Origin of the sequence: Burkholderia sp. Se-20373 (assembly GCF_017104705.1) — a bacterium.
Taxonomy (GTDB): Bacteria; Pseudomonadota; Gammaproteobacteria; order Burkholderiales; family Burkholderiaceae; genus Burkholderia.
Map to the genome: position 1 here is coordinate 1 of NZ_JAAGPH010000060.1, position 44,299 is coordinate 44,299.

Below are 44,299 nucleotides of genomic sequence, written 5' to 3' on the forward strand. Positions count from 1 at the left end.
TGCAATGCGCCGCGGCCGTTGGCACGCGCGTCGTCGTAGGCGGCGAGCACGGCGCGTGCGTCGCGCACCGCCTCGTCGTCGGGGCGGAACGCGCGGTTCAGCGCATCGACCTGCAGCGGATGGATGCAGGTGGCGCCCGCATAGCCGAGTGCCGCGGACGCGTGGGCAATACGCTCGAACGCATCGAGGTCGCGCAGTTCGTCGAGACCGTCGACCAGGCCGAGCGGCAGGATGCCGGCCGCTCGCGCGGCGATGATCAGCAACTGCTTCGGCACGCGCAGCACGTCGGCGCCGGTGCCGCTTTCGCAGTTCAGCGCGAAGTCGCCGCCGCCGAGCATCATCGCGACGACGCGCGGCGACGCGCGCGCGATTCGGTCCATCGCCTGGAACGCGCGCGGCGTTTCGATGATCGCGACGATACGCGTGCTGCCGGGCGCGGCACCGGCTTCGTCCTCGAGCGCGGCCAGCAGTTCGTCGATCGCCTCGACGTGCGAGCCGCCACGCACCTTCGGCAGCACGACGCCGTGCACGCCGGCCCGCACGGCCGCACGCAGGTCCGGCACCAGCAGGTCGAGCGGGCCGTTGGCGCGGACCAGCACGTCGCAGCCGGCGCCGCGCAGCATCGGCACGGCGTCGGCGAGGCCGGCACGGGCGTCGGGCTTGCACGCGAACGGGACGCTGTCCTCGAGATCGAGGATCAGCGCATCGGCTGCGCTGGTCGCGGCTTTCGTGACGAAACGGGGGACGTGGGCGGGGACGTAGAGGAGCGAGCGCCAGACCGGTTGGGAAGCAGAATTCATCGTCGTTCTCGTAAAATAAAAGTCACTTTCATTTTTGTGACTGATTGGCGCATTCGTCAAGATTATCGTTAACGCCTATAAATAACGGGAATTGAAAGAAGATGAACGATCGGTGCCGTGCGATTTCATGTTGATGTCATCCGCGCTCTGCGTATAATGAAAGCGACTTTCATTTTTTATGATCCTGGGCGAGGCGGGTCCCCCGGTCGCCCGGCACAGCGTGAGGCGGACATGAGCAAGGTGGAGACGAACAATCCGGCGGAAGGCGGCGTGGCCGCGGTCAATCGCGCGCTGACCGCGCTGCTGGCTTTCTCCGGCGCACCCGGCGGGCTGATGCTCGCGCAGGTCAGCGACGCGACCGGGCTCAACATGAGCACGCTGCTGCGGATGTTCGAATCGCTCGAACAGTTCCGCTTCATCAAGCGTCTGCCCGACGGGCGCTACGTGCTGGGGCCGGCCGTATTCCAGCTCGGCGTGATGTACCGCGAGTCGTTCCAGCTGCGCGAGCACGTGATGCCGATCCTGTCGACGCTGTCGGCGCAGACCGGCGAAACCGCCGCGTTCTACGTGCGCGAGGGCGACCAGCGCGTCTGCCTGTTCCGCATCCAGGCCCAGCGCGCGGTGCGCACGCATCTGCGCGAAGGCGACCGTTTTCCACTCGACGTCGGCGCGGCGGGGCGCGTGCTGCTCGCGTTTTCCGGCACGCGCGGCGGCGAGTACGAGAAGACGGCCGAGCAGGGCTACACGGTGTCGATCGCCGAGCGCGATCCGGAGAGCGCGGCGATCGCGTGCCCGGCGTTCGGCGTCGGCCGCGTGCTGAGCGGCGCGATCTCGCTCGGCGTGCCGCGCTATCGCTTCAACAAGAAAGTGCTGGCCGATTACCTGCCGTACGTGCAGGCCGCCGCTGCCGAACTGACGCATGCGCTCGGCGGCGACCTGCCCGCGACGGGTGCGCCGTTCCCGGCGGCCGACCAGCTTGGCGCGCTGCTCGAATAGCGCAGGCGCGCGGCGCGCGCGTCCCTGACCCACCGACAGACACCTACCAGGAGACAGTCATGTCCGTACCCGACACGCAGGCCGCCCGTGCGGCCGGCGCGCATCGTCGCGCGCTCACCGGTCCGATCCGTCAGAAGTCGTTCGACGCAGGCGCGGGCGGACCGCTGTCCGGCGTGCGCGTGGTCGACCTGTCGCGATTGATGGCCGGCAACATGCTGAGCGTGCAGCTCGCCGACTTCGGCGCGGACGTCGTGAAGGTCGAAAGCGAGCGCGGCGATACGCTGCGCGCGGTCGGCGCGGGCGGCATCAGCACGAACTGGAAGGTGTACGGACGTAACAAGCGCAGCGTGTGCGTCGACCTGCGCACGCCGGAGGGCGTCGACATCGTGCGCCGGCTGGTGCGCGACGCGGACGTGTTCGTCGAGAGCTTCAAGCCGGGCGTCGCGGAGCGGATGGGGCTCGGGCCCGACGACCTGCTCGCGATCCGGCCGGAACTGGTGATCGCACGGATTTCCGGCTGGGGGCAGACCGGCCCGTATCGCCACAAGCCGGGCTTCGGCACGCTCGCCGAAGGCTATGCGGGCTTCGCCGCGATCAACGGGTTCGCCGATCGCGAGCCGGTCCTTCCGCCGATGTTTCTTGCCGACATGACGGCCGGGATGTCCGGTGCGCTCGCCGTGCTGGTCGCGCTGCATGCGCGCGGGACGCAGCATGCGGCGGGACAGGTGATCGACGTGTCGTTGTTCGAGCCGCTGCTGTCGATCCTCGGGCCGGCCGCGGCGAACTACGTGATGACCGGCGAGATCAAGCCGCGCACCGGCAGCCGCTCGACGAACACCGCGCCCCGCAATGCGTACCGCACCCGCGACGGCAAATGGCTGTGCCTGTCGAGTTCGACGCAGGCGATGGCCGAACGGTTGTTCCGTGCGATCGGCCGCGCGGACCTGGTCGACGATCCGCGCTATGCCACCAACGTGCTGCGCGTGCGGCATGCGGAGGCGCTCGACGCGATCGTCGGCGAATTCATTGGCGCACGCGATCTCGACGCCAATCTCGCGTTCTTCGAGGAAGCGGGCGTGACGGTCGGGCCGATCCAGGACATCGCGCAGATCGTCGCGGATCGCTACGTGATCGAGCGGGAGGCGCTGGTCGAATTGCCCGACGACGACGTCGGCAGCCTGCCGATGCACAACGTCACGCCGCGCCTGTCGGGCACGCCCGGCGCGTTCCGCCGGCCCGCGCCCGCGCTCGGCGAACACAACCGCGAGATCCTCGAGCCGCTGCTCGGCGAGCCCGAGTACGCGCGGCTCGCCGCGCTGGGCGTGATCCGTTCGCGGTGAGCGGAGCGCGCCACGACGGAAACCGGATGCACCGGACATTGCAGGGAGGAGACACCATGAATCCGCGTTGGACCCATCGGCCGCCCGGCTCGAACTGGGGCGATTTCGGCCCGGACGACCAGAAAGGACGCCTGAACTGGCTGACGCCCGACGCCGTGCTGCGCGGCGTCGCGGAAGTGCGCGAAGGCCGCGTTTTTTCGCTGAGCCTGCCGCTCGACGTGCCGCGCGGCGGCGGACTGAACGCCCGGCGGCGCCCGCCCGCGATCATGCCGGCGCTACTGGGCGACAAGCCTTACTTCGGCTATCGCGCGGACGAACAGGTTGCGAACGCAACCGATGTCGTGTGCGACGACGCGTTCTGCATGCATTCGCAGTTCTCGACGCAATGGGACGCGCTGTCGCACGTCGGCTCGCTGTTCGATCCGGCGGGCGACGGTGAAAAGGCCCGGGTGTTCTACAACGGCTACCGGATGGGCGAGCATATCCGCGTGCCGGAGGCCGGTGCGGCGGAAGGCGGCGCACGGGCGCTCGGCATCGAGGTGATGGCGCAAACGGGCGTGCAGGGGCGCGGCGTGATGGTCGACCTGCGCCGTCACTTCGGCGACGCGCGGCGCAAGGTCGGCTTCGACGACTGGATGGCGGTGCTGCGCGCGGATGACGTGAGCGTCGAGCGCGGCGATATCGTGTGCGTGCATACGGGCTTCGCCGACCGTCTGCTGGACGCGGCCGCGCGCGGCGAGACCGGTGCGCCGCACGCCTGCTGCGTGCTGGACGGCGCCGACGCGCGCCTGCTGAACTGGATCGACGCGTCGGGGCTCGCGGCGCTCGCGGCCGACAACCACGCGGTCGAGGAGCGCCCGCATGATGCGCAACCATTCGCGCAGCCGGGTGCGCTGATGCCGCTGCACGAGCTGTGCCTGTTCAAGCTCGGCATCCATCTCGGCGAACTGTGGCACCTGACGCCGCTCGCGGACTGGCTGCACGCACATCACCGCAGCCGCTTCCTGCTGACCGCGCCGCCGCTGCATCTGCGCGGGCTCGTCGGCTCGCCGGTCAATCCGGTCGCCACCGTGTGATTGCCACGCCGCGCGGCCCGCGCCGCGCCATGATTGCCGTCCCGCGCGCCGCGCGGGCGACCACCGAGGACACGCCATGTCTGACACCCTTGCGGCATCGCTGGCCGCGCGCATCGATCGCCTGCCCGCGACAGCCGGTATCTGGAAGCTCGTGCTGTTCCTGAGCGTCGGCGGCTTTTTCGAGGTCTACGACCTGTTCCAGATGACCTATCTGCCGCCCGGGCTGATTCGCGACGGCATCTTTCACACCGGGGCGCGCGGCGTGCTCGGCATGTCGGACCAGGGCGCGCTCGGCGCGGCGACGTTCATCGGGCTGTTCATCGGCGAAATGTTCGTGTCGCGCCTGGCGGACCGCTACGGGCGCCGCGCGCTGTTCACCGGTGCGCTGCTGCTCTATACCGCGGCGAGCCTGATGATGTGCGTGCAGTCGAGCGCGCTCGGCGTGCTCGCGTGCCGCTTCGTCGCGGGCTGCGGCGTCGGCGCGGAGCTGATCACGATCGGCGCGTTCCTGACCGAACTGGTGCCGAAGGCGGTGCGTGGCCGGGCGTTCGCCGTCTGCTTCGCCGTCGGCTACCTGGCGATGCCGGTGCTGGCGCTGGTGTCGTGGCTCTGGGTGCCGCACGATCCGCTCGGCTGGTCCGGATGGCGCTGGGTCGTGCTGCTCGGCGGAAGCGGGGCGGTGGTCGTCTGGTGGCTGCAGTCGCGCTTGCCGGAGTCGCCGCGCTGGCTCGTCGGCGTGGGCCGGGAAGCCGAGGCCGAACGCATCGTGCGGCAACTCGAGCAGAGGGTGGAGCGCGAATCCGGCCGGCCGCTGCCCGCGGTCCGGCGACCGGCTGCCGTCACGCCACTTGCGCCGGGTGCGCCGTCGATGTGGGGGGCGCGATACCGCGGCCGCACCGCGATGCTGATTGCATTCAACGGATTCCTGAGCATCGGCTTTTTCGGTTTCAGCCAATGGCTGCCGACGCTGCTCGCCGCCCAGGGCGCAACCGTCGCGAAAAGTCTCGGCTATGCGTTCGTGATCGCGTTCGCCTACCCGGTGTCGCCGCTCGTCGCCGGCCTGATCGCGGACCGGATCGAGCGCAAGTGGCTGATCGTCGCGTCGGCGTTCGGCGTCGCGCTGTTCGGCAGTGCGTTCGCGATGTCGGCACACGCGCCGTTCGTGATTGCATTCGGCCTGCTCGTCACGCTGTCGAGCACGGTGCTCGCGAGCAACGGCACCGCGTACCAGTCGGAACTGTTTCCGACCGCGATCCGCGGGCGGGCGCTCGGTTTCGTGCATTCGATCGGCCGACTGACCGGGGCCGTCAGCAGTTTCATCGTCGCGCTGCTGCTCGAGCGGGCGGGCGTGTCGGCGGTGTTCGCGCTGATCGGCGGCAGCATGCTGATCGTGATGCTGTCGATCGGCGCGTTCGGGCCGCGCACCAACAACCGGTCGCTCGACGATATCCCGGACGAGGCGGCCGACGCCGACGTCGCGCAAGCGCCGGGGCGCTCGCTCGACGTGTTGCCGCCCCGCCGTTCGTGACGGCTGGCGGCGTGATGGCGCAACGGCGGCTACGTGCTCATTGCAAGCGCGTTCGCGCCGACGTGCCACCGCAGGCATTCGACGACGAGCGCGTGATCGCGGGCGTCGTCGAGCCCCGCGATCGTCATCGCGCCGACGATGCCGGTGCCGGCGATCCGCAGCGGCACGCCGCCGCCGTCGAGCGCATAGTCGTGATCCGACAGCCCCTGCGACTGCAGCGACCAGCCGGCGCGGCGAAACCGCTCGCCGACCGCGAGCGAACTCAAGCCGAAGCGCAACACCGTGTTCTGCCGCCGGCGGATCGCGTCGCTGTCGCCGGCATCGCTGCCGTCGAGTGCGCAGTAGAACAGCGGCGCCTGCTCGCCGACGATGCTCACCGCGATCGGCAGCCCGCGGCGCGACGCAAGGTTGACGGCGATTTCACCCATCCGGCGGGCGACGGCCGCATCGAAGCGCGGCAGCGCCGGGTTCGACGCGTCGTCGTCGAAGGGATGGGGTTCGAGGCGAAAGAGGGTCGTCACCATGGCGGCTCCGTGGCGTCGCCGGCGCTGGGTGCGCGTGCCGGGCGTCGCATCGTCGCGGGCCGCGCGCGGGCCCGTCTTTCCATCAGCGCTTCGGGGCGTCGAGCATCCACTCGTGCGCGGGATCGTTCTTGAACGCCCACGCGCGGCTCGGCCCGGCCATCACGTTCAGGTAGTACAGGTTGTAGCCGTGCGGCGCGACCACCGGGTGGTAGCCGCGCGGCACCATCACGACGTCGTGGTCCTCGACCGCGCACGCCTCGTCGAGGCTGCGGTCGTCCGTGTACACGCGCTGGAACGCGAAGCCCTGCGGCGGATCGATCCGGTGATAATAGGTTTCCTCGAGCGACGTTTCTTCCGGTGCCGCGTCGCGGTCGTGCTTGTGCGGCGGATAGCTGCTCGAATGGCTGGCCGGCGTGACGACCTCGACCACGAGCAGCCGGTCGGCGGCCGGGTTGTCGCCCATCAGGATGTCGCACACGTAGCGCGTGTTGGTGCCTTGCCCGCGTACCGAGCGGCGCATCCGCTCGCCGTCGAGGCGTTGCACGGGCTTGTCGCCGCTCGCGTACGGCGCGGTGCACAGCGCGATTTCCGCATCGCGCGTCGCGACCAGCGTGACCGTCTTGCCGCCCGGCACGTACAGCGCGTCCGGCGACATGTCCTCGAACACGCTGTCGCGCTTGCCGAGCGCATCGTAGGGCGTGCCGTCGACCTCCGCGCGCACCGTGCCGGTGAGCACGACGACGCACAGTTCGCGCGCACCGGTGTCGAGCGTTTCGGTGTCGCCGGCCTTCAGGCGCAGCGCACGGAAACCGACGTGCTTCCAGCCGGCCGACTCGGGCGTGACGTTGCAGATCTCGCGGTCGGCCGAGGCCTTGATCAGCAGGGGAGAAATCGTCATGGGGTGGGGCTCCGCAACAGGGTAGGGCTCATGCGTTCACGCGTTCATACGTTCACGCGCTCAACCGGTCGACGATCGCGCGCAGCGATTCGTAACCCTTCTTCGCGTACGCATAGCTCGGCGCGACGGCCGGATCCTGCTCGGCCTCGACGACGAGCCAGCCTTCGTAGCCGGCGTCCTTCAGCGTGCGCAGCGTCGCCTCGTAGTCGAGCGCGCCGTCGCCCGGCACGGTGAAGGTGCCGTTGATCACGCCGTTCAGGAAGCTCCAGCCGTCGTTGCGCGCCTGCGTGACGACCTGCGGCCGCACGTCCTTGCAATGCACGTGGACCACCCGCGACACATGCTTCTTCAGCAGCGTGACCGGGTCGGCCGCGCCGCCGAAATACGCGTGGCCGGTGTCGAACAGCAGAAACACTTTCGCCGGGTCGGTGAGCGCCATCAGCCGGTCGACATCGTCGGGCGACTCGACGTACGCGCCCATGTGGTGATGGTACGCAAGCTTGATGCCGTACGTGTCGAGCAGGTGCGCGCCGAACGCGTCGAGGCGCGCCGCGTAGCGTCGCCAGGCCGTGTCGTCGACGAAGCGCGGCCGCTTCGCGACCGGCATGTCGATGTTGCCCTGGATCGTGCCCGCGCATTCGCCGTAGACCACCACCTTCACGTCGTTGACCTTCAGCTTCGTCAGGTGCGCGCGGCAGCGTTCGATTTCCGCGGCGACCGCCTCGGCATCGCTCATGCCCGGCTCGACCTCGGCGAGGAAGCCCGAATACCAGCCCGACACGCACACGAGCCCGAACTCGGCGAGCTTCGCCTTCAGCTCGGGGCCGGTCTTCGGAAACTTGTTGCCGAGCTCGAAGCCCTCGTAGCCGATTTCGGCGCCTTCCTTCAGCGCCGTTTCGAGCGGCGTCTCGCCGCCGAGCGACGGCAGGTCGTCGTTCATCCACGACAGGGGATTGATACCGATGCGGACGTTCCAGCTCATGGTGCTTCCTTGGTTCGGATGTGTTGTTCGCGGGGAGGATGCGTGGGCAGTGCGCGCGATCAGCGCCGCTGCCGGGTCTTCGCATCGAGATACGCGCGGTGCGCTGCGTCGACGCCGGCGCGCTCCGACACCTGCGGCACCGCGACTTCCCACCATGCGCCGCCGTCGTCGGTCGTGCGCCGGTGCGTGGTGTCGATCACGAGCACCTGGCTCTTCGTCGCCGCGCGGGCGCGCTTCATTTCGCTGCGCAGCTCGCCGATGTCGCGCACGTGCACGGCTTCGGCGCCCATCGCGCGCGCATGCATCGCGAAATCGATCGTCGAGCGCTCGCCGCCTTCCGGCACGCAGTCGTCGAGCATGTTGTTGAAGCTCGCGCCGCCGCAATTCAGCTGCAGTCGCTCGATGCAGCCGTAGCCGCGGTTGTCGAGGATCACGACGATGAGCTTGCGGCCGAGCATCACCGACGTCGCGAGTTCCGCGTTGAGCATCATGTACGAGCCGTCGCCGACGATCACGATCACTTCGCGTTCGGGCCGCGCGAGCTTCGCGCCGAGGCCGCCCGCGACCTCGTAGCCCATGCACGAGTACGCGTAGTCCATGTGGTAGTTGCCCGGCACGCCGCTGCGCCACAGCTTGTGCAGTTCGGCCGGCAGCGTGCCGGCCGCGCACACGACGAGGTCATCACGTGCGCTGTCGCGGCCCGCGTCGGCCGCGGAGTCGCGCACGGCGCCGATCACTTCCGCGTCGTACGGAAGCGTGTCCGTCGGAATGCGGGTCGTGAGCTCGGTCACGCGCGCGTTCCATGCGGCGGCCTGGTCGCGGTTGCCGGCGGTCCAGGCCGGATCGGCCTGCCAGCCGGCCAGCGCGGCCGACAACTGGCCGAGGCCCGTGCGCGCATCGGCCACCAGTTGACGGCCGCGTTTCTTGCCCGCGTCGAACGGCTGCACGTTCAGGCTCAATAGCGTCGCATTGCCGTAGAGCGCATGCGAGCCGGTCGTGAAGTCCTGCAGCCGCGTGCCGACCGCGAACACCACGTCGGCCTGCGCGGCCGCGCGGTTCGCGGCCGGCGAGCCCGTCACGCCGATCGACCCGAGATTCAGCGGATGGTCCCACGCGAGGCTGCCCTTGCCGGCCTGCGATTCGGCGACCGGCACGCCATGCGTATCGGCGAACGCGCGCAGCGCATCCCACGCCTGGCTGTACAGCACGCCGCCGCCCGCGACGATCAGCGGCTTCTTCGCGGCCTTCAGCACGTCGAGCGCATCGGCGAGCTCGAGCGCGTCGGCCGGCGGCCGGCGCATCCGGATCACCGGCGGCGCGAAGAAATCCTCGGGCCAGTCGTATGCGAAGGTCTGCACGTCCTGCGGCAGCGCGAGGCACACCGGGCCGCACTGCGCGGGATCGGTCATCACCTGGATCGCGCGCGGCAGCGCGACGAGCAGTTGCTCGGGCGACGTGATGCGGTCGAAGTAGCGCGTCACCGGCCGGAAGCAGTCGTTCGCGCTGACGTCGCCCTGTTCGAAATCCTCGACCTGCTGCAGCACCGGGTCGGGCAGCCGCGACACGAACACGTCGCCGGGCAGCAGCAGCAACGGCAGCCGGCCGACGTGCGCGAGCGCGGCCGACGTCAGCATGTTGGTCGCGCCGGGGCCGATGCTCGACGTCGCGGCCATCATCCGCTGGCGGAAGTGCGCTTTCGCGAATGCGACGGCCGCATTGGCCATTCCTTGCTCGTTGTGGGCGCGGAAGGTCGGCAGGCGGTCTTTTTCCGCGTGCAGCGCCTCGCCGAGCCCGGCCACGTTGCCGTGGCCGAAGATCGCGAACACGCCGCCGCAGTACGGCAGGATCTCGGTGCGGCCGTCGGGCTGGACGACTTCGGCGCGCAGGGCGGCCAGGTAGCGCACGAGCGCCTGGCTGACGGTCAGTCTCACGGTAGAGGTCATGTCGGTCGGTGAAGAGGAAAGGGTCATCGCAGGCTTCGCGTCAGGCCGCGGCGGCGCGGGCGGCCGCGGCACGACGGCCGAGCCATGCGTCGACCAGCTGCGCGAAATTGCCGGCGACTTCGTCGATCAGCGCCTGGTCGTCGATCCGGCCGGCGAACCAGTTCAGCGACGCATCGGCCCACAGCGTGCGCCCGACCATGAAGCCCTTGACGATCGGGTTGGTCGCCGAGCGGAAGCTGTCGACGAGGTATTGCAGCGGCTGGTTCAGCCCGAGGATCACCGCGCCCCGGCAGTGCGGGTCGCGTTCGGCGATCAGCGCGGCGAGCCGCGTCCAGCCGTCGGCGGTGAGCGGCGTGAGCTTCCACCATTCGGGCTTCACGCCGAGGTTGTAGAAGCGCGCGATCGTGCGCAGCACCGCATCGTCCTCGGTGCCGGCCGGCGTGACCGCGCGCGGCGGAATCATTTCCAGCAGCAGTTCGTTGCCGCTGGCGCGCGTGGCTTCCCACAGCTCCAGCACGCGCTGCTCCTGTTCGACGCGCAGGTCGACCGAATCGTCCGGGTGATAGTGCACGAGGCACTTCACGACCTGTTCGGTCGGCCAGTGCGTGAGCGACGAGCCGACCGAGCGCGTTTCGTCGAAGCGCAGCGGCCGCGAGCCCGGCAGCTCGACCGGGCGGCCGACCCACCAGCCGCGTCCGGTGGCCGACGCCAGCGCGTCGCTGCCGTAGCCGCCGCCGTCGATCAGCACGCCCACGTGGCCTTCGATCTGACGATCGCGCTCGACCTGTTCGACCGCGCGCACGAGCAGGCGCTTCAGCGTCTTGATCCGGGATTCGTCCGCGCCGGCCTGCACCGCCAGTTCGTAGAACTGGCTGCGATGGTCGAACGCCATCACGCACAGGTCGTCCCATTCGCGGCGCGGCACCGTCACGCGATGCAGGTGCGCGAGCGTGTGGTCGGCGTCGACCACCGGATTGCGGCTGCCGTCGAACCAGTGCGCCAGCTCGGCCGGCGTCGGCATCGCGGCGGAGCACGCATGGCGCGACACGACGATCGCGCCGCACGCGTTCGCGAGGCGCGTCGACTCGGCCCAGTCCCGGCCGCGCAGCAGCCCCGACAACAGGCCCGACAGGAACGCGTCGCCCGCGCCGAGCACGTTGAGCACCTCGACCCGTTCGCCGAGATAGGTCGGCGCCTCGTCGATGCGGGCGGGAATGTCGCCCTCGATCACGCAGCAGCCGAGCGCGCCGCGCTTGACGACCAGCGTCGCGTTCGTGATCTTGCGCACCGCCTGCAACGAGCCGATCACGTCGTGCGGCACGCCGCCCGCGATCAGGAATTCCTCCTCGGTGCCGACCAGCAGGTCGAATTCGCCGAGCACCTGCTGCAGCTGCCGCGTCACCTGCGCGTCCGGCACGTAGCGGTTTTCGCCCGCGCCGCGCGCGGTCAGCCCCCACAGCACCGGCCGGTAGTCGATGTCGAGAATCCGCACGACGCCATGGCGGCGCGCATAACCGAGCGCGGTCAGCGACGCCTCGCGCGTGCCCGGCGTCGACAGGTGCGTGCCGGTGATCGCGAGCGCGCGGCAGCCGGCGATGAAGTCCTCGCTGATTTCGTCGGCGCGCACGGCCATGTCCGCGCAGTTCTCGCGCACGAACAGCAGCGGGAACGTGTCGCGGTCCTTCAACCCGAGCAGCACCAGCGCGGTGAGGCGCTCGCGGTCGGTCTGCAGCTGGCTCGTGTCGCAGCCTTCGCGCTCGAGCGTCTCGCGCAGGAAGCGGCCCATCTGCTCGTCGCCGACGCGCGAGATCATCGCGGTCTTCAGCCCCAGCCGCGCCACGCCGAACGCGACGTTGCCGGACGAGCCGCCCAGATACATCTGGAAACTGCGCGCGTCTTCCAGGCGGCTGCCGTACTGCTGCGCATAGAGATCCACGGCCACGCGGCCGAGGCAGGCGAGATCGATGGGGCGGTCACTCGGAAAGGTCAGCAGGCTCATATCACGTGTCACGCTCGCGGCCGGCGTTCGGCGATGCCGGCGGATTAGGGGACCGAACCTCGGGCGGCGCTCCGCACCGTGTGGGGCACGACGCGGGACTGCCTGCCGCAAGGAATCGGGCTACGGAACGGAGTCTAGACTTTTTGGAAATCCAGTTCCCTAGGTGAAATCACGTAGAAATAAATTTCCAAATTTTCGAGGAAGTGATCTACAGTTTCATCCGGATGCTTCAGTCCGTATCGGATTCGATCGGACTCGGCCCGGCGGCGCGCAACGCGCCGTCTTCCGCCCCCCGGAGATGAGGAGACAGATTGATCATGAAGACCAAGCTGATGGCCGTCGCGGCCGCCGCGATCCTGGCTGCGCCGCTCGCGCATGCCGAGAAGATCGGCGTGACGATGGCGTCGTTCGACGACACGTTCCTGACCATCCTGCGCAACAGCATCGCCGATTCGGCGAAGAAGGACGGCGCGACGGTGCAGATCGAGGACGGCGGCAACGACGTCGGCAAGCAGTTGAGCCAGGTCCAGAACATGATCGCGCAGAAGGTCGACGCGATCATCGTGAACGCGGTCGATACCGACGCGACGCCGAAGATCACCAAGATGGTGACGGCCGCGAAGATCCCGCTCGTGTACGTGAACCGCAAGCCGGTCGATTTCGACAAGCTGCCGGCCGGCGTCGCGGTCGTCGCGTCCGACGAGAAGCAGTCGGGCACGCTGCAGGCGCGCCAGGTGTGCAAGCTGCTCGGCGGCAAGGGCGACCTCCTCGTGCTGATGGGCGAGCTGTCCAACGAATCGGCGCGCGCCCGCACGAAAGACATCGAGGACGTGATCGCGACGAAGGATTGCGCGGGCATGAAGATCGTCGACAAGCGCGAAGGCAAGTGGAGCCGCACGCAGGGCCAGGACATCACGATGAACTGGCTCAGCTCCGGCACGAAGTTCGACGCGATCATCTCCAACAACGACGAGATGGCGATCGGCGCGATCAACGCGCTGAAGGCCGCGCGCAAGCTGACGCCGAAGACGATCGTCGCCGGCATCGACGCGACGCCGGACGGCCTCGCGTCGATGAAGAGCGGCGAGCTGAAGGTGTCGGTGTACCAGAACGCATCCGGGCAGGGGCAGCAGGCCGTCGCGGCCGCGCTCAAGCTCGCGAAGAAGCAGCCCGTCGACCGCTACGTGAACGTGCCGTTCGAGCTCGTGACGCCCGAGAACATGGCCCAGTACGCGAAGCACTGACCGGTGATCCGTTGAATGGCGCGGGCCCGGCACGACCGGGTTCGCGCACGACTTGTCGAGGAACGTCCATGTATACAGCCAGAGTCGCGCGCCCGATGGCCGGCGACGATGCGCGGGCCGCTTCGTCCGGCTCGACCGGCGCGTCGGCCCCGCCGGCTTCTTCCGCGGCCGACTGCGTGCTCGAGGTACGCGGCGTCGGCAAGTCCTTTCCGGGCGTCGTGGCGCTCGACGGCGTGCAGTTCCGCGTGCGCCGCGGCACCGTTCACGCACTGATGGGCGAGAACGGCGCGGGCAAGTCGACGCTGATGAAGATCATCGCGGGCGTCTACACGCCCGACCAGGGCGAGATCCTGATCAACGGCGAGCCGGTCGTGCTGAACGGCCCGCTCGATGCGCTCGACCGCGGCATCGCGATGATCCACCAGGAACTCAACCTGATGCCGTACATGACGGTCGCGGAGAACATCTGGATCCGCCGCGAACCGAAGAACCGTTTCGGCCTGATCGATCACGCCGCGCTGCGCCGCCGGACGGCCGAGCTGTTCGAGCGGCTGTCGATCGACATCGATCCGGAAACCGACGTGCGCACGCTGACGGTCGCGAGCCGCCAGATGGTCGAGATCGCGAAGGCCGTGTCGTTCGACTCCGACGTGCTGATCATGGACGAGCCGACTTCCGCGCTGACCGACAAGGAAGTCACGCACCTGTTCCGGATCATTCGCCAGCTGCGCGAGCAGGGCAAGGGCATCGTCTACATCACGCACAAGATGAACGAGCTGTTCGAGATCGCCGACGAGTTCTCGGTGTTCCGCGACGGCAAATATATCGGCACGCATGCATCGAGCGACGTCACGCGCGACGACATCATCCGCATGATGGTCGGGCGCGAGATCACGCAGATGTTCCCGAAGGAGGACGTGCCGATCGGCGACGTCGTGCTGTCGGTGCGGAACCTCGGCGTCGACGGCGTGTTCCGCGACGTGAGCTTCGAGCTGCGCGCGGGCGAGATCCTCGGCGTGGCCGGCCTCGTCGGCTCGGGGCGCTCGAACGTCGCGGAGGCGCTGTTCGGCGTCGTGCCGGCCACGTCGGGCGAGATCCGCATCGACGGCAAGCCGGTGCGCATCACGACGCCCGCGCAGGCGATGAAGCACGGGATGGCGTTCCTCACCGAAGACCGCAAGGACACCGGCTGCTTCCTGAATCTCGACCTGCTCGCGAACATGGAAGCCGCGGTGCTCAGCAACCGCTACGTGAAGTTCAATTTCGTGCGGCAGGCGCAGCTGAAGCGCGACTGCGAGGCAATGAGCCGGATGCTGCGCGTGAAGTCGCCCGGGCTGCACGAGGAGATCCAGAACCTGTCGGGCGGCAACCAGCAGAAGGTGCTGATCGGCCGCTGGCTGCTCACGCAGCCGCGCATCCTGATCCTCGACGAACCGACGCGCGGCATCGACGTCGGCGCGAAGGCCGAGATCCACCGGCTCGTCAGCGCGCTCGCCGGCAAGGGCGTCGCGGTGCTGATGATCTCGTCGGAAATGCCGGAAGTGCTGGGAATGAGCGATCGCGTGATGGTGATGCACGAAGGGCGCATGACCGGCATCGTCGATCGCAAGGACGCCGACCAGGTCCGCATCATGGATCTCGCGTCGCGCTGAGCCGAACCAAGATTGGAGACAAGGAAATGGGCAACATGAACCCGGTCGCGGATGCGCAGACCATGACCCTCAAGACGCGGCACGCGAAGTGGCCGCCCGAGCTGAGCATCTTCCTCGTGCTCGTCGGCATCAGCCTGTTCTTCGAGATCGTCGGCTGGATCGTCGTCGGCCAGAGCTTCCTGTTCAACACCGAACGGCTCGAGATCATCGTGCTGCAGATGGCCGTGATCGGCATCATCGCGGTCGGCGTGAACCTCGTGATCATCACCAGCGGGATCGACCTGTCGTCGGGCTCGGTCGTGGCCGCGGCGGCGGTCGTCTCGGCGAGTCTCGCGCAGGTGTCCGACTTCCCGCGCGCGGTGTTCCCGCACCTGACCGACCTGCCGATCATCTGGCCCGTGCTGGCCGGCGTGTGCGTCGGGCTGCTGGTCGGCCTGCTGAACGGCTCGCTGATCGCGATGACGGGCATCCCGCCGTTCATCGCGACGCTCGGCACGATGGTGGCCGCGCGCGGCTTCGCGAAGTGGTTCACCAACGGGATGCCGGTGTCGATGCTGACCGATCAGTTTGCGGCGATTGGCGCCGGCGCCAATCCGGTGATCATCTTTCTCGTGGTCGCCGCGATCTTCCACGTCGTGCTGCGCTACACGCGCTTCGGCAAGTACACGTATGCGATCGGCGCGAACCGTCACGCGGCCGTCGTCTCGGGCATCAACGTCACGCGCCACCTGATCTTCGTCTATGCGATCGCGGGCCTCCTGAGCGGGATCGCCGGCACCGTGACGGCCGCGCGCGCGATCTCCGGCCAGTCGGGCATGGGCGTGATGTACGAGCTCGATGCGATCGCGGCGGTCGTGATCGGCGGCACGTCGCTGTCGGGCGGCCTCGGCCGCGTGACGGGCACCGTGATCGGCGTGCTGATCCTCGGCGTGATGACGTCGGGCTTCACGTTCATCCGCATCGACGCGTATTACCAGGAGATGGTCAAGGGCGCGATCATCGTCGCGGCCGTGATCGCCGACCAGTACCGCAACAAGAAGAAGCGCCGCTGACCCGTTAAGCATCGCCGGGCGGGGGCGGCACGTGCCGTCGCCTGCGTCCGGCACCCGTCACCGTCGAGGACCTTCGATGAAGATCGCGCTGGACCCGTACATGATTCGCCACTTGCCGCTCGACCGCCTGCCGCACGCGGTGGCCGAGCTCGGCTACGACCAGATCGAGCTGTCGCCGCGCAGCGACTTTCTCGACTGGTGGGTGATGCCGCGTGCGACGCGCGAGCGGATGGCCGCGTTCCGGCAGGCGATGCGTGCGAGCGGCGTCGGCCTCGCGTCGCTGCAGCCGATGTACCGGTGGGCGAGCCCGTTCGAGGACGAGCGGCAATGGGCGGTGCGCTGCTGGAAGCAGGCGATCGAGGTGGCGGTCGAGATGGAGTGCGCGCTGATGGTGTCGGAGTTCGGGCGCGGTGCGTCGCCCGAGCGCTCGGTCGGCGAACGGCCGGGGGCGAACCCGAAGGAGCTGTGCGAAGCCGCCTGGTTCCGGTCGATGGACGAGTTGCTGCCGATCCTCGAGCGCGAACGCATCGTGCTGTCGGTCGAGCCGCATCCGGAGGACTGGATCGAGCAGCTGCAGCCCGCGATCGACATCGTCACGAACCTCGGCTCGCCGTCGCTGAAGCTGTCGTACATCGCGCCGCATACGTTCTACTACGGCGACGACATGGCCGCGATGATCGCGCAGGCCGCGCCGATCCTCGCGCACGTGCGCGTGGCCGACACCTTCGACCATCGCAAGAGCAGCCAGTTGCGCTACATCGTGAACCCGCCGGGTTCGCACCAGATTCGCGTGCACCAGCATCTCGACATCGGGCAGGGCGAGATCGACTGGGACGTGTTCTTTCGCGCGCTCGGCGCGGCAGGCTTCGACGGCGTGATGTCGTCGTGCGTGTTCGCGTGGGAGGACCGCGCGGAAGCGTCGTCGCGCTACATGCGCGACACGATCCAGCGCTACGTCGATCGTCATTTCGATCGCACCGCGCGCTGAAGCATGACTGACCGGTGCGGCGCGTGCCGCACCGCCAATGAACGACTGGAGACTGTTAGATGACCTTGCAAATCGGCGTGATCGGCTGCGGTGCGATCGGCCAGGACCATATTCGCAGACTGACCCGCACGCTGTCCGGCGCGCGTGTCGTGGCCGTCAACGACATCGATCCGCAGCAGGCGCGCGACGCGGTGACGAAGTACGGGCTCGACGCCGAGATCTACGGCGACGGCCACGAGGTGGTCGCGGCCGCCGACGTGCAGGCCGTGCTCGTCACGTCGTGGGGGCCGACACATGAAGCGTTCGTGCTCGACGCGATCGCGCACGGCAAGCCCGTGTTCTGCGAGAAGCCGCTCGCCGTGACCGCCGAGGGCTGCATGCGGATCGTCGAAGCCGAGGTCGCGCACGGCAAGCGGCTCGTGCAGGTCGGCTTCATGCGGCCGTACGACGAAGGCTATCGCGCGCTGAAGCGCGTGATCGACAGCGGCGAGATCGGCGCGCCGCTGATGCTGCATTGCGCGCACCGCAACCAGTCGGTCGGCGAGCGCTACACGACCGACATGGCGATCACCGACACGCTGATCCACGAACTCGACGTGCTGCGCTGGCTGCTCGGCGAGGACTACGTGAGCACGCAGGTCGTCTATCCGAAGAAGACACGCCATGCGTCCTCGCATCTCGCCGATCCGCAGATCGTGCTGCTGGAAACCGCGAGCGGCGTGCGCATCGACGTCGAGATCTTCGTGAACTGCCAGTACGGCTACGACATCCAGTGCGAGGTGGTCGGCGAGCAGGGCATCGCGAAGCTGCCCGATCCGCCGGCCGTCGGGCTCAAGCATGCGGCGCGGCAGTCGGTCGAGATCATGACCGACTGGAAGGAGCGCTTCATCGCGTCGTACGACGTCGAGCTGCAGGCATTCATCGACGGCGTGCGGGCGCACGCGCTCACCGGGCCGTCGGCCTGGGACGGCTACGCGGCGGCGGTCGCGGCCGACGCGTGCGTGCGGGCGCAGAAGAGCGGGGCGGTCGAGCCGATCGCGATGGCCGAACGCCCTGCGTTCTATCGCGGCTGAACCGCAGCCGCCTACCCGCCGGACTGACCGACATGACGATGAAGATGGGTTGCGCACCGTGCTGCTGGGGTGTCGACGACGTGAAGAACCCGCACCTGCCGCCGTGGCGGCAGGTGCTTGCCGAAGCGGCTGAGGCCGGCTACTCGGGCATCGAGTTGGGGCCGTACGGCTACATCCCGCTCGAACTCGACGTGGTGAGTGCCGAGCTCGAGCGGCAGCGCCTGAGCATCACCGCCGGCACGATTTTCGACGATCTGGTGTCGCCGGAGAACCTGCCGAACCTGTTGCGCCAGACGCGCGAGATCTGCGCGCTGATCTCGCGGCTGCCGAAATTGCCGACGCAGGACGGCCAGCGCCACGCGGCGCCGTACCTGGTCGTGATGGACTGGGGCCACGAGGAACGCGACTACGCGGCCGGCCACGGCGATCGCGCGCCGCGGCTGTCGGACGAAAGCTGGGCGACGATGGTCGGGCACATCCGGCAGATCGCGACGATCGCACGCGACGAATGCGGCGTACGCACGGTGATCCATCCGCATGCGGGCGGCTACATCGAGTTCGCGGACGAGATCGACCGGATCGTCGCCGACGTTCCGGCCGACACGGCTGGCCTCTGTCTCGACACGGGCCACCTGTACTACTCGGGCATGGACCCGCAGGCCTGGCTGCGCCGCCATGCGGCGCGCCTCGACTACGTGCATTTCAAGGACATCGACGCGGCCGTGTACGACGCGGTGATGGGCGAGCACATCGCGTTCTTCGCCGCGTGCGCGCGCGGCGTGATGTGCCCGATCGGCACCGGCGTGCTCGACTACCGGTCGATCCGGCACGCGCTCGACGACATCGGCTACGCGGGATACATCACGATCGAGCAGGAGCGCGACCCGCGCCATGCCGGCACGAGCCTGCGCGACGTCGCCGAGAGCCGCGCGTTTCTCGCGTCGGCCGGCTTCGCGTGATCCACCGCATCACGCCCACCCTGAACTGAACACGGACCAGGAACACCCTCATCATGATTGACGGACAGATTCTGCTTGGACATTCGATTCGCTGGGGCATGGTCGGCGGCGGGCTCGGCAGCCAGATCGGCTACAGCCACCGGTCGGCCGCGTTGCGCGACGGCAGCTTCCAGCTGGTCGCCGGCGCGTTCGACATCGATCCCGAACGCGGCCGCCAGTTCGGCGTGAAGCTCGGCGTCGCGGCCGAGCGCTGCTATCCCGACTACGCGACGATGTTCGATGCCGAGGCGCGCCGCCCGGACGGCATCCGCGCGGTGTCGATCGCGACGCCGAACAATACGCACTTCGAGATCTGCCGCGCCGCGCTGAACGCGGGGCTGCACGTGGTCTGCGAGAAGCCGCTGTGCTTCACGACCGAGGAGGCCGAGGCGCTGGAGCGGCTGTCGGTCGAGAAGAACCGGATCGTCGGCGTCGCGTACGGTTATTCCGGACACCAGATGATCGAGCAGGCGCGCGAGATGATCGCGCGCGGCGATCTCGGCGAGATCCGCATCGTACAGATGCAGTTCGCGCACGGGTTCCACAGCGAGGGCGTCGAGGCCGCGAGCGCGGCCGCGCGCTGGCGCGTCGACCCGAAGTTCGCGGGTCCGAGCTACGTGCTCGGCGACATCGGCACGCATCCGCTGTACCTCTCCGAGGTAATGGCGCCCGAGCTGAAGATCCGGCGCCTGATGTGTTCGCGGCAGAGCTTCGTGAAGAGCCGCGCGCCCCTGGAAGACAACGCGTTCACGATCATGGAATACGACACGGGTGCGGTCGGCTACGTGTGGTCGAGCGCGGTGAACGCGGGTTCGATGCACAGCCAGAAGGTGCGCGTGATCGGCTCGAAGGCGAGCGTCGAGTGGTGGGACGAGCATCCGAACCAGCTGCGCTATGAAGTGCAGGGGCAGCCCGCGCAGGTGCTCGATCGCGGGATGGGTTATCTGCATCCGCATGCATTGCGCGCCGATCGCATCGGCGCCGGGCATCCGGAAGGGCTGTTCGAGGCCTGGTCGAACCTGTATGCGCGCTTCGCGCTCGCGATGGATGCGGCCGACCGCGGCGACGTTGCGGCATTGAAGAACATCCGCTATCCGGACGTCCATGCAGGCGTGGAAGGCGTGCGCTGGGTCGAGAACTGCGTGCGTTCCGCCGATGCGGGCGGCGTGTGGGTCGACTATCGCTGAACCGGTCGAACCGCGCGCGACGGGCCGGCTGCGGTACGCCGCGCGCCCGTCGCGCAAGGCTTCGCACCGACCGCCGGCGTTGGTAGACACCCTAATCTTTACGACGCCGCGAGCGCGTTGGACAATCGCTTCCAGTGTTGCCGTGGAGCGTAGGCAAGTGATGATCGAGCGCGTGGGAGCGAGCACGCGGCGCGGGCCGCGTCGCAAACGTGATTAAATTCGCCCTTCATGCATGTATCCAGGTGAGCCCCGGGCCGCGCCCGCCAGTACCGCGCGCACATCGGGGCCGTCAACTTCGCGCTATCCGATGAGTTCATCCGAGAAACCTCCCGCCACCGTCGAGCAGTTCCTGCAGCACCTGACGCAGGAGTACGACGGCCTCAGCAATCGCCTGAAGGTGATTGCGCGCCACGTGGAAACGCATCGGGACCAGCTTGGCCTGGAAGGCATCCAGTCGCTCGCGGAAGCGTGCGGCGTCCAGCCGTCGGCCGTCGTGCGTTTCGCGAAGCACTTCGGCTTTTCCGGCTTCTCCGAGATGCAGAAGCTGTTCCGCGAAGGGCTCGCCCAGCAGATCGCGCCGGGGCGCGCGTACAACCTGCGGCTGCGCGACGTGATCGAAGCGGGCTCGTCGAGCCTGCAGCCCGAGCAGATCGCCGACGAGTTCATCAAGGGCAGCATCGCCGGGATGCAGCAGCTGCGGCAGACGCTCGATTCGCAGGCGCTCGCGCAGGCCGTCGACTTGCTCGCCGAGACGCAGGCGATCTGGATCGCGGGCTCGCGGCGCGCGTTTCCGATTGCGGTCTATCTCGACTATGCGCTGCAGCACACCGACAAGCGCATCGGGCTGTTCAGCGCGCTCGGCAGCATGCATCTCGGGCAGATCCGTTCGGTGCGCGAGGGTGACGTGATGATCGTCATCTCGTTCATGCCGTATGCGGAGGAAACCGTGCAGGTCGCGCAGCAGGCCGTGCAGCGCGGCGCACGGCTGATCGCGATCACCGACAGCCGGATGAGCCCGCTGGCGCGGGAGGCCGAGGTGACGCTGATGGTGCAGGACAGCGCGACGTTCGGCTTCCGCGCGTTGACGGCCACGATGGGCCTCGCGCAGAGCCTGTTCGTCGCGCTCGCGTACCGGCTCGAACTGTCGTACCTGCCGACCGCCGACGGCGCGCACGGCACGCAGGCCGGCTGACGCAGCTTGCCGATGCTGCCGGCGCACCGCCCGCGCGACGGAGCGGCGGGCAGCGTGCCGCAGGGGAGTTACTTCGCGGTCGGCATCGCGAATTCGGCGCCCTTGCCGATGCTCGACGACCAGCGCTGCATCACCGACTTCTGGCGCGTGTAGAAGCGCACGCCTTCCTCGCCGTACGCGTGCATGTCGCCGAACAGGCTCTTCTTCCAGCCGCCGAAGCCATGCCACGCCATCGGCACCGGAATCGGCACGTTGATGCCGACCATCCCGACCTGGATGCGCCGCGCGAACTCGCGCGCGATGCCGCCGTCGCTCGTGAAGCACGACACGCCGTTGCCGAATTCATGCGCGTTGATCAGGTCGACCGCTTCGCCGAAATCCTTCACGCGCACGCAGCCGAGCACGGGCCCGAAGATTTCTTCCTTGTAGATGCGCATGTCGGGCGTCACGTGATCGAACAGCGTGCCGCCGGTGAAGAAGCCGGCCTCGCGGCCCGGCACACGCAGCCCGCGGCCGTCGACCACCAGTTGCGCGCCTTCGTTCACGCCTTGCTCGATATAGCCTTCGATGCGCTTCAGCGCATCGCCGGTGACGATCGGGCCCATCTCGACTTCCGGCGACATGCCGTCGCCGATCACCAGCTTGCGCGCGCGCTCGGCCACCAGCGGCACGATCTGGTCCGCGACGTCGCCCACCAGCACCGCGACGCTGATCGCCATGCAGCGTTCGCCGGCCGAGCCGTACGCGGCGCCGATCAGTGCATCGACGGCCTGCTCGAGGTTCGCGTCGGGCATCACGACGAGGTGATTCTTCGCGCCGCCGAGTGCCTGCACGCGCTTGCCGGATTGCACCGCGCGCTGCTGCACGTAAGCGGCGATCGGCGTCGAGCCGACGAAGCTGACGGCCTGCACGTCCGGGTGGTCGAGCAGCGCGTCGACCGCGCCCTTGTCGCCCTGCACGACGTTGAACACGCCGGCCGGGAGGCCTGCCTGCGTGAGCAGGTCGGCGATGAACAGGGCTGCCGACGGGGCGCGCTCGCTCGGCTTCAGCACGAACGTGTTGCCCGTCGCGATCGCGACCGGGAACATCCAGCACGGCACCATGCACGGGAAGTTGAACGGCGTGATGCCCGCAACAACACCGAGCGGCTGGCGCATCGTCCAGTTGTCGATGCCGGTGCTGACCTGGTCGGTGAAGTCACCCTTCAGCAGTTGCGGCACGCCGCACGCGAATTCGATGATGTCGATGCCGCGGGCAACTTCGCCCTGCGCGTCGGAGAACACCTTGCCGTGCTCGGCCGTGATGATCGCCGCGAGGGTGTCGCGGTGCTCGTTCATCAGTTGCAGGAAGCGGTGCAGTACGCGCGCGCGGCGGATCGGCGGCGTCGCGGCCCAGTCCGGGAACGCGGCGTGGGCGGACGCGACGGCCTGCTCGACTTCGTCGTTGCCGGCGAGCGCCACGCGGCGCACCGCGCGGCCGAGCGCCGGGTTGAGGACGTCCTGGAAGCGGCCGCTGCGGCCGGCGACGGGCGCGCCGTCGACATAGTGGCCGACGTCGGCGTCGGAGGTGTAGGCGGGAACCGTGGTCATGCGTGTCTCCTGGAATGGGGGTGGACCGAACCTAGTCTAGGCAAAGCGGGCGGGCCGGAGAAGGCCACGCAGCTTGATTCACTGTTCAGAATTCTGAATAATCACCGGATGAATCAGCAAAATGTCCAGGCGCTCTGGCCGCATATCCATTCGCTGACGGTGCTGGCCGCGGCCGGCAGTTTCACGGCCGCCGCGCAGCGGCTCGGCATCAGCAAGGCCGCGATGAGCCAGCGCATCGCCGATCTCGAAAAGGCCGCCGGCGTGCCGCTCGTGCGGCGCACGACGCGCAGCGTGCGGCTCACCGACGCGGGCCAGACGCTCGTCGACAGCACGCGCGATGCGTTCGAGTCGATCGGGCAGCACTTCGCGCGCGTGAAGGACCTGGCCGGCGAGCCGCGCGGCTTGCTGCGCCTGACGGTGCCGGTCGCGCTCGGGCGCCAGCAGGTCGTGCCGCACCTGCCCGATTTCCTGCGGCAGCATCCGGGCGTGCAGATCGAGCTCGACCTGTCGGACCGGCTGCATTCGCTGACGCAGGAGGGTTTCGACCTCGCGATCCGCCATACGACCACCGCGCCGCAGACCCACGTCGCATGGAAGCTGTGCGACACGCGCTCGCTGCTCGTCGCGAGCCGCGACTATCTCGACGCGCGCGGCGCGCCGCGGCACCCGAGCGAACTCGTCGAGCACAGCTGCCTGTGCTACCTGCGCGACAACGAGCCGGCCGCATGGAGCTTCGAGCCGCACGGCCGGCGTCGCGAGCGCGTGAGCGTGCCGGTGCGCGGCAGCTTCGCGGCGAACAACAGCGAGGCGATGCGCGAGGCCGCGCTCGGCGGGCTCGGCATCGCGCTGCTGCCGGATTTCAGCGCGCAGCGCGATCTCGACGCCGGCCGGCTGGTCGCGCTGCTCGACGGCTGGCGGCCATCGGGCGCGTTCGGCGACCACATCTTCGCGATCCGTCCGTACAGCCCGGTCGTGCCGAGCGCTGTGCGCGCGCTCGTGCGGCACTTGCGCGAACGGCTCGCGGGCGGCTTTTCGGGCACCTGAGCCCGGTGTCCGCGAGCGCCGGGCCGCGGGCGGCCCGGGCAGTCACGGCGGCGCTGCGGTAAAATCACGGCTTCTTTCCGCGCCTTGAATGGCGCGTCATTCGAAGGTCGACAGCCGATGCAGATTCACAAGGAAGTGGACGCGCGCGGGCTCAATTGCCCGTTGCCGATCCTGCGTGCCAAGAAAGCGCTCGCCGATATGGAAAGCGGGCAGATCCTCAAGGTGCTCGCGACCGATCCCGGCTCGCAGCGCGATTTCGCCGCGTTCGCGAAGCAGACGGGCAACGAGATCGTCGAATCGACGACGCAGGACAAGACCTTCGTGTTCCTGATGCGCCGCCGCTGACGGCCCGCATCACCCCGCCGGCCGCGCCTGGCGCCGGTCACACTTTTCTGACAATTCTTAAACCTCGCTGCGTGATCGGCTGCGTATACTGACCCGGCCGGTCGTCCGCTCCCAGCGGATGCGCCGGCCACGGTACGTCGTACGGCGGGCACGGGGGCCATGCCTGATGCTACCGTCGTACAACGGGGAGAGGACATGTCCTTCAGACCAGGGACCATTCGAAGTCCGTCCGGAGCGGAACGCAGCGTATCGGGACTGAGCCGTATCGAGCTCGACCCGCAACAGGATCGCCACGCGCGTGCCGCGCTCGAGGCGTACGCGGATTCCGCCGCGGCCGAGATGCCGTGGCTGGCCGAGTGGCTCGACGAACGGCTGCGCGATGCCGCGCAGGACGACGGCTCGGGCCTGACCTACTGCGGTGCGACGATCGAGCGGGTGTTCGATCTGGCGCAGGCGTGGGCGGCGAGCCAGCCGGACTACGCGGCCGCCGCGTGGGAGCGCGTGCGCGGCCAACTGCAGCGGATGCTTGTACGACCGGCGCGTCCGGAGCCGCTGTCGCATCGCGTGCCGGCCGACAATGTGGCCGAGCCGGTAGCGGGCATCACGGGCGCCGATTAGACGCTCGATTGCGCGGCAGGAAGGATTATTCGAAGAAAAGACGGTAGTCCGCGCAATTTATTGGCGAATTTCATACTACTATGATGAAATCGCCGGTTCGTCCGTGCCCCGTTTTTGAGATATTTTGCCGGGGTCGCCGGTTTGCGCAGGTGGCGCGAGCGGCGAACGACGGCTCGCCGGCCGGAATCCGGAGCCGCGCACGTGCTGCGTGCGCCGGGTGGGGGCGGGGAGCTGAACAGGACGAATCGATTTCGATTTGCGGGGTGCTATGAGAATTGCTGTACTGGATGACGATCCGGCCCAGACGGATTTCGTCAGTCAAACGCTGACGGCCGTTGGCCATACGTGCTATGCGTTCAAGGAAGGCAAGGCCCTGAAGAAGCGTCTGCAGCGCGAGACGTTCGATCTGCTGGTGCTCGACTGGAACGTACCCGACATGTCCGGCGAGGAAGTGCTGAAGTGGGTGCGTGCCAATCAGACCGAGCACAGCCTGCCGATCATCTTCATGACGAGCCGCGACGACGAGGCGGGGATCACGCAGATCCTCAACGCCGGCGCCGACGATTACGTGGTCAAGCCGGTGTCGGGCCCGATCCTGCGCGCGCGCATCGGCTCGCTGCTGCGTCGCGCGTATCCGGTCAACGCCGAGGCCACCGTTCGCGAATTCGATCAATTCCGTTTCGACGTGAACCTGAAGCAGGCCTACGTCGGCGACAAGGCCGTGAGCCTCACGCAGAAGGAATTCGAACTCGCGCTGCTGCTGTTCCAGCACCTCGACCGGCCGCTGTCGCGCGCGCACATTCTCGATCTCGTGTGGAAGCAGGCGACCGACATCCCGTCGCGCACGATGGATACGCACATCTCGATGCTGCGCACCAAGCTCGGCCTGCGGCCCGAAAACGGTTATCGCCTCGCGCCGATCTACGGCTACGGCTACCGGCTCGAACGGGTCGGGCAGGGAGAACCGGAGTGACCACGGGAATCACGCAGCGCACGGCGAACCTGCGCACGGTCGCGCGGCGCGCAGCCTGCGCGGTCGCGTTTGCGTTCGCCGCGCAGCATGCGGCGGCCCAGCCGCCCGCGGCGGCGGGCAAGACGGTCGTCTACCGCACGCAGGCGGGCGACACGCTGTACGACGTCGCCGCGCGCTATCTGCAGGGCGCGGACGACTGGCAACTGCTTCAACAGATCAACGGCGTGCCCGCGCCGAAGCACCTGCAGCCCGGCATCGCGCTGAAGCTGCCGGTGGCGCGCCTGCGCAAGGAAAAGCTGACCGCGCGCGTCATCGCGGTGCAGGGCACGGCCGAACGGGCGTCCGGCGATGCTTTTGCGCCGCTCGCGAACGACGCGACGCTCGCCGAGGGCGATCGCGTGCGCACGGGCCCGAACGGTTTCGTGACGCTCGAGCTCGCCGACGGCACGCACATGAGCCTGCCGCCCGACAGCCAGCTCGACCTGAAGGCGCTGCGCCGCACGGTGCTGACCGGCACGCTCGATCGTGAGTTCGAACTCACGCGCGGCTCGGTCGACAGCGAGGTCACTCATCTGAAAAAACGCGACGACCGCTTCCAGATCCGGTCGCCGTCGGTCGTGGCCGGTGTGCGCGGCACGCACTTTCGCGTGAACTACGATGCGGCCGGCAATGCGTCGACGCGCGTCGAAGTGCTCGACGGCACCGTCGGCGTCGCAGGCGGCCGTAAGCCCGCCGATCCGACGCTCGTGCATGCGAATTTCGGCAGCGTCACGACATCGTCCGGCGCGGTCGGCGCACCCGTCGAGCTGCTGCCCGCACCGGCGCTCGCGCATCCCGACAAGGTGCAGGACGAGCCCGAGGTCGCCTTCGACGTCGCGCCGCTCGCCGACGCGCATGCGTACCGCGTGCAACTCGCGCACGACGCCGGGCTGCTCGACCTGTTCCGCGAAACGCGCACCGATTCGCCGCGCGCGGTTTTCCGCGACGTCCCGAACGGGAACTACTTCGTGCGGGTTGCCGCGATCGACGCGAACGGCCTCGAGGGCCGGCCGCGGACGTACGCGTTCGAACGCCGCGTGATGGGGCTCGACGCGAGCGCGTCGCCCGGTGCCGGCGGCTACGAGTTCCGCTGGTCGCCGAACGGGTCGGGCAAGGGGGCGCGCTACCGGTTCGTGCTGTCGCGCTCGAAGGACCTGAGCGCGCCGGTCGTCGACCAGGTCGGCCTGCGTGCGCGCCAGATCACCGTTGCGCACCTGCCGCCGGGCGACTATTTCTGGGCCGTGACCGTCGAGGAGTTCGAGGGCGGCAAGTTCTACGAGAAGACCAGTCCGGTCAGCGCGTTCACGCTGTCGCGCTGATCCGCGGCGCATGAAACCCGACTCCGTTTCTCCGCGGCGGCGCCTCGGCCGCCGCTTCCTGATCGAATGGATCGCGATCGGCTGCCTCGGGATCGCGGTGATCCTCGCGTGCGCGCTCGGCCGGCTGTCGGCGAGCGTCGACGGCCTGATCTACGACCGGCTGCTGATGCTGCGCAGCCTGCCGCTGTCACCCGACGTGGTCGTCGTCGACATCGACAACCAGAGCGTGTCCGCGCTCGGCCGCTGGCCGTGGTCGCGCGACGTGCATGCGCGGCTGCTCGACACGCTGGCGCGCGCGCAGCCGGCCGCCGTCGTCTACGATGTGCTGTTTACCGAACCGTCGCCGGAAGATCGCGCGTTCGCGGACGCCATGACCCACGTGCCGACCTTCCTGCCCGTGCTGCTGAGCCCCGAGCAGGCGGACGGCACGCGCGCGGTCGATCCGCCGGTGGCCGCGCTGGCGGCGCGCGCGGTCGGGCTCGGCCACATCAACCTCGAAGTCGATCGCGACGGCATCGTACGCAGCGTGGCGCTGTACGAAAGCGACGGCCGCGTGCGCTGGCCGCAGCTGATGGTGCCCGTGTATCGCGCGATCCTGGGCGGCCAGCTGCATCCGGTCGGCGGTGCGCCCGGCGCGCATGCGCACGACCTGTCGCGCGACGCGACCAGCGAGGGCCGCTACCTGATCCCGTTCAGCCGCAACACACCCGCGTATCCGACGCTGTCGTTCGACGACGTCCTCGAAGGGCGCGTGAAGCCCGATGCGCTGCGCGGCAAGATCGTCGTCGTCGGCGTGACGGCGTCGGGGCTGTACGACCGCTTCGCCACGCCCGTGTCCGGCGAGTTCGGGCCGCTCGCCGGCGTGTATATCCATGCCAACGTGCTCGACATGCTGGCGACCGGCAGCGCGATCTCGCCGGCGTCGCGCGCCGGGCTGTTCGTCGCGTCGCTGCTGCCGCTCGCCGTGCTGCTGGGCGGCTTCCTGATGCTGTCGCCGTGGCGCGCGCTGCTGCTCACGCTGAGCCTGGCCGCGCTGGCCGTCGTCGCGAGCATGGCGCTGCTGTTCGAGGCGCGCATCTGGCTGTCGCCGGCGCCCGCGATCTTCGGGCTGATCGCCGTCTACCCGATCTGGAACTGGCGGCGTCTGGAAATGACGATGTCGTACCTGCGCCGCGAGCTGCAGCGGCTCGCCGACGAGCCGCACCTGCTGCCCGAGGCGCCGCGTACGCGCAGCGTCGGCGGCGACGTGCTCGAGCGGCAGATGGCGCTGATGGCGCAAGCCGCGCAGCGCGTGCAGGACATGAAGCGCTTCGTGTGGGACAGCCTCGACAGCATGCCCGAGCCGATCTTCGTGACCGACCTGGCCGGCACCGTGCTGATCGCGAACCATGCGGCCAAGCGCTACGGGTCGCGCCTGTCGCTGCCGCTGCCGGAAGGCCGGCCGCTGCGCACCGCGCTCGGCGAGCTGACCTTCATGAAGACCGTCGACGGCAACGCCGAACACGACGCGACGATCCGCGAACACTGGCCGGCCGCACTCGACCCGACGCTCGAGGCCGAGCACGACGCGATGGCGCGCGGCATCGAGGTGCGCGATCGTGACGGGCTCGACCATCTGCTGCGCTACGCGGCGTGTACGAACGCGCAGGGCCGCGTGACGGGCTGGATCGCCGGCCTCGTCGACGTGACCGAACTCCACGCGGTCGAGCGGCAGCGCGAGGAAGCGCTGCACCTGCTGTCGCACGACATGCGCTCGCCGCAGTCGTCGATTCTCGCGCTCGTCGAGATCGAGCGCGACCGCGCCGAGACCGATGCGATGCGCGGGCTGCTCGCGCGGATCGAGCGCTATGCGCACCGCGCGCTGTCGCTGGCCGACGAGTTCGTGCAACTGGCGCGCGCGGAGTCGCAGGTGTACCAGCTCGAGGTGACGAGCCTCGTCGACGTGCTGATCGATGCGAGCGACGAGGTGTGGCCGCAGGCGCAGGCGAAGCACATTCGCGTCGACACCGACGTCGGCACCGACATGTGCTGGGTGCGCGCGGACCGCTCGCTGATCACGCGCGCGTTCGTGAACCTGCTGAACAATGCAGTCAAATACAGTCCGTCCGATACCGTGATCACGTGTACGCTGGCGGTCGAGCACGCGTCGAAACGGATGTTCTGTACGATTCGCGATCAGGGATACGGCATTGCGCCGGAAGATCAGCGGCATCTGTTCGAGCGTTTCAAGCGATTCCATGCCGGCGAGCGGCCCGAAATCTCGGGCTCCGGGCTCGGCATGGCATTCGTGAAGACGGTCGTCACGCGCCATGGGGGCAGCGTGTCGGTCGACAGCGAGGTGGGTGTCGGCACCGCGGTGACGGTGTCGCTGCCCGCGATCGACGAGCCGTCCGCCTGACAGGGCCGGGCGCGACGGCAGGCATTTGGGGAAAGCCATGAGAAAGGAATGGGCAGCGGCCGCGCTGGCGGCGTCGCTGTTGACGGGTTGCGCCGGCATGACGAGCGGCGTCAGTGCGGTCGGGCAGCCGAACGCGTTCGCATCCGGTGCGCACGGCTACGATTTCGTGCGGACGGCCGCGCAGGCCGACGATGCGGAATACCGGCAGATCGAGACGCTCGTGCGCGACGAACTCGCGCACCGCGGCTTCGATACGAAGCCGCTCGCGGCCGCGCGCTACCGGCTGTCGATCGCGTATGCGACGCAGCCGGCCTCGGTCGCGGCGCGCGCCGACGGGTGCGGGGCCGCGAGCAGCGCATGCGTGACCGTCGACGGGCCGGCGCCGTTCGCGCTGCCGTTCATGGGCCGCGTGTATCGCCATGTGCTGACGCTGCGCTTCGTCGACGCGAAATCGGGCGCCGACGTCTACCGCGTGTCGGCCGCGCTGCGCGATCGCGATCCCGGCACGCAGCAGGCCGCGCCGGCGCTCGTGAAGAGCGCACTCGCGAAGGTGCCGTTCGGCGACGGCGGCGGCTGGCTCGTCAAGACGAAAAAAGACGACGCGGGCGGGATGCCGGGCGTCGTCTCGGTGAAGCCGGCCGAAGCGCGCTGAGCGTCGGCCGGTGAGGTGGGGGCGGGCCCGCCGGAGCGGGCCGTCGTGCCCTTGCCGCGTTCAGGCGGCCGGGTGTGCGCCGTTGCGTGCGCGCAGGTACGCGTCGAACTCCGCGCCGACTTCCGCGTGGCGCAGCGCGAATTCGACCGTCGCCTTCAGGTAGCCGAGCTTGCTGCCGCAGTCGTAGCGCGTGCCCTGGTACTTGTAGGCCAGCACTTGCTCATCGGCGAGCAGCGCCTGGATCGCGTCGGTGAGCTGCAGCTCGCCGCCCGCGCCGGGCTTCAGCGCACGCAGGTGCTCGAAGATCCGCGGCTTCAGGATGTAGCGGCCGACCACGCCGAGGTTCGACGGCGCGACTTCCGGCGCCGGCTTCTCGACGATCGCCGACATCTTGACGATCGACTCTTCCCACTCCTTGCCGTCGACGATCCCGTACGACTTCGTCTCCGACGGCGGGATCTCTTCGACGCCGATCACCGAGCTGTGATAGTGGTCGAACACGTCGACCATCTGCTTCATCACGGGCGGGTTGCCGTCGAGCAGGTCGTCCGCGAGGATCACCGCGAACGGGTTGTCGGCCACCAGCTTTTCCGCGCACAGCACCGCATGACCGAGGCCGAGCGCTTCCGGCTGGCGCACATAGAAGCAGTCGACATGGCTCGGCTTGATGCTGCGCACCAGTTCCAGCAGCTTTTCCTTGCCGCGCGCCTCGAGTTCGGCCTCGACCTCGTACGACTTGTCGAAGTGGTCCTCGATCGCGCGCTTGCTGCGCCCGGTGACGAAGATCATCTCGGTGATGCCGGCGGCGATCGCTTCTTCGACCGCGTACTGGATCAGCGGCTTGTCGACGACCGGCAGCATTTCCTTGGGGCTCGCTTTCGTTGCCGGGAGGAACCGCGTGCCGAGACCAGCAACGGGGAACACTGCCTTGGTAACTTTCAACATGATCGAACCTTTATTCCTGTAATCGACTTGTCAGATGGTCTATGTTCACGTCCCCATTATAGTGAACGCAAACGACCTTACCCTTTGTTACGCAGGCAACCGATCGAGCTGCGCGCGCAGTTTTTCTAGCGTGCTCTGGAATTCCGCGACGCGCTTCTGCTCCTGTTCGACCACGGCCGGCGGCGCTTTCGCGACGAACGCCTCGTTGCCGAGCTTCGCATTGCACTTCGTGATCTCGTTCGTCAGGCGCGTGATTTCCTTCGACAGGCGCTCGCGTTCGGCCGCGACGTCGATCTCGACCTTCAGCACCAGCTTGTTCGGCCCGACGATCGCGATCGGCGCGCCGTGCGCTTCCTTGTCGAGCGTCGCTTCGTCCGCGAGGATCTGCACTTCCGACAGGCGCGCGAGCGCCTGGACGTACGGCGCGAACGAGCGCAGGCGCTCGGCATCGCCGGCTGCGAGCAGCGGCACCTTGGTGGCCGGCGACAGGTTCATCTCGCCGCGCAGGTTGCGGCACGCGTCGACGATCGCCTTCAGGTCGGCCGCCCACTGTTCGGATACCTCGTCGATCTTCTGCAAATTCGCGATCGGGTACGCCTGCGTCATCAGCGACGCTTCGCCCTCGGCCTTGCCTTGCGGATAACGGCCCGCCAGCGGCGCGACCTTCTGCCAGAGCGCTTCGGTGATGAACGGAATGATCGGATGCGCGAGACGCAGCACCGTCTCGAGCACGCGCAGCAGCGTGCGGCGCGTCGCGCGCTGCTGTTCCGGCGTGCCGTTCTGGATCTGCACCTTCGCGAGTTCGAGATACCAGTCGCAGTATTCGTCCCACACGAACTTGTAGATGCTGCTGGCGATGTTGTCGAAGCGGTAATCGGCGAAACCCTTCGCGATGTCGGCCTCGGTGCGCTGCAGCAGGGACACGATCCAGCGGTCGGCCGCCGAGAAATCGAGGTAGCCGCCCGGGCCGCAATCGCCCGCGCCGCAGACGTCCGGCTTGTCGCTGCCGCAGTCGTGGCCTTCGCAGTTCATCAGCACGAAGCGCGTGGCGTTCCACAGCTTGTTGCAGAAGTTGCGATAGCCTTCGCAGCGTGCGAGGTCGAAGTTCACGTTGCGGCCGAGCGTCGCCATCGACGCCATCGTGAAGCGCAGCGCGTCGGTGCCGAACGCGGCGATGCCGTCCGGGAATTCCTTGCGCGTCTTCTTCTCGATCGTCGCGGCCTGCTTCGGGTTCATCAGGCCCGTCGTGCGCTTCGCGACCAGCGTGTCGAGGTCGATGCCGTCGACGATGTCGATCGGGTCGAGCGTGTTGCCCTTGCTCTTCGACATCTTCTGGCCTTCCGCGTCGCGCACGAGGCCGTGCACGTAGACGGTGTGGAACGGCACCTTGCCCGTGAAGTGCGTGGTCATCATCACCATCCGGGCGACCCAGAAGAAGATGATGTCGAAGCCGGTGACGAGCACCGACGACGGCAGGAAGTGCTTCAGTTCAGGCGTTTCGTTCGGCCAGCCGAGCGACGAGAACGGCACGAGCGCCGACGAGAACCACGTGTCGAGCACGTCCTCGTCGCGCTTCAGCGCACCGGTGTAACCCTTCGCGGCAGCCTGCGCGCGCGCTTCTTCCTCGTTGCGCGCGACGAACACCTCGCCGTTCTCGCCGTACCACGCGGGAATCTGGTGGCCCCACCACAGCTGGCGCGAGATGCACCAGTCCTGGATGTTCTCGAGCCACTGGTAGTAGGTGGTCGTCCAGTTTTCCGGGACGAACTTGATCTGGCCGCTGCGCACGACGTCGAGCGACGTTTCCGTGATCGACTTGCCCGGATTGAACGTGCCTTCCGGCGCCGGCTTCGTCATCGCGACGAACCACTGGTCGGTCAGCATCGGCTCGATCACGACGCCCGTGCGGTCGCCGCGCGGCACCATCAGCTTGTGCGGCTTCACCGAGTCGAGGAAGCCTTCCGCGTCGAGGTCGGCGACGATCGCCTTGCGCGCGTCGAAGCGGTCGAGGCCGCGGTACTGCTCGGGGCCGTTGTCGTTGATCTTCGCGTCGAGTGTCAGGATCTCGATCGGCGCGAGCTTGTGGCGCTGGCCGACCTGGTAGTCGTTGAAGTCGTGCGCGGGCGTGACCTTCACGACGCCCGTGCCGAACTCGCGGTCGACGTAGTCGTCGGCGATCACCGGAATCTCGCGGCCCGTGAGCGGCAGCGTGACGAGCTTGCCGATCAGGTGCGCGTAGCGCTCGTCTTCCGGGTGGACCATCAGCGCGACGTCGCCGAGCATCGTTTCCGGGCGCGTCGTGGCGACGGTCAGCGAGCCCGAGCCGTCGACGAGCGGGTAGCGGATGTGCCACAGGTGGCCGTTTTCCTCTTCGCTCACGACTTCGAGGTCCGACACGGCGGTCAGCAGCACCGGATCCCAGTTGACGAGCCGCTTGCCGCGGTAGATCAGGCCCTGTTCAAAGAGCGTGACGAACACGTCGCGCACGGCGGCCGACATCTTGTCGTCCATCGTGAAGTATTCGCGCGACCAGTCGGGCGATGCGCCGAGGCGGCGCACCTGGCCGGTGATCGTCGAACCCGACTTTTCCTTCCATTCCCACACGCGCTCGACGAACTTCTCGCGGCCGAGGTCGTGGCGCGACACACCCTGCGCGTCGAGCTGGCGCTCGACGACGATCTGGGTCGCGATCCCCGCGTGGTCGGTGCCGGGCACCCACAGCGTGTTCTCGCCGAGCATCCGGTGGTAGCGGGTGAGGCCGTCCATGATCGTCTGGTTGAACGCGTGGCCCATGTGCAGCGTGCCCGTCACGTTCGGCGGCGGCAACTGGATCGAGAAATCGGGGCGGGCCGGATCGAAGGCCGGGGCCGCATAGCCGCGCCTTTCCCACTCCGGCCCCCATTGGGACTCGATGGTGTGGGGCTCGAAGCTCTTCGCAAGCGTGTTGTCGCTCATGTTGGAAATCTGCCGAAAAATGCGTGAATTGGATGCCGAATCTGACAATTATAAATGGATGCACATCGACCAGCCATCGCCTTGCCGGCGCGGGCCTCGCGGGACGCCGCAACAGCGCGTCCGTGACGTGCCGGCGAACGGATCGGGAACGGCATCGCGCGGCCGACTTATAATGTCGGGTCCGCATTTTTCTCGCCCGTTCGCTGCCGCTCCATGCCCGACCTGCTCGCCAATCTGAACCCCGAACAACTCGCCGCCGTCACGTTGCCGAACGAACCGGCGCTGATCCTCGCAGGGGCGGGCAGCGGCAAGACCCGCGTGCTGATCACCCGCATCGCGTGGCTGATCCAGCAGGGCTACGCGTCGCCGCCCACCGTGCTCGCCGTGACCTTCACGAACAAGGCCGCGCGCGAGATGATGGCGCGCCTGTCGGCGATGATGCCGATCGACACGCGCGGGATGTGGATCGGCACGTTCCACGGCCTGTGCAACCGGATGCTGCGCACGCACTGGCGTGACGCCGGCCTGCCGCAGACCTTCCAGATCCTCGATACGGCCGACCAGCTGTCCGCGATCAAGCGGCTGATGAAGGCGGCGAACGTCGATGATGAAAAGTACCCGCCGAAGAACGTCCAGTACTTCATCAACAACGCGAAGGAGCAGGGGCTGCGTCCCGACAAGGTCGACGCGTCCGACAACTTCAACCGCAAGTTCGTCGAGCTGTACCAGGCGTACGACCAGCAGTGCCAGCGCGAGGGCGTCGTCGATTTCCCCGAGCTGCTGCTGCGCTGCTACGAACTGCTCGCGTACAACGCGCCGCTGCGCGCGCACTACCAGGCGCGCTTCCGCCACATCCTCGTCGACGAGTTCCAGGACACCAACAAGCTGCAGTACGCGTGGCTCAAGATGCTCGCGGGCGGCGAGAACGCGATCTTCGCGGTCGGCGACGACGACCAGTCGATCTACGCGTTCCGCGGCGCGAACGTCGGCAACATGCGCGACTTCGAAGACGAATTCCGCGTGCGCAACCTGATCAAGCTCGAGCAGAACTACCGGTCGCACGGCAACATCCTCGACGCGGCCAACCAGCTGATCTCGAACAACGCGCACCGCCTCGGCAAGAACCTGCGCACCGATGCGGGCCACGGCGAGCCCGTGCGCGTGTACGAAGCGAGCACCGATTCGCAGGAAGCCGGCTGGATCGTCGAGGAGATCCGCTCGCTGATCAACACCGGGATGGCGCGCAGCGAAGTGGCCGTCCTGTACCGCAGCAACGCGCAGTCGCGCTCGATCGAGCACACGCTGATGTCGTCGGGCATCCCGTACCGCGTGTACGGCGGCCTGCGCTTCTTCGAGCGCCAGGAAGTGAAGCATGCGCTCGCGTACCTGCGCCTGATCGACAACCCGAACGACGACACCGCGTTCGTGCGCGTCGTGAACTTCCCGACCCGCGGCATCGGCGCGCGCTCGATCGAGCAGCTGGCCGACGCCGCGCGCCTGTACGGCTGCTCGATGGCCGCCGCGATTCCGTACGTGACGGGCAAGGCCGGCACGAGCCTCGGCGGGTTCGCGAACCTGGTCGCGAAGATGCGCGCCGACACGCAGCACATGAACCTGCCCGACACCGTCGAGCACATCGTGCGCGCCAGCGGCCTCGCCGATTTCTACCAGGGCGAGCGCGAAGGCCAGGATCGTCTCGAGAACTTGCAGGAACTCGTGAACGCGGCCACCGCGTTCATCGCCGAGGAAGGCTACGGGCTCGACACGCCGGCGCGGTCGATCCCGCTGCGCGCGGGTGCGATCGCGGCGCCCGAGCTCGGCACCGCGACGGACGATCCGGCGGTCGACGTGCTCGACCCGGTATCGCCCGCCGACCCGGCACAGAACCCCGACACGATGACGCCGCTCGCCGGCTTCCTGTCGCATGCGTCGCTCGAGGCCGGCGACAATCAGGCGCAGGCCGGGCAGGACGCCGTGCAGCTGATGACGGTGCACGCGGCGAAGGGGCTCGAATTCTCGGCCGTGTTCATCACGGGTCTCGAGGAAGGGCTGTTCCCGCACGAGAACAGCGTGCTCGAATCCGACGGCCTCGAGGAAGAGCGCCGGCTGATGTACGTCGCGATCACGCGTGCGAAGGAGCGGCTCTACCTGTCGTTCGCGCAGAGCCGGATGCTGCATGGCCAGACGCGCTACAACGTGCGCTCGCGCTTCTTCGACGAACTGCCCGAGCACGTGCTCAAGTGGCTGACGCCGAAGGTCGAGGCCGGTTCGCGCTGGGGTGGCCGGTCGGACAACGCCGGGTACGGGCGCGACTGGTTCGCGCGGCCGGGCGGCGGCAGTCGCGAGCAGATCGTCGATCCGGCCGTATCCGCGCCGCTGCCCGCGTTCGCGAACAAGCAGCGCGCGGCCGATGCCGGTTTCCGGGTCGGCCAGCAGGTGTTCCACACCAAGTTCGGCGAAGGTACGGTCACCGCGCTCGAGGGCAACGGCACCGATGCGAAGGCGCAGGTGAAATTCAAGCGGCACGGCGAGAAGTGGCTCGCGCTGGCGGTCGCGAAACTGCAGGCGGTGGAATGATGGGCATCGACTTGAATGTGACGCCTGCGGCTCGCCCGCTCGGCGTTCTGGCCGCGCTGCCCGAGGAACTCGGCGACCTGATCGCCGCGATGCGCGCCGACGGCGCGATGAAGACGGTCACGCTCGGCCGTCGCGATTATCACGTCGGCACCGTGCACGGCGCGGCCTGCGTCGTGACGCTCGCCCGGGTCGGCAAGGTCGCGGCCGCCGCGACGGTCAGCGCGCTGATCCACGTGTTCGGCGTGGCGGGCGTCGTGTTCACCGGCGTCGCGGGCGGCGTGTCGCGCACGGTGCGCGTCGGCGATGTCGTCGTGGCCGACACGCTGTTGCAGCACGATCTCGACGCGTCGCCGCTCTTTCCGCGTTACGAGGTGCCGCTGCTCGGCATCACGCGGTTCGCGACCGATGCGGCGCTGACCGCGGGCCTGCGGGCGGCGTGCACGCAGTTCGTCGAGGAAGAGGGCGCGCAGTTCGCCGCGCGCTTCGGCCTGGCCGGTGCGACGCTGCATGCGGGGCTCATCATCAGCGGCGACCGCTTCGTATCGAGCGAGCGCGAGGTCGTCGCGTTGCGCGATGCGCTGCCGGATGCGCTCGCGGTCGAGATGGAAGGCGCCGCGATTGCGCAGGTCTGTGCGGAGCACGACGTGCCGTTCGCGCTCGTGCGCACGATCTCCGATACGGCCGACGATCATGCGACGCAGTCGTTCTCGCATTTCCTGTCGGCGATCGCGAGCAGCTATTCGTCCGGCATCCTCAAGCGTTTCCTGACGCTGCATGCGACGACGGCGGCCTGAAGCCGCCGCCGTTTTCCGCATTCCTTCATTCGAGCCGTTCGACCGGCCGCGGCGCGCACGCCGCGGCCGGTGCGTCACGCCTGCTTGCGCCGGCTGCTTTCGAGGTTCGGCAGGAACACCGTCAGCACGCCGATCAGCGGCAGGAACGAGCACACCTTGTAGACGAACGGGATGCTCGTCGCGTCGGCGAGCTGGCCGAGCACGGCCGCGCCGATCCCGCCGAGACCGAACGCGAAGCCGAAGAACAGGCCCGCGACCATCCCGACCTTGCCGGGCATCAGCTCCGTCGCATAGACGAGGATCGCGGCGAACGCCGACGCGAGCACGACGCCGATGATCACGGTCAGCACGCTGGTCCAGAACAGGTTCGCGTACGGCAGCAGCATCGTGAACGGCGCGACGCCGAGGATCGACACCCAGATTACGTACTTGCGGCCGATCCGGTCGCCCACCGGCCCGCCGATCAGCGTGCCGGCCGCCACGGCCGCGAGGAACACGAACAGGTGGATCTGCGCGGCCTGCACCGACAGGTGGAACTTGTCGATCAGGTAGAACGTGAAATAGCTGTTGATGCTCGCGAGGTAGAAGTACTTCGAGAACACGAGCAGCACCAGCACGCCGATCGCACTCATCACGCGGCCGCGCGACAGCGTCGGGTGGCCGGCCGCCGCGGCCTTCTTCTTCATCGACGGATGCTTCTTGTACCAGTGGCCGATCTGCGTGAGCACGATCATCGCGACGAGCGCGGCCGCCGAGAACCACGCGATGCTGTGCTGGCCGTGCGGAATGATCACCAGCGCGGCGAGCAGCGGCCCGAGCGCGGAACCCGCGTTGCCGCCGACCTGGAACACCGACTGCGCGAGCCCGTGCTGGCCGCCCGACGCCATCCGCGCGACGCGCGACGACTCGGGATGGAACACCGACGAACCGCAGCCGACCAGCGCGGCGGCCACCAGCAGCATCGGGAAATTCGGCGCGACCGACATCAGCAGCAGCCCCGCGAGCGTGAAGCCCATGCCGACCGGCAGCGAATACGGTTTCGGACGCTTGTCGGTATAGAGGCCGATGAGCGGCTGCAGCAGCGACGCCGTGATCTGGTAGGTGAGCGTGATCAGGCCGATCTGCGCGAACGACAGCGCGAACTGGCTCTTGAGCATCGGATAGATCGCGAGGATCAACGACTGGATCATGTCGTTGAGCATGTGCGAGAAGCTGATCGCGCCGAGCACCGGGTACACGGTGCGGGCGACGGGCGGGGCGGATGGCTGGGCGGCGGCTGCGCCGGCGGAGCCGGTGTCGAGGCTGGTTTCCATGTGAGAGCTGAACGAGTTGAGGTGGCGGGCGCGCTCTGCTGGGGATCGGCGCGTCTTGAATCGTTGCTGCGTCAAAGAAGTGTAATGTGGCGTATCAAGAATGTCAGGACAAGTTTTATCGCGAATCGGACATTCATCTGACGGATCGTCCGATGCGTATTTTTTTGACCGGGTATAACGCAGGCGGCGCCCCTGCCGGTCGGCGGAGGGCGCGCCCGGGGCCGATGCGTGGTTTCCCGGACTCAAGAAACGGCGGTGGCGGCCGTAGAACGACCCAATGACAACAGGCGCGCCGCGCCCGGCACCGGTTATCCGCCGGTGCGGGCGCAGGACGCGCGGCAAGGCCAGCCATCGCGGGAACGCCGGGACCGACCTTTCCGGCCGCGTGATCAATACGGGGATAGTTCGATGAAAGCAGCATCTTTGCATCCACAGCCGGGTGCGGCCGCCGCCGCACCCGACGTTGCCGCCGGCCGCGCCGCACGGCGCCTGCGCGCGGCGCGTCGCGAGCGCCGGCCGTGGACCGTCAAGGCGACGTTGCGCGCCGCCTTCGCGATCCTGCTCGCCGGCACGCTGGCGATCGGCGTGTTTTCGCTCTGGCAGATCAGCCGGCTGAATGCGTCGATCGCGTCGGTCTACGAGCAGGGCCACGTCGCGAGCCGCGCGGCCGAGGAGGTCCGGGCCGAAGTGCTGCGCGCGAGCCGTGCCCAGAAGATGCTGCTGACCGCGACCACCGCGAAGGAGCGCGACGAACTGGGCGCCGACGTGGGCGCGGGGCTCGCGTCGATCGGCCAGGCGCTCGGCACGCTGCAGCGCTACGCGGATCCCGCCGACGCCGACGATTCGGCGCGGCTGCACGCGTTCTCGACGGCGGTCGGTACGTGGAGCGCGCATCTGCGCGATTTCGTCGAACTCGTGCGTGCGCAGCCGCTCGACCTGTCGCAGATGAACTGGCAGGTCGGCACGCAGGACGTGTCGCTGCTGGTCGAAACGGGCAAGCTCGAGAAACTCGTCGCCGAACTCGTGAAGACGCGCGGCGCGAAATCGAAGGCGACGCTCGATGCGTCCGCCACCATCTTCTCGTCGTCGTTCGCGATGATCGCGGCGATGACGGTTGCGCTGATCGTGCTCGCGATCGTGATCGCCGAGCGCGTCGTGCGCCGTCTCGCGTCGCAACTCGGCGGCGAGCCCGCGCACGCGAAGGCGATCGCCGCGGACATCGCGCGCGGCGACCTGACGCGGCCGATCACGCTGGGCCGGCATGACCGCGACAGCATGGTGCGGGCACTGGCCGAGATGCAGACCGGGCTCGCGGCGACCGTCGGCGAGATCGCCGTCAGCGCCGAGGCGATCGCGGCGGCGTCCGGCGAGATCTCCACCGGCAACCTCGACTTGTCGAAGCGCACCGAGCAGCAGGCCGTCGCGCTCGAACGCACCGCGGCCAGCATGGAGCAGCTCACGTCGACCGTACGCCAGAACGCCGAGAACGCGCGGCAGGCGAGCGCGCTCGCGGCCAATGCGTCGGCCGTCGCGGAGACGGGCGGGGAAGTCGTCGGGCGTGTGGTGGCGACGATGAGCGAGATCGACGACAGCGCGAAGAACATCCGCGACATCATCGGCACCATCGAGGGGATCGCGTTCCAGACCAACATTCTCGCGTTGAATGCGGCGGTCGAGGCCGCACGCGCCGGCGAACAGGGGCGTGGCTTCTCGGTGGTCGCGGGCGAGGTGCGGCTGCTCGCGCAGCGCTCGGCGACCGCGGCGAAGGAGATTCGCGAGTTGATCGGTGCGTCGGTGGAGCGCGTCGCGAACGGTGCGACGCTCGCGCACGACGCGGGCCGCACGATGGGCGACGTCGTGCGTGCGGTCAAGCGCGTGACCGACATCATCGGTGAAATTTCCGCCGCGTCGGACGAACAGAGCGCCGGGATCGACGAGATCGGCCGCGCGGTCACGCAGATGGACGCCGGCACCCAGCAGAACGCGGCACTCGTCGAGCAGGCGGCCGCCGCGGCGAATGCGCTCGACGAGCAGGCGCAGGCGTTGAAGTCACTGGTCGGGCGCTTTCGCATCGCGGCCTGAGCGCGCCCGGCCGTCCCGCGTTTACGACTTCTTCTGCTTGTCCGGATCGATGATGACCGTGCAGGTCGTGCCCGCCGACAGCACCACGTCGGCCGGCACGTCGTCGATCTTGATGCGCACCGGCACGCGCTGCGCAAGGCGCACCCAGTTGAAGGTCGGGTTCACGTCCGCGACGAGGTCGCGGCTCTGCGGATTGTCGCGATCGTAGATGCCGCGCGAGATGCTTTCGACGTGGCCCTTCATCACGCCGCCGCTCATCAGCCGCATCTCGGCCGGCGCACCGATCTTCACGCGCGGCAGCTTGGTTTCCTCGAAGTAGCCGTAGACCCAGAACGAATGGCTGTCGACGATCGCGAGCTTCGCCTGGCCGGCCACCGCGTAGTTGCCCTTGAAGGTCTGCAGGTTCGTGATGTAGCCGTCGACCGGCGCGACGACGCGCGTGCGCTCGAGGTTGAGCTTCGCGGCATCGAGCGCGGCGATCGCCTGCTGGTACTGCGCGTCGGCGCTCGACGCGCTGTGCGCGGCGTTCTCGCGGTTTTCCTTCGACACGACGAGCGCATCGAGATCCGCGCGGCGGGCCGCGTCGTCGCGGCGCATCTGCAGTTCCGCGCGGCGGGCGGCGACGGCCGCCTGCGCCTGCTCGACCGCGATCTGGTAGTGCGACGGGTCGATCTGCATGATCAGGTCGCCTTTCTTGACGAGCTGGTTGTCATGCACGGGCAGCTCGACGATCGCGCCCGACACGTCCGGCGCGACGTTGACGATCTCGGCGCGCACGCGCCCGTCGCGCGTCCACGGATCATCCATGTAGTGCACCCACAGCGAGCGCCCGATCAGGATCGCGACGAGAAGAATGATGGCGGTCGCGACGAAGCCGAAGAGTTTTCTGAGAATCATGATGGTTCGGAATCAACGGTAAACGGCAAGACTCAGTCCGCCGCAAATGCAGACGAGAAGGCAGGCCCGGAACAGCGACGGGTGCCAGACGAGTCGGTAGAGGCCCGTGTAGGCGAGCAGGCGGTCGACGGCCCAGGTCGCGAGCGCGCCGAGGACGAACATCAGCACCACCGTGGGCATGTAGGCATCGAGAATGGCGATTTCACGCGGCATCATGACGAGGCTCCTGGTTGGGGACGCACGGGGCGGTTGCGGTTGAGCGCGGCGAGCGGCGATTCGGGATCGAGCAGGGCCGTGCGCACGAAATGCAGGTGGCTCAGGATCCGCTGCAGCCGGTGGCGTTCCTCGCGCGTCGGCGTGAACGCGTCGAGCGTCTGCCGGGTCGCGTCGATCGCATCGTTGACCGCGGCGAGCGTGGCGTCGAAGCGTTCGGCGTCCGGCCGGGTGAACAGCGACGACAGCGCGGCGCGCATCGTCTCGATCGCGCGTCGCCACGGCGTCGTCGGCGCATAGCGCGGATCGGACGGCAGCGTGGCCAGCTCGTGGCGCAGGTCGATGGCCGCGTTGCCGGTTTCGAGCACCGCGAACATCCAGCGCAGCGCGTCGCGCTGCACGTCGGGCTGGTCGGCCGACAGCGTGTGCGCCTGGTACATCAGGTCGCGCGCGCCGCTCTCGAAGCGCGTGCGCAAGCCGGCGAGCCGCGCATGGCAGGCCGCGACGGCCTGGTGGCGCAGGTCGGCGAGCAGGCGCTTCTTGAGCCACGGCGCGGTCGGCGGGAACAGCACGGCGAATGCGATCGCCGATACCAGCATCGACAGCAGCAGCGCGAGCGCGTCGTTCATGAAGCTCATCGGATCGTAGTGCGTGATGCTGTCCGGGCCGGCGAGGAAGCAGAAGAAGATCAGGTAGCCCATCCCGTAGCCCGCGAGCTTCGGCTTCAGCGTCATGTAGATGCCGATCGCGAGCAACGGCGCGAGCGCCGCGCACAGCAGCCAGAAGCCGTCGATCCGCGGGTAGATGCCGAACATCAACAGGAAGCCGGTGCAAACGGCCAGCGCCGTGCCCATCCCCATCTGGGCGGCCATCGCGGTCGGGCGCGGCGCCGATGACGCGAGCGCGCAGGTCGCCGCGGCGTTCAGCACCAGCATCACGCCGCTCGGCCACGCGGTCTCGATCCAGAACCCGCCCAGCGCGAGAATCACCGTCGCGGTGCGGATCCCCGCGATCGTGGCGGCCGTCCGGTTGGTGCGCGGCTCGTAGCGCTCGATCCAGCGTTCGCGCTCGTGCGTCGCGGTCGCGAGCGACGCGTAGGTCGCCGCGTATTCCTGCAGGTCGGTGATGAAGCGGTACAACAGCTCGGCGGCCGTGTCGAAGTCGAGCAGCGGGAAGCCGGGCTGCGTTTCGAGCTCCGCGCGCGTCGCGCGGATGCGGCGCGGCAGCGCGTCGCGCCACGCGAGCAGTTGCTCGGCCGAGTGCGCGGCATCGATCGACGTGCGCACGGGTTCGCCATGGCGCGTGAGCAGCGGCGCGATTTCGCGAAAATACGGCTCGATCGCATCGATCGCGGCCTGCGCACCGGCCGCGTGCAGCCGGTTCATCAACTGATGCAGCGCGTGAAAGCGGCTCGACGCGCTCATGAACTCGCTGTTGAGCCGCGCGAGGCGGCCGCTGCGCATGCGCGTGTCCGGATTCTCGAACACGGCCATGCTGCGCGCGGCCTCGAAGCCGACCACGTCGGCGACGAAGCGCGTGTGGATCGTCTCGATGTGCGCGCGGTCGAGCTGGCCCGACAGCGCCGACGCGACGTAGTCCACGAAGCTGCCGAAGCGCTTGCGCACCGTCGTGCGCATCTGTTCGCCGGTGTATTGCGGAAACACGAGCGCACTGACGACACCGGCCGACACGATCCCGATGATGACTTCGGAAACGCGCGTCATCGCGCTCATGAAGGCGCCGTCGGGATGCTGCGACGCGGGCAGGCCGATCAGCGCGGTCGTATAGCCGGCGAGCAGGAAGCCGTAGCTGCGGAAGTTGCGGTTGCGTGCCGCGCCGGCCGTGCACAGCGCGATCCAGATGGCGATCGCCAGCAGGAACAGCTGCGGCTGCTGCGGGAACAGCCCGACGAACGTGAGCGTCGCGATGAGCCCGAAGATCGTGCCGGCGACCCGGCCGCGCCCTGCTATGCGTGCGTGTTTCCGGAAGACCAGCCGTTCGAGGAAGTCGCGTGCGCGACGATGGGCGTGTTCGCGCCGACGGTCGGGATCATCGGCGCGATGCAGGCCGCCGA

Annotated in this window: 35 protein-coding genes; 22 read left to right on the top strand and 13 right to left on the bottom strand. The window is 68.4% G+C overall.

All coding sequences use genetic code 11. The annotated features are described in order from the left end of the window. The coding region (locus tag G3N96_RS20245) for a CoA ester lyase (protein ID WP_206138244.1) at window positions 1–800 on the bottom strand (800 nt) is incomplete at its 3' end. 231 nt (window positions 801–1,031) lie between these two features. Between G3N96_RS20245 and G3N96_RS20250 the strand changes: the two genes are divergently transcribed. The 4 genes from G3N96_RS20250 (at window position 1,032) to G3N96_RS20265 (ending at window position 5,740) form a co-directional block, all read left to right on the top strand. Next, the gene (locus G3N96_RS20250) at window positions 1,032–1,796 is read left to right on the top strand and encodes an IclR family transcriptional regulator (RefSeq protein WP_124575758.1); all 765 of its coding nucleotides are present in this window, start codon (window positions 1,032–1,034) and stop codon (window positions 1,794–1,796) included. 59 nt (window positions 1,797–1,855) lie between these two features. Further along, on the top strand, window positions 1,856–3,136 hold the full coding sequence (locus G3N96_RS20255; RefSeq protein WP_206138245.1) for a CoA transferase: 1,281 nt from the start codon (window positions 1,856–1,858) through the stop codon (window positions 3,134–3,136). A 56-nt stretch (window positions 3,137–3,192) separates the two neighbouring features. After that, window positions 3,193–4,212, top strand: coding sequence for a cyclase family protein (locus tag G3N96_RS20260; RefSeq protein WP_206138246.1), 1,020 nt, complete (start codon window positions 3,193–3,195; stop codon window positions 4,210–4,212). A gap of 76 nt (window positions 4,213–4,288) precedes the next feature. After that, window positions 4,289–5,740, top strand: a complete 1,452-nt coding sequence (locus G3N96_RS20265; protein WP_206138247.1) for an MFS transporter — start codon at window positions 4,289–4,291, stop codon at window positions 5,738–5,740. Window positions 5,741–5,769: 29 nt separating this feature from the next. On the opposite strand, the gene G3N96_RS20270 is transcribed toward G3N96_RS20265, so the two are convergent. From G3N96_RS20270 to iolC, 5 genes are all read right to left on the bottom strand, one after another. After that, complete coding sequence (locus G3N96_RS20270) at window positions 5,770–6,264, bottom strand: heme-degrading domain-containing protein (RefSeq protein WP_124575754.1); 495 nt, start codon at window positions 6,262–6,264, stop codon at window positions 5,770–5,772. 82 nt (window positions 6,265–6,346) lie between these two features. Then, window positions 6,347–7,162 (bottom strand): 5-deoxy-glucuronate isomerase, encoded by an 816-nt coding sequence (gene iolB / locus G3N96_RS20275; protein WP_206138248.1) that lies wholly within the window; start codon window positions 7,160–7,162, stop codon window positions 6,347–6,349. A gap of 52 nt (window positions 7,163–7,214) precedes the next feature. Next, entirely contained in the window at window positions 7,215–8,144 is a 930-nt protein-coding gene (iolE, locus tag G3N96_RS20280; RefSeq protein WP_206138249.1) for a myo-inosose-2 dehydratase, read from the bottom strand. Window positions 8,145–8,203: 59 nt separating this feature from the next. Further along, a complete protein-coding gene (gene iolD / locus G3N96_RS20285) occupies window positions 8,204–10,087 on the bottom strand; it encodes a 3D-(3,5/4)-trihydroxycyclohexane-1,2-dione acylhydrolase (decyclizing) (protein ID WP_206138250.1) in 1,884 nt (627 codons plus the stop codon). A gap of 40 nt (window positions 10,088–10,127) precedes the next feature. Then, window positions 10,128–12,086 carry a 5-dehydro-2-deoxygluconokinase gene (gene iolC / locus G3N96_RS20290; protein WP_206138251.1) on the bottom strand — a complete coding sequence of 653 codons (1,959 nt, stop codon included), beginning with the start codon at window positions 12,084–12,086 and terminating at the stop codon, window positions 10,128–10,130. A 317-nt stretch (window positions 12,087–12,403) separates the two neighbouring features. Between iolC and G3N96_RS20295 the strand changes: the two genes are divergently transcribed. From G3N96_RS20295 to G3N96_RS20330, 8 genes are all read left to right on the top strand, one after another. After that, on the top strand, window positions 12,404–13,330 hold the full coding sequence (locus G3N96_RS20295; protein ID WP_124575749.1) for a sugar ABC transporter substrate-binding protein: 927 nt from the start codon (window positions 12,404–12,406) through the stop codon (window positions 13,328–13,330). 68 nt (window positions 13,331–13,398) lie between these two features. Further along, complete coding sequence (locus G3N96_RS20300) at window positions 13,399–14,982, top strand: sugar ABC transporter ATP-binding protein (RefSeq protein ID WP_206138252.1); 1,584 nt, start codon at window positions 13,399–13,401, stop codon at window positions 14,980–14,982. Window positions 14,983–15,008: 26 nt separating this feature from the next. Then, window positions 15,009–16,034, top strand: a complete 1,026-nt coding sequence (locus G3N96_RS20305; RefSeq protein ID WP_206138253.1) for an ABC transporter permease — start codon at window positions 15,009–15,011, stop codon at window positions 16,032–16,034. Window positions 16,035–16,110: 76 nt separating this feature from the next. Next, window positions 16,111–17,022 carry a sugar phosphate isomerase/epimerase gene (locus tag G3N96_RS20310; protein ID WP_124575746.1) on the top strand — a complete coding sequence of 304 codons (912 nt, stop codon included), beginning with the start codon at window positions 16,111–16,113 and terminating at the stop codon, window positions 17,020–17,022. A gap of 59 nt (window positions 17,023–17,081) precedes the next feature. Then, complete coding sequence (locus G3N96_RS20315) at window positions 17,082–18,095, top strand: Gfo/Idh/MocA family oxidoreductase (RefSeq protein ID WP_174912796.1); 1,014 nt, start codon at window positions 17,082–17,084, stop codon at window positions 18,093–18,095. A 32-nt stretch (window positions 18,096–18,127) separates the two neighbouring features. Continuing rightward, window positions 18,128–19,054 (top strand): TIM barrel protein, encoded by a 927-nt coding sequence (locus G3N96_RS20320; protein WP_206138254.1) that lies wholly within the window; start codon window positions 18,128–18,130, stop codon window positions 19,052–19,054. 53 nt (window positions 19,055–19,107) lie between these two features. After that, on the top strand, window positions 19,108–20,280 hold the full coding sequence (locus tag G3N96_RS20325) for a Gfo/Idh/MocA family oxidoreductase (RefSeq protein WP_124575743.1): 1,173 nt from the start codon (window positions 19,108–19,110) through the stop codon (window positions 20,278–20,280). 307 nt (window positions 20,281–20,587) lie between these two features. Continuing rightward, window positions 20,588–21,472 carry a MurR/RpiR family transcriptional regulator gene (locus G3N96_RS20330; protein WP_089495281.1) on the top strand — a complete coding sequence of 295 codons (885 nt, stop codon included), beginning with the start codon at window positions 20,588–20,590 and terminating at the stop codon, window positions 21,470–21,472. Between the two features lie 68 nt (window positions 21,473–21,540). On the opposite strand, the gene G3N96_RS20335 is transcribed toward G3N96_RS20330, so the two are convergent. Then, window positions 21,541–23,061, bottom strand: coding sequence for a CoA-acylating methylmalonate-semialdehyde dehydrogenase (locus tag G3N96_RS20335; protein ID WP_206138255.1), 1,521 nt, complete (start codon window positions 23,059–23,061; stop codon window positions 21,541–21,543). A 108-nt stretch (window positions 23,062–23,169) separates the two neighbouring features. Between G3N96_RS20335 and G3N96_RS20340 the strand changes: the two genes are divergently transcribed. The 7 genes from G3N96_RS20340 (at window position 23,170) to G3N96_RS20370 (ending at window position 30,449) form a co-directional block, all read left to right on the top strand. Then, window positions 23,170–24,105, top strand: coding sequence for a LysR family transcriptional regulator (locus tag G3N96_RS20340; RefSeq protein WP_089439849.1), 936 nt, complete (start codon window positions 23,170–23,172; stop codon window positions 24,103–24,105). 117 nt (window positions 24,106–24,222) lie between these two features. Then, window positions 24,223–24,450 (top strand): sulfurtransferase TusA family protein, encoded by a 228-nt coding sequence (locus tag G3N96_RS20345; protein ID WP_006402122.1) that lies wholly within the window; start codon window positions 24,223–24,225, stop codon window positions 24,448–24,450. A 195-nt stretch (window positions 24,451–24,645) separates the two neighbouring features. Beyond that, the gene (locus G3N96_RS20350; RefSeq protein ID WP_206138256.1) at window positions 24,646–25,068 is read left to right on the top strand and encodes a peptidase; all 423 of its coding nucleotides are present in this window, start codon (window positions 24,646–24,648) and stop codon (window positions 25,066–25,068) included. 268 nt (window positions 25,069–25,336) lie between these two features. Beyond that, entirely contained in the window at window positions 25,337–26,041 is a 705-nt protein-coding gene (locus tag G3N96_RS20355; RefSeq protein ID WP_006490421.1) for a response regulator transcription factor, read from the top strand. Continuing rightward, window positions 26,038–27,399: a FecR domain-containing protein gene (locus tag G3N96_RS20360; RefSeq protein WP_206138257.1), complete on the top strand. Its 1,362-nt coding sequence runs from the start codon at window positions 26,038–26,040 to the stop codon at window positions 27,397–27,399. The genes G3N96_RS20355 and G3N96_RS20360 overlap by 4 nt, the downstream gene beginning before the upstream one ends. 10 nt (window positions 27,400–27,409) lie before the next feature. Next, complete coding sequence (locus G3N96_RS20365; protein ID WP_206138258.1) at window positions 27,410–29,797, top strand: CHASE2 domain-containing protein; 2,388 nt, start codon at window positions 27,410–27,412, stop codon at window positions 29,795–29,797. A 37-nt stretch (window positions 29,798–29,834) separates the two neighbouring features. Continuing rightward, window positions 29,835–30,449 (top strand): DUF4136 domain-containing protein, encoded by a 615-nt coding sequence (locus tag G3N96_RS20370; protein WP_206138259.1) that lies wholly within the window; start codon window positions 29,835–29,837, stop codon window positions 30,447–30,449. Window positions 30,450–30,509: 60 nt separating this feature from the next. Here the strand turns inward: G3N96_RS20370 and galU are convergent, their stop codons facing one another. Next, the gene (galU, locus tag G3N96_RS20375) at window positions 30,510–31,394 is read right to left on the bottom strand and encodes a UTP--glucose-1-phosphate uridylyltransferase GalU (RefSeq protein WP_089439854.1); all 885 of its coding nucleotides are present in this window, start codon (window positions 31,392–31,394) and stop codon (window positions 30,510–30,512) included. Between the two features lie 87 nt (window positions 31,395–31,481). Then, window positions 31,482–34,349, bottom strand: a complete 2,868-nt coding sequence (locus G3N96_RS20380) for a valine--tRNA ligase (protein ID WP_206138260.1) — start codon at window positions 34,347–34,349, stop codon at window positions 31,482–31,484. Between the two features lie 213 nt (window positions 34,350–34,562). Between G3N96_RS20380 and G3N96_RS20385 the strand changes: the two genes are divergently transcribed. Both G3N96_RS20385 and G3N96_RS20390 read left to right on the top strand, forming a co-directional pair. Beyond that, window positions 34,563–36,926: a UvrD-helicase domain-containing protein gene (locus G3N96_RS20385; RefSeq protein ID WP_039347348.1), complete on the top strand. Its 2,364-nt coding sequence runs from the start codon at window positions 34,563–34,565 to the stop codon at window positions 36,924–36,926. Continuing rightward, entirely contained in the window at window positions 36,923–37,720 is a 798-nt protein-coding gene (locus G3N96_RS20390; RefSeq protein WP_206138261.1) for a 5'-methylthioadenosine/adenosylhomocysteine nucleosidase, read from the top strand. The genes G3N96_RS20385 and G3N96_RS20390 overlap by 4 nt, the downstream gene beginning before the upstream one ends. A gap of 74 nt (window positions 37,721–37,794) precedes the next feature. Here the strand turns inward: G3N96_RS20390 and G3N96_RS20395 are convergent, their stop codons facing one another. Further along, window positions 37,795–39,033 (bottom strand): MFS transporter, encoded by a 1,239-nt coding sequence (locus G3N96_RS20395; RefSeq protein WP_206138262.1) that lies wholly within the window; start codon window positions 39,031–39,033, stop codon window positions 37,795–37,797. Between the two features lie 408 nt (window positions 39,034–39,441). On the opposite strand from G3N96_RS20395, the gene G3N96_RS20400 reads away from it, so the two are divergent. Beyond that, entirely contained in the window at window positions 39,442–41,115 is a 1,674-nt protein-coding gene (locus G3N96_RS20400; protein WP_206138263.1) for a methyl-accepting chemotaxis protein, read from the top strand. Between the two features lie 21 nt (window positions 41,116–41,136). Here the strand turns inward: G3N96_RS20400 and G3N96_RS20405 are convergent, their stop codons facing one another. The 3 genes from G3N96_RS20405 to G3N96_RS20415 all read right to left on the bottom strand — a co-directional run. Next, complete coding sequence (locus G3N96_RS20405) at window positions 41,137–42,012, bottom strand: HlyD family secretion protein (protein WP_089439860.1); 876 nt, start codon at window positions 42,010–42,012, stop codon at window positions 41,137–41,139. Window positions 42,013–42,024: 12 nt separating this feature from the next. Further along, on the bottom strand, window positions 42,025–42,228 hold the full coding sequence (locus G3N96_RS20410; RefSeq protein ID WP_011351756.1) for a DUF1656 domain-containing protein: 204 nt from the start codon (window positions 42,226–42,228) through the stop codon (window positions 42,025–42,027). Continuing rightward, window positions 42,225–44,299 (bottom strand): FUSC family protein (locus G3N96_RS20415; RefSeq protein WP_241022741.1); only part of this gene is annotated, 2,075 nt, incomplete at its 5' end. The genes G3N96_RS20415 and G3N96_RS20410, both read right to left, overlap by 4 nt.

Coding starts and splice junctions, on each gene's coding strand:
- G3N96_RS20250 (WP_124575758.1), top strand. CDS start 1,032: ATGAGCAAGGTGGAGACGAACAATCCGGCGGAAGGCGGCGTGGCCGCG.
- G3N96_RS20255 (WP_206138245.1), top strand. CDS start 1,856: ATGTCCGTACCCGACACGCAGGCCGCCCGTGCGGCCGGCGCGCATCGT.
- G3N96_RS20260 (WP_206138246.1), top strand. CDS start 3,193: ATGAATCCGCGTTGGACCCATCGGCCGCCCGGCTCGAACTGGGGCGAT.
- G3N96_RS20265 (WP_206138247.1), top strand. CDS start 4,289: ATGTCTGACACCCTTGCGGCATCGCTGGCCGCGCGCATCGATCGCCTG.
- G3N96_RS20270 (WP_124575754.1), bottom strand. CDS start 6,264: ATGGTGACGACCCTCTTTCGCCTCGAACCCCATCCCTTCGACGACGAC.
- iolB (WP_206138248.1), bottom strand. CDS start 7,162: ATGACGATTTCTCCCCTGCTGATCAAGGCCTCGGCCGACCGCGAGATC.
- iolE (WP_206138249.1), bottom strand. CDS start 8,144: ATGAGCTGGAACGTCCGCATCGGTATCAATCCCCTGTCGTGGATGAAC.
- iolD (WP_206138250.1), bottom strand. CDS start 10,087: ATGACCTCTACCGTGAGACTGACCGTCAGCCAGGCGCTCGTGCGCTAC.
- iolC (WP_206138251.1), bottom strand. CDS start 12,086: ATGAGCCTGCTGACCTTTCCGAGTGACCGCCCCATCGATCTCGCCTGC.
- G3N96_RS20295 (WP_124575749.1), top strand. CDS start 12,404: ATGAAGACCAAGCTGATGGCCGTCGCGGCCGCCGCGATCCTGGCTGCG.
- G3N96_RS20300 (WP_206138252.1), top strand. CDS start 13,399: ATGTATACAGCCAGAGTCGCGCGCCCGATGGCCGGCGACGATGCGCGG.
- G3N96_RS20305 (WP_206138253.1), top strand. CDS start 15,009: ATGGGCAACATGAACCCGGTCGCGGATGCGCAGACCATGACCCTCAAG.
- G3N96_RS20310 (WP_124575746.1), top strand. CDS start 16,111: ATGAAGATCGCGCTGGACCCGTACATGATTCGCCACTTGCCGCTCGAC.
- G3N96_RS20315 (WP_174912796.1), top strand. CDS start 17,082: ATGACCTTGCAAATCGGCGTGATCGGCTGCGGTGCGATCGGCCAGGAC.
- G3N96_RS20320 (WP_206138254.1), top strand. CDS start 18,128: ATGACGATGAAGATGGGTTGCGCACCGTGCTGCTGGGGTGTCGACGAC.
- G3N96_RS20325 (WP_124575743.1), top strand. CDS start 19,108: ATGATTGACGGACAGATTCTGCTTGGACATTCGATTCGCTGGGGCATG.
- G3N96_RS20330 (WP_089495281.1), top strand. CDS start 20,588: ATGAGTTCATCCGAGAAACCTCCCGCCACCGTCGAGCAGTTCCTGCAG.
- G3N96_RS20335 (WP_206138255.1), bottom strand. CDS start 23,061: ATGACCACGGTTCCCGCCTACACCTCCGACGCCGACGTCGGCCACTAT.
- G3N96_RS20340 (WP_089439849.1), top strand. CDS start 23,170: ATGAATCAGCAAAATGTCCAGGCGCTCTGGCCGCATATCCATTCGCTG.
- G3N96_RS20345 (WP_006402122.1), top strand. CDS start 24,223: ATGCAGATTCACAAGGAAGTGGACGCGCGCGGGCTCAATTGCCCGTTG.
- G3N96_RS20350 (WP_206138256.1), top strand. CDS start 24,646: ATGTCCTTCAGACCAGGGACCATTCGAAGTCCGTCCGGAGCGGAACGC.
- G3N96_RS20355 (WP_006490421.1), top strand. CDS start 25,337: ATGAGAATTGCTGTACTGGATGACGATCCGGCCCAGACGGATTTCGTC.
- G3N96_RS20365 (WP_206138258.1), top strand. CDS start 27,410: ATGAAACCCGACTCCGTTTCTCCGCGGCGGCGCCTCGGCCGCCGCTTC.
- G3N96_RS20370 (WP_206138259.1), top strand. CDS start 29,835: ATGAGAAAGGAATGGGCAGCGGCCGCGCTGGCGGCGTCGCTGTTGACG.
- galU (WP_089439854.1), bottom strand. CDS start 31,394: ATGTTGAAAGTTACCAAGGCAGTGTTCCCCGTTGCTGGTCTCGGCACG.
- G3N96_RS20380 (WP_206138260.1), bottom strand. CDS start 34,349: ATGAGCGACAACACGCTTGCGAAGAGCTTCGAGCCCCACACCATCGAG.
- G3N96_RS20385 (WP_039347348.1), top strand. CDS start 34,563: ATGCCCGACCTGCTCGCCAATCTGAACCCCGAACAACTCGCCGCCGTC.
- G3N96_RS20390 (WP_206138261.1), top strand. CDS start 36,923: ATGATGGGCATCGACTTGAATGTGACGCCTGCGGCTCGCCCGCTCGGC.
- G3N96_RS20395 (WP_206138262.1), bottom strand. CDS start 39,033: ATGGAAACCAGCCTCGACACCGGCTCCGCCGGCGCAGCCGCCGCCCAG.
- G3N96_RS20400 (WP_206138263.1), top strand. CDS start 39,442: ATGAAAGCAGCATCTTTGCATCCACAGCCGGGTGCGGCCGCCGCCGCA.
- G3N96_RS20405 (WP_089439860.1), bottom strand. CDS start 42,012: ATGATTCTCAGAAAACTCTTCGGCTTCGTCGCGACCGCCATCATTCTT.
- G3N96_RS20410 (WP_011351756.1), bottom strand. CDS start 42,228: ATGATGCCGCGTGAAATCGCCATTCTCGATGCCTACATGCCCACGGTG.